Origin of the sequence: Pseudoalteromonas sp. S8-8, assembly GCF_000497875.1 — a bacterium.
In the GTDB taxonomy this organism is placed as follows: domain Bacteria; phylum Pseudomonadota; class Gammaproteobacteria; order Enterobacterales; family Alteromonadaceae; genus Pseudoalteromonas; species Pseudoalteromonas arctica.
Genome location: NZ_AUTR01000049.1, coordinates 1 through 57671, shown reverse-complemented (window position 1 = coordinate 57671; position 57671 = coordinate 1). Strand labels below are relative to the sequence as shown.

Here is a 57671-nt window from a genome sequence, read left to right as displayed (position 1 = left end):
AGCCATTTAGGCGTATTTTTAGATGCAGGCATAACCCATGTAATTGCAGCAGGCCAACTCGAAAAAATATCAGCGCGTTTATCCATTGGTATTTTTGCATCATCTACGTATTTTAATAATTGCCCGTAGTTATCAGCAATTAAAATAAGCCCTTTTTTAACCGGGCGCTGCTTAATAGCTAATAGTGCCTCAACGGCTTGTTGATTATCTGGATCACAACCTAAACCATATACAGCTTCTGTTGGGTATAAAATAACTTCGCCTTGCGTTAAGCATGTTATTGCAGTGGGCGTATTTGAAAGGTCTGACAAAGTAGTCTCCAGATATAATTAAACGTTATTCAGTTGGGGTGAGCTTATGCATGCAGCTTTTTTGTGGGCATTGCAATAATGTGCCGTTTGCCATATTTCTCTCTATGACGATAGGCCAGTTACATTCAGGACACGGGTGTTCAACCGGTTTATTATTAAGTGTGTATTTACAACTTGGATAGCAATCACAAGAATAAAATACTTTACCAAATTTATTACTGCGCGCGACTAAATGACCTTTTTTGCATTTAGGGCAACTTGGCAAAGTGTCTTCGCTTTGTTTTTCTTCATTTTCGTTAGCAATGTAATGGCACTCTGGATATCCCGTACACCCAATAAACATACCGTAGCGGCCATTTTTAACCACCAGCGGTTTGCTGCACTGCGGGCATGCTGAATCTTCAAGAACTTTAATTTCGTTACTATCGTGATGTGCCAACGGCCTAATAAAGTCGCATTGGGGATAACTTGCGCATCCTAAAAAAGGGCCTGATTTACTATTGCGGATCACTAACTCTGAACCACACTGTGGGCATATCTCGTATTCTTTTTCGAGGGCGTGCTTGTTCGCCGAGAAAAGCGAATGGTCGATTTTACTCATGGTGATCCTAATAGGTTAGTGAATTTTCGCCTAATATACCCAAACCACTTAAAGATACAAGCAATGCCGTGCTTATCCGTTTAAGTAATTTGAGTACAATTAAGATAATTATCTCTAATGAAGAAGTTCGCTGGGTTCATCAAAAATCAAATCTTCCATTTGCTCATATGCCTCTTCAGAGCCAGGAACATTAAACAAAATCATAAGTACAATCCATTTTAAATCTTCTAGGCTTATGGTTGGTTTATCTAGTGAGGCTAAACAGTCCATTACCATCTCACGAGTTACATTGTTAATTACGCCTATTTGCTCAATAAACATTAAAAAGCCACGACACTCAGCACTGAGCCTTTGGCATTCACTATCGGTAAATATACGCACAGCATCTTTAGGGTTAGTAATAAGATAAGGAGACTCATCGCTGTGTTGTAAATCGGCGAGTTGCTCTAACCAATCGAGAGCTTTAAATATCTCAGGCTTATTAAAGCCCGCGCGCAGTAGCTCATCGGTTAATTCATTTTGCTCTGCAAATATATCCGCTTCGCTATGAATGTAATTTTCAAAAAGATATAAAAGAATATCAAACATATTACCTTCCTGCGCTCAACTTAATATAACCATCTAACACTCGCTCAATCTGATCGTCTAATTCTAAATCGAGCAACCTAGCGAGCACTTTGTCTATTGGCCACTGCGCACGACGTACAATGTCGTCTACGCTGGTGACTTCAAAGCCAATGCTATTTAAAACCTCGCATTGAGAATTTGCCTGAATAGGCTGCTCTTTGTTACATACATTATTGTCGTAAGTAAAACTCACCTCATCAAGAATGTCAGCCACGTTTTCTACCAGCTTAGCACCTTGCTTTATTAAAAAGTGACTTGCCTGCGCTAACGGGTTTTTAATAGAACCCGGTACTGCAAATACCTCTTTATTTTGTTCAAGCGCATAGCGTACTGTAATTAACGAACCACTTTTAATTTCAGCCTCAACAATAAGCACTCCCAACGATAACCCAGAAATAATACGATTTCGGCGCGGAAAGTTATGCGCATGAGCAGCTGCCCCTGGTAAAAACTCACTCACCAACAGGCCGCTTTCTAAAACTTGGTCTGTTAATAGTTTATGGCGTTTAGGATAGTAAATATCAACCCCAGTACCAAGCACCGCTATGGTTTTACCCGTACCAGCAAGAGAGCCCTTATGTGCTGCTCCATCTATTCCCCGTGCCATACCTGAGGTAACTGTAATACCCGCTAAAGTTAACTCGTATGCAAATTCTGATGCTATTTCAAGCCCGGTAGGTGTGGCATTACGACTCCCTACAATTGCAATTTGTGGAGTAGATAATAACGAGACATCTCCCCTACAAAATAGTAATAAAGGCGCACTGGCAATCTGTCGGAGATCTTCTGGATAAAGCGCATCAAAAATACAGACAACGGTAATGCCCTGCTGCGCAATTAGTTGCTCATAATGGCTGACTTGTTGCCAATTGGTGTTGAGTAAATTACTCGCTTGATTAGCGGTTAATCCAAGCTGTAAAAGCTTGTCATGAGATAAGTCGAATAACGACCCAAGGGAATAGTTTGTAGATAGTGCTAAAAGGGTTTTGATACCCAACCCTTTACACATATAAAAGGCAAGCCAGTGGGCTAGCTTGCCAGATGACTGATCCATGCTCTCTCCTAGAGCACCGACTCGCTACTTCTTAATGAATAACTGCAATATCTCCAATGCGAATTGGGTGCTGGTTTTTAGTTATTAATGCATAACTTATTTTGTCATACACTTTAAAGACAATTAGCTCGCCAACTTTTTCTTTAGGCATAGTCCACGTTGTGCTCTCTTCGTCAGACTCACCACCAAATAATTGGCTCACATCAGATAAAAGCTTCTCGTATTTACTAGAATCTTCTGGATAACGAGGGCCACGAGGACCATCAATAACCGTTGGCGATTGACGTTCTAGATCTAATACATGACCCGCTTCTATGTTTTGTTCACTGCCTAAGTTTAGCACTACAACATCCATTGTGCTGAATTCTCTAACTTGTCGTGGGGAAGCAATAATATTCCCTGTTACAGGCTCAGAAGGACGGTGAATATTAAAGTACGCAGGAAGCATTTGACCTTCCATTGCCGGCATTAAAAAATCGCCTTGCTGAATTTCTCGTTTAACAGATTCAACACGTAATGACGAAGGCACGCCATTGTGTTCATCACCCGCTCTAAACGCACGTGCGATACCCACGTAAGATGCACGCGTTGCTAACACTTCACCGGTTAAATCGGTGTAAGGGTCACCTTTATGGTAAATGGCATATGCTTTATGTACTTGTAAGTCGCCTTTAACATATAAAATATGGCCTAACGTTTGTGTTTTAGTATTTTCGTTAGCACCTAAAATATAAGGCTTGCCTTTAATATCGTCACTGTTCATTGCTTGTTCGTAACTGATATACGGTTTGATCATTTCAAGCGGCAAAGTAGTAATAGCATTACGCCCTTTTGGTGTAATACGACCCTGAGGGGATAGCTTTCTATATCCTTTATTAATCACTAAACGTGGGTTTCCATCTGCATCGTATATCAGCGCTAATGCATCACCGGGGTAAATTAGGTGCGGGTTGTCAATTTGTGGATTCATTTGCCAAAGTTCAGGCCATAGCCAAGGCTCATCTAAATAGATGCCAGAAATATCCCAAAGTGTATCGCCTTTTTTTACAACATACTGTTTTGGTGCATCTTTTTTTATTTTAAGTACGTCAGCAACTGCGGGGAACGCAGCGCTTAACGTAAGCATGATTGCAAGTAATGGAGATTTCATTGAGCTTCCTTGTATTGTTTTTTCATTATTATTGCCCAAAACCTGTTAAAGGTGAACGCGAATGGCTAAAATAAGAGCATACAATACCCTAAATTAAGCACAAGTGAAAAAGGTAACTATGGCTAGGTTAGAAGTTTTAAGATTTCCAGATGAACGTTTACGTACTATAGCAAAAGATGTTGCACAAGTTGACGACACAGTACGCCAAATTGTAAAAGACATGCTAGAGACAATGTACGATGAAAATGGCATTGGACTTGCGGCCACGCAAGTAGATATTCATCAACGAATCGTTGTTATTGATGTATCAGAAGAGCGCGATGAGCCACTGGTATTAATTAATCCACAAATCATTAAAAAAGACGGCTCTACCGTTAGCGAAGAAGGCTGTTTATCAGTACCTAACTCGTATGCAAAAGTAGACCGCGCTGAAACAGTAACAGTCGCTGCACTTAACGAAAACGGTGAAGAGTTTGTACTAGATGCAGATGAATTACTGGCTATTTGTATTCAACACGAACTAGATCACCTTCAAGGTAAGCTGTTTATTGATTACTTATCTCCATTAAAGCGCCAACGTATTCGTAAAAAGCTTGAAAAAGAAGCTAAATTTGCAGATTAGTAATAAGTACCTTAGGAAAACTCAGTGACTCAACCATTACGCATTATATTTGCCGGTACGCCGGACTTTGCAGCACGTCATTTACAAGCGCTGATACAAAGCGAACACCAAATAGTGGGTGTATATAGCCAGCCAGATCGCCCTGCAGGTCGTGGTAAAAAATTAAAAGCCAGTGAAGTGAAAGCGCTAGCGCTTGAGCACAACTTACCGGTTTTTCAGCCACAGTCATTAAAAAATGATGAAGCACTAGCAGAGCTAACAAGCTTAAATGCCGACATTATGATTGTTGTAGCGTATGGCTTAATCTTACCTAAAGCTATATTAGAAGCCCCACGTTTGGGTTGTTTAAATGTGCATGGCTCTATATTACCGCGCTGGCGCGGCGCTGCACCTATTCAACGCGCAATTTGGGCAGGTGATGAACAAACCGGCGTAACAATAATGCAAATGGATGAAGGGCTAGATACCGGCGATATGCTACATATAAGTCGCTGCCCTATTGGCACGACAGAAACTAGCGCTAGTTTATATACAAAGCTTGCTGAGCTAGGTCCAGACGCGTTAATTGAAACCATTAATAAATTAGCTAATGGCGAGATCACCCCTGAACCTCAAAATGATGAACTTGCTAACTACGCTAAAAAGCTTTCTAAAGAGGAAGCTAATATCGATTGGTCAATGAGTGCACTGCAAATTGAGCGAAACATTCGCTCTTTTAATCCATGGCCAGTGTGCTTTACCCAAATGGGTGGGCAAACAGTAAAGATTTATCAAGCGCAGGTTGTGCTGCAATCAGGTGATCCTGGGCAAATTTTATCAAGCGACAAAAATGGCGTAGTAGTGGCGTGTGGCGAGCATGCTTTATGTATTACGCAATTACAGCCGCAAGGTAAAAAACCAATGGCAATTAACGACTTTTTAAATGGTCGTAGTGACTGGGTTACCCCTGGCACAATATTAGGCGAAAACAATGAGTAATGTTCCAAACGTACGAGCGCTGGCCGCTGAAACTTTATATAACGTAGTTGATAAAGGCGCATCGCTTAATCAAGAACTTCCATTTGCAAGCCAAGGCTTGCCGCCTAAAGATAAAGCGTTGCTACAGCAAATTTGTTATGGCGTTTTACGCTACTTACCGAGCCTTGAAAATTACTGCCAACACTTAGTAGAGCAGCCATTGAAAGGTAAACGTAGAATATTTCAGTTTTTATTATACGTAGGTATTTATCAACTGCAGCATATGCGCGTACCACCACATGCTGCAATTTCAGAAACTGTAAACGCACTGGCTCAACTACGCGCTTTAGGATTAAAAGGGCTGATAAACGCCATTTTACGTAGTTTTCAGCGCCAACAAGCAGAGCTTGAAGAAAAAGCGAAGCTTATTCCGGTATGTTTATACAACCATCCAAATTGGTTTATTAAACAGGTGCAAACAGCCTACCCAGATAGCTGGGAAGCACTACTTGAAGAAAACCAGCAACAAGCACCAATGTGGCTTCGTGTAAACCAAGCACAATTTAGCACGCAAGAGTACAGCGAAATGCTTAGCGCTAACGATATTGAACACACCTTAAACCCTGACTTTATTGATGGGATTAAGCTTGCCAAACCACGTGATGTATTTTCGTTGCCTGAGTTTGATACAGGTGCATGTTCAGTACAAGATGCTGCAGCACAGTTGGCAGCCCGCTTTTTAGAACCTAAAGCAGATGACTATATTTTAGATGCCTGTGCAGCACCTGGCGGAAAAACGTGTCATATATTAGAGCTTGCTGATGCTGATGTACTTGCACTTGATAGCGACTCAACTCGCCTTGAACGCGTTAAGCAAAACTTAACTCGTATTGGCTTAGGTGCAGACCTGCAATGTGGCGATGCCTCACAACCACATACTTGGTGGGACGAAAAATTATTTGATCGTATTTTGCTTGATGTGCCTTGTTCAGCCACTGGCGTAATTCGCCGTCACCCTGATATAAAATGGTTACGTCGCGCATCAGATATCGAAGACTTATCTAAGTTACAAAACGATATCCTTGATAGCATTTGGCCACTGTTAAAACCAGGTGGCACATTGGTATATGCTACGTGTTCGGTTCTTCCACAAGAAAACCAACAGCAAGTTGCTAAGTTTTTAGCTAATAACGATGATGTAGAACATATACCTCTACACGAAAATGATACCGTAACAACTCCAGGTTTGCAGTTACTGCCCGGTGAAAGTGATGGATTTTATTACGCTAAGCTAGTTAAAAAAGCCTAATAGCCGTACACTAAATAGTTAGCCATTTATGAAACATTAAATGGCTATTTTTTTAATTAAATTATGATCAATACCACGGGTAAATAATGAAAATAATTATACTCGGTGCCGGGCAAGTTGGTGCTACGCTTGCTGAAAACTTAGTTGGCGAACAAAACGAAATTACCGTTGTTGATATAGACGGTAACCGATTACGTGAACTTCAAGATAAGTACGACTTACAAGGGGTTATGGGCCACAGCGCGCATCCTGATGTTTTACGCCGTGCAGGCGCTGAAGATGCCGATATGATTATAGCAGTAACCAGTTCAGATGAAGTGAACATGGTTGCATGCCAAGTGGCGTACAGTATTTTTAAAACGCCCACTAAAATTGCCCGCATTCGCTCAGAGCAATATTTAAAATACCGCGAAAAACTATTTCAAAACGATGATTTACCAATCGATCATTACATTGCTCCCGAAGCACTGGTCACTAAGTATATTCGCCGTCTAATTGACTACCCTGGTGCTCTGCAAGTATTGCAGTTTGCTGATGGCATGCTCTCGTTAGTAGCCGTAAAAGCTTACTATGGGGGTTTATTAGTAGGTTATGCGTTATCTGCACTTAAAGAACATATTCCTAATGTAGAAACTCGTGTTGCCGCTATTTATCGTCAAGGTAAAGCAATCAAACCACTGGGTACCACCGTTATTGAAGCCGATGACGAAGTATTCTTTATTGCCGCTACAAAACATATACGCGCAGTAATGAACGAGCTACAAAAACTTGAGCGTTCGTACAAAAAAATTATGATAGCTGGTGGCGGTAACATTGGGGCAGGCCTTGCCCGCTCACTTGAAAAAAACCACACCGTTAAACTAATTGAACGCAGTAAAGAACGTGCCGAGCAACTCTCAGAAATGCTCGATAACACGGTCGTTTTTTGTGGTGACGCATCTGATCAAGAACTGCTCTCAGAAGAGCATATTGAACAAGTCGATGTATTTATTGCCGTAACCAACGACGATGAAGCAAACATTATGTCGGCCATGCTTGCAAAACGTATGGGCGCACAAAAAACCATGGTACTTATTCAACGTGGAGCTTACGTTGATTTGGTACAAGGCGGCGAAATAGATATTGCCATATCGCCACAACAAGCAACTATATCAGCGTTATTAACGCACGTACGCCGTGGTGATATTGTTAACGTGTATTCACTGCGTAAAGGCGCAGCAGAAGCCATTGAAGCGGTTGCTCATGGTGATGAAAACACATCTAAAGTGGTTGGTCGTGCGATTGCCGACATAAAACTTCCTGCAGGTACAACCATTGGGGCAATAGTACGTAATGACGATGTGCTGATAGCTCACGATGATACAATTATTATGTCGGGCGATCATGTCATCATGTTTTTAATCGACAAAAAACACATTACCGTTGTAGAAAAACTATTCCAAGTAAGTGCTATATTCCTTTAACTAGTTACTCTAATTAGTTAATTTAATACACAAAAAAGCCGCTGACTAAGGCGGCTTTAATGGAGTATGCTTAAATATTGATTACTGTACTTTTGAAAACTCTTCTTTAGAGATTTCACCATTACCATCAGTATCCAAATCATCAAAAATCTTTACAAGCTGAGGGTTAACCTTTGCTTCTTCCATTGTAATAGCACCGTTACCATCTGCATCAAAAGAGGCAAAATCTACTGCGGCATATGCTGCTGATGAAGATGCTAAAACGATAACTGCAAGTGTTGTATTTAATGTTTTCATAATAATATTCCTAGTAATATGGGAAGTCCTTTTCAAAGATCCCTGACTGTGAAAAATGTTTAATCTGAAAAAAGATTAGTTAACCTGTACTCTGGTTAAGAGATTTACTAACGTATTGAATCATGGTGATATTTAAATTTATTTTCTCTAGCCAGAGATTTTCAGTGAAAACAAGGCGAATTTACGCGTCAATAGCTGGCCTATTGCAAGTAAATTCAACGCAGTTAGCGCTGAAAATAGCTGCTCGAGATAGATTTATTATCCAGAGTTCAGGTTAATTAGTAATTAGCGAATTCTTCTTTAGAAAGCTCGCCGCTACCGTCGGTATCTAGCTCAATAAATTCAGCCATTAAATCTGTATCGACTGCCGCTTCGCTTGGGCTAATTGTGCCGCTACCATCGATATCAAGGCTGTCAAAATCTGATGCTGCAAATGCAGCGGAAGAAGATGCTAGTACTATAAGTGCTAATGCTTTATTTAAATGTTTCATAACTTAATCCTTCAATGTTCTATCAAAAAAATTGCTTCGTTTAACTTAAAACGTAATTTTTCACTTCCTTGTTATCCTCTTTCGTAAGCTCCCTTGCCTACTTAGGTGTCTTTGGCAACTCAGGATAAATACTTTTTAATTAAGCTTCTGAAAATTCTTCTTTTGATAACTCACCATTTTGGTCAGTATCAAGCTCAGAAAACATGCTCATTAGCTTTGCATCAACTGATGCTTCTGCTTGGCTAATTGTGCCACTGCCGTCTACATCCAGTGTGTCAAAATCTGTTGCAGCAAAAGCGGCTGAAGAAGATGCAATAGCGATAAGTGCTAAAGTTTTATTAATGCTTTTCATAATATGTATCCTTCAAATTTATGTGTGTGCGATTAAGTATTTCACTTTGAATCACGATTTCGTTCAGTACACTTAGACTATTACAACTTAGATGCCAACATTTAAAAATTAATAATTTTCAATAAGTTAAATATAAAACGTACAACAAGAAAGCGTTTTTAGAATAATTATTGTTGCCCTTTAGCAACACGTTTTAAAGAGATGGCATTAAAGTCATTAAAAACATATAGTTATGTTTATATAAAAAGATACATTTTTAAATGTACGGTTTTAAAAGGAGGGATTTTAAAGAATAATTGAGATAAATTTTAACGAGGAAGCTTTAATAACAAAAAATAAGCTGTAAAAAATAATACGTAATCAGTTGTTTTATTTAAATAATAATTTTAATTATGAAAGAGAAAAAAAAATTTTATAAATACTGACGTAAAATGCCTTTTTGTTGCAAATAAGCGAAAACCTATTTATTCAACGGTAGGCTCAAGCGCAGAAGGGTCTATAAAATGCTCTTTCATAAAGGCTTTCATTTCATCCTCGCTTGCTAGTAGCTTAATTCCACAGTGCACGCCTGCGGCATGCTCTTTAACACTGCAAATTTCACCTTCAAAATCTTTATCACTGCTATTAAGTACGACAGTGCATTGCATATCTTTAATACTTTCAACTTGCTGATCGCCTCTAATATCAAACATTACACCAGTGAGTGAAATGTCTTTAATAAGGCCTTCAAGTACCCTATCGTCACTTAGCTTTAGCTTTGCAGGTAATAAGGTAGGTATGCGTGTTTGTGAGCGTAGCGCAAATAACTGCACTTGCTTTGGAAAGTTTATAAACACGAGTTTAGCGGGATGAGAGGCTACCGACATAATTTGCTGGCGAAACGCAATAACTTGCCCACCACTACCTTCAATAAGCGCTCTTACAACAACCATTACGCCATCACGTAAATAGTCACTCGCCGCAGGTAAACGCTTTGCATTGGGATAATTTAAAATAATAAACTGTTTATCGAGTAAACCAATTAATTCAGTTTTAACACGCTTACTGCTTGTAGGTGTTAATATTTCTAGGTCGACTAAGCTGCCTACACTTATATGCTTTAGCTTTTCTAAATTTGTTGGCATATCCCTTTCCCAATAGTTCGTAATTTAAAACTTAAGCCGCTCGTTTATCCACGCCAAAAAGTAGGCGTAAATAACACTAATAAAGTAAATATTTCTAAACGACCAAACACCATTGCAATGGTAAGCAACCATTTAGCACCATCGGTTATAGCGCCATAATGCGACGCTACATCCCCCAGACCTGGACCTAAGTTATTTAAACAAGCCGCAGTGGCTGAGAACGCAGTTATGTTATCCATACCCGTGCCCATAAGCGCTAACATAATAATAATAAACACCAACGCATATGCAGAGAAAAATCCCCACACGGCTTCTACTACTTTGTCTGGCAACGCCTTTCGACCCAGCTTGATTGAATATATAGCCCGTGGGTGCACCAAACGATTAAGCTCACGCACACCCTGCAAGTAAAGTAAGAACACGCGCACTACTTTCATACCACCACCAGTAGAGCCTGCACAGCCACCAATAAAGCTCGAAAATATAAGTAAAATAGGTAAAAACAAAGGCCATGTTGAAAAGTTATCAGTAGCAAAGCCTGCTGTTGTACTCATAGAAACAGCCTGAAATAATGCCTGATCGAGGGTTTCATCGCCATTAGCAAATATTTCGTTAGAGGAAAGTACGGTAAAACAAATAACCACCAGCGCTAATTGAATACACAAAAACACCTTAAACTCAGGGTCTCGAATATAAACTTGTATGTTACGACTGGCCACTGCGGCGTAATGCAGGGAGAAGTTAACAGCGGCAATAATTAAAAAGAACACACAAATAAAGTTAATTACAGGGCTGTCAAAGTGCCCCATGGAAGCATCGTAAGTAGAAAAACCACCTATCGCGACCGTTGAGAATGCATGACATATCGCATCAAACCACTCCATCCCTGCTGCCCAATAAGCCAGCATACAAGCAATAGTCAGCGACACATAAATATACCAAAGGTGCTTTGCTGTATCGGCAATTCGCGGGGTCATTTTGGAATCTTTTACAGGCCCAGGTATTTCAGCGCGATATAACTGCATACCACCAACACCTAGCATGGGGAGTATAGCGACAGCGAGTACGATTATACCCATACCGCCAAACCACTGGAGTTGCTGACGATAAAACAACACCGACTTAGGTAAGTACTCAATACCGGTAAGTACTGTAGCGCCGGTGGTTGTTAAGCCAGAGAATGCTTCAAACACCGCATCGGCGAGCGATAAATTAGGTTCTTGTAAAAATATAAGCGGCAAGGACGCAAACGCCCCAAGTACCAGCCAAAACAAAACAACAATTAAAAAGCCTTCACGTGCTTTTAAGTCACCGTTTTCATGGCGGTTTGGGTAATAAGCCATCATGCCAATAACAACACTAAAGATAAATGCTAAAACAAAAGGAACACCACCACCGTCTTTATATATTAAAGATACCAGTGCCGGAGGCACCATGGTAATACTGAACAGCGCAACAAGTTGGCCAAGAATTTTTATGATGGTACGAAATTGCATTTAGCTTGTCGCTTTTATTATTAGTAAATTCAGGCTGAGTAGTATCAACCAAATTAAATAGGGTCAGTATGCATTACATGCAATTTGTGTAGGTTATTACTCTTTAATAGTTAACTCAACTGCGCCGTGACTTAAATCAAAAATATCTTTGATTGCTTGCTGAGCTTCGCGGCTATCTATTGTAATCACCCATTTAATATTAGCAGTAAATTGCTTATCAATATTAAGCACTTGATACTTTGTTTTTAATAACTGCTCAATCGCACCTTGCATGCTGTACTCGCTACTCCCGGTAATTTCAACACTGGGAACTTTAAGTACCGTTTGCAATTTTACTAATGCATTATTTAATGAGCCACCATAAGCACGTACTAACCCGCCCGTGCCTAATTTTATGCCGCCAAAGTAACGTGTAACAACAGCTGTGATTTCGCCAAGGCCTGAACCCACCAGCACATTTAACATAGGTTTTCCTGCAGTGCCATTTGGTTCACCATCGTCCGAAAAACCATAAACATGGCTGCCACCGGGGTTGCCTGCCACATGTGCCCAGCAGTTATGACGCGCATCGCTATACTTTTCTTCAATGCTTTTAATAAATGCTTTAGCTGAATTTAAATCGGGGGTATGTGCAATGTGAACTATAAACGTACTTTTTTTAATTTCTTCTTGATGAAAAACGTCAGCAGCGGGATATTTATATTCAGGCATATTTTAAACTTGTAAAAAGGGGGCCAAAAGGCCCCTTTAAATAATGTACGTATTTTAACGTGTATAAACTAATTAGTGTTAACTAGAATTAATCGAGCGCTAAATCTCGTGTCATATTCTCTAAGCTATCTTCGTGAACAATAATGTTGTCTTCAATACGAATACCGCCAAATGGTTTAAATGACTCAATCTTTTCCCAATTAATAAACTGCTTATTATCGGTTTGCGCTAAATCACCAAGCAGTGAATCAATAAAATATAAACCTGGTTCAATGGTAAACACTTGGTTTTTTTCAATCAGGCGAGTACAACGCAAGAACGGATGCCCTTCAGGCGATGGCTGATGTGTGCCCTTTTCGTCACTCATAAAACCACCCATATCATGGACTTGTAAACCTAGGTGATGCCCTAGTCCATGCGGGAAGAAAGTAGAGGTAATTTTACGCTCAACAATTTCTGTCGCTGGTAGGTTAACAATTTTAAAGTCACTGAGTATTTGTGCAATACGGTTATGGCATTCAACGTGTAAATCACCATAAAGCATACCCGGCTTTAAACCTTTACCTAACTCGATTTGTTGAACCGTCATCGCTTGTACAAGCTCAGCAAACTCACCCTGCTTTTTAAAATCATACGTACGAGTAATATCAGCAGCATAACCATTAAAGTTTGCACCGGCATCAATTAAAAATGAGTTATGAGTGTGTGGCGCTTTTGGATCAAAGTGCGTGTAATGCAAAATAGCGCAGTTTTCGTTAAGTGCAACAATGTTGCCGTACGGCATTTCATTTTCGCTTTGACGTGTTGCCATTAAGTACGCTTGCTGAATATCGAACTCGCTACCACCATTAAAAAATGTGTCGCGTGCGGCTTTATGCCCATCTACTGCAATGCGGTTAGCGTTGCGTAAACATTCAAGTTCGTACTGCGTTTTATAAGCGCGGTGGTAATGAAAATAGTTAAGTACAGGCTCAGGGTTCATAATACTAAAACCAAGTGCTTGCGCTACTTCAATATATTCGCCCATGTAAGCGTATTTAGCTTTGTCGTATGGTAATAACTTTTCTACTTGATCAGGCTGAAGTAATAGCTCTATATCAAAGTACTCAGCCCAAAAGTCGCGTGGCTCGTCTGGTACTTTATGCCAAAAATCTACCGGGCGATAAAATATTAGTTTTGGTTTGTCGCTGCCATTTACCACAATCCAGCAATGAGGATTATCAATAACCGGTAACCACGCTTTAAACTGTGGATTAACTTTAAATGGATAATACATATCATCTAAAAACTGGCGCTTAGCTTGGCCTGAATGAATTACTAATCCTTCTAACCCTTCGCTATTACAAATTGTACGAGTACGCTGTTGCAGTGTTGCAATATGTTCGGCGTATAAAACGGCTAATTTATCCATTGTTAATCCATCTGTTAAATTTAACTTGCTCTGAGTCTACCACTTATCCCCTCAGCGCTCAAAAAAGGGGGGGTCTAAACGCATTAGATATCCCCCTACTTTAAACTGATATTTACTAACCGCCCATTTTCATTTCGAGTAGCGGCGCTAATACATTACCTTCTCGGCCCATTCTTGTATGGTAAACCTGTCTGTACGCAAATACATTTTTTACGTAATCACGGGTTTCGCGATACGGAATAAGCTCTACCCATAACTCAGCCGGAATAGCGTCATCAGGTAACCAACGCTTTATACGGTGATAACCCGCATTATAAGAAGCTGTTGCCAGCACTTCATTGCCATGGTTTTTCTTTTTTAAGTATTGTAAGTAACTCGTACCCAACCTAATATTTGTTTTAGGTTGATATAAACGACTACTTGTCACACTGCCTTTATTTACATACTCAGCAGTACTAGGTAATAACTGCATTAAACCACGTGCATTAGCATGCGAGCGTGCATCTGGCGCAAAAGAGCTTTCGCGCCTTGCAATAGCAATACTCCAGGCAACATCTATCTTGCTACGTTTACTGTAGCGCTCAAAAACATCTTGAAACGCAAACGGAAAACGTTGCTCTACGTTATCCCACGCTTTAATTTTTGCTAAAGTAAAAATAGTACTGTCGTGCCAACCTAAATCGGTAGATAGTTGTGATGCTGCTAGCTTTTCTTCATCGCTAGACGTATCCGTTAAATAATTCCACTCACGGCGCGCGGACGTAAAGCGCTCAATATCATAAAGTGCTTTTGCACGCTTAAAGCCAGGTGCATTACTTACTTTATCTACAAGCACCTTATCGACTGCTAAAGGTTGATTATTTAAATCAACGGGCAACCCTAAACGTGCTGCTGCTAAAAAGCCGTAATAATCACGATTAGCCGCTACTTTTTTCCAAATATCGTCTGCTTTTTGTTGCTCGCCACGTTTAGCATAGCTATAAGCTAACCAATATTGCTGGCCAAGGCTTAAATCCTCTTTTCCTGTAAAAAACGCAGCAATCCCTTCCCAATCTTGGGTTTTGAGCATATTGCCCAGTTGCCATTGAATAAGCTTGCTGTCTAATCGCTCTTTCGGCACTTTATTTAGCCAAAAGCTCGCTTGCTTATGCCCGCTTGAAGCAAGTGACAATGCAAAGGTGTAATACACGTCAGCTTTATCTTCATCACTATACTTAAATATTTTTTCTAGTTTTTCCCATGCTTTTAAAGCAAGCTCTTTATCGCGCCAAACCAAACGCTTAACACCATAAATTGCTATTTGGCCTTCTTTAGCCGACTTATTTTTATATCGATATAATCCAGCTGCCGTGCTTGGATCTTTTCGCACTTTTAGATATAAATCAGCTAAGTAACGATCCTTACTTGGCAATAAAGTTTTTAAGTAAGGTAATAAGCTTTGCGTCCCGCCTTGTGCAGCAAGTGTTACACGCTTCCAAACCGTTTCTTCTTTCATGTAGCCTTTTTTACGCCACGTAGAAAACAAACTATCACAGCCATTAGGTTGCGATTTACCAACGGCCCATAAGTCGGTCACCTGATTTAGAATCGCCTTTTCAGGCGCGCCCAAGTCGAGCTGAAAATCTAAATAAGTACAGGTAAGCCCAGTATTAGAAGTTTCACGGTAGTTGCGTATGTACGCCGCTTTTTCATTGTTCTCTTTTAAATACTCCAACCACGCTTTGCGCACAGGCCACTCAAGCGGTGTATGCTGATATATATTTAAATAGTCTTCTATCTCTGCCTGATGCTTAATACTCGGGTGACGTTGCCAATATGTTTTTTCAACATACGGTTTTAACGGATGATTTAGGTTACTAACCGCTTGTTTAAAGTCTTGGTAACTTCCGTACCTTACTTTTTTTTCGGCATCTAAAAAGGCATCGTTATCGATACTTGCCTCGGCAGAGTGAAGAGGGAAAATGAATGCAGCTGCCGCAACACTTAGTAAATATTTTTTCATAATGTCCTTTAATAAAAATTAAAGTAGTGAATAAAAACTTTTCAACCACCTTAGCACCAAACCAGCTATATTTTAACCAGTCGATTGTAACCGAGTTAAATTTTTCGTTGCATTTTTAATTTAAAGCAAGCACACTGATTGAAATGCAAACTCATCGTACCAGTCTTAGTTCGTCAACTAGGGAGAATAATAATGTTATATAAAAGCGATTCCTTTGAAGTTAGCTTCCTAAAGGAAAACATCGCCGAGTTTAAGTTTTGTGTTGCAGGTTCTGTAAACACATTATCTCAAAAAACTCTTTCAGATTGCGCAGCAGCATTAAAAGAATTAGCTGCCAATACTGATATCAAAGGCATGATTTTTACCAGTGATAAAGACCACTTTATTATTGGTGCCGATATCTTCGAATTTTTACCTACATTTACTAAACCTGAAGAAGAATTAGTAGTGTGGATCAAAAACGCAACCGACGTTTTTGATGCAATCGAAGATTTACCATTCCCAACTCTAAGCGCTATAAACGGTATGGCACTTGGCGGTGGTTGTGAGTGGGCACTTGCTACCGATTATCGCGTGGCAAGCGAAACAGCTAAAATGGGCCTACCAGAAGTTAAACTTGGCATAATGCCAGGGTTTGGTGGCACAGTGCGCTTACCACGTATCATTGGCGCCGATAACGCGATGATGTGGATTACCTCAGGCGCAGAAAACCGCGCAGCAGATGCCCTTAAAGTAGGTGCGTTTGACGCGGTAGTTAGTGCTGACAAACTTTTAGAGTCAAGTGTATCAACACTTGAGCTAGCGATTTCTGGCAAGCTAGATTGGCAAGCAAAACGTAACGTAAAACTACAGCCACTTAAATTAAACCGTGTTGAGCAAGGCATGAGCTTTGCTATGGCAGAAGGTATGGTAATGGGTAAAACCAAAGGCCACTATCCTGCACCGGTTATGGCTGTACGTACTATTAAAGCAGCGGCAAACTGTACTCGCGATGAAGCAATGGCAATCGAAAATGCTAACTTTGCTAAATTAGCACGTACACCAGAAGCAGCTGCACAGACAGGTATATTCCTAGCTGACCAATACATTAAAGGTAAAGCACGTAAATTTGCTAAACAAAGCGATGTAGAAATTAAACAAGCCGCTGTATTAGGGGCTGGTATTATGGGTGGCGGTATTGCATACCAGTCTGCTTATAAAGGCACACCTATTATAATGAAAGACATCCAACAAGATGCGCTTGATTTAGGTATGGGTGAAGCGTCTAAGTTATTAGGCGCAAAAGTTAAGCGTGGCCACATGCCAATGGAAAAAATGTTGGCAACACTTAGCAAAATTAAGCCAACACTTAACGCGTCAGACCTACAAAGTGCCAACATTATTGTTGAAGCCGTTGTAGAAAACCCTAAAGTTAAGCAAGCAGTACTCGCTGATCTTGAAAAGACCATGCCAGAAGGTACGGTACTTACTTCAAACACATCAACTATTTGTATTGATTTACTAGCACAAGCGCTAGATAAGCCAGAAAACTTCTGTGGTATGCACTTTTTCAACCCTGTGCCAAAAATGCCATTAGTAGAAATTATCCGTGGCGCAAAAACCTCAGATAAAACAATTAATGCAGTAGTTGATTACGCACTTAAATTAGGTAAATCGCCAATTGTTGTTAACGATTGCCCAGGCTTTTTTGTAAACCGTGTTTTATTCCCTTACTTTGCAGGTTTTAGCAAATTAGTGGTTGAAGGCGCTAACTTTGCAAAAGTAGATAAAGTAATGGAAAACGTATTTGGCTGGCCTATGGGTCCGGCTTACTTACTTGATGTTGTAGGTATTGATACAGCGTTCCATTGTACTGGCGTAATGGCTGACGGTTTCCCTGAGCGTATGGCGCGTGCTGATAAAGACCCTGTAACTATTTTTGCCAACGAAAAACGTTTTGGTCAAAAGAACAAAGCCGGTTTTTACAAATACGAAACAGATCGTCGCGGTCGTCTTAAAAAGTCTCATGACGAGACAGCAGTTGAGCTACTAAGCCCAATTACAGACGCACCAAAAGAATTTGATAAACAAGAAATCATCGACCGTTGTATGATTCCAATGATTAACGAAGTGCTACTGTGTTTGCAAGAAGGCATAGTTGCCTCACCGCAAGAAGCAGATATGGCATTAGTTTACGGTGTTGGTTTCCCTCCATTTAGAGGCGGCGCGTTCCGTTACTTAGATCAAACTGGTTTAGCTAACTTTGTTGCAGCAGCAGACAAATACGCTCACCTAGGTGCGATTTACCAAGTATCTGAGCAAACTCGCAAGTGGGCCGAAGAAGGTCGTGTTTTCTATAAGGTGGAAGGTTAATATCATGAATAATCCAGTAATTGTAGATTGTATCCGCACACCAATGGGTCGCTCTAAAAGTGGTGTATTCAAACATAAACGTGCTGAAGACTTAAGCGCACATTTAATGAAAGGCTTACTTGATCGCAACCCAGCAGTTGATCCAGCATCAATTGACGATATTTATTGGGGTTGTGTACAGCAAACATTAGAGCAAGGCTTTAACGTAGCACGTAACGCAGCATTACTTGCAGGTATCCCACACAGCGTACCTGCTGTAACGGTTAACCGTTTATGTGGATCGTCAATGCAAGCATTGCATGACGCTGCACGCGCAATAATGACAGGCGCTGGCGACACTTACCTAATTGGTGGTGTTGAGCACATGGGTCACGTACCTATGACTCACGGCAACGACTTTCACCCTGGCCTTGCAACAACGATTGCACAAGCATCGGGCTCAATGGGTTTAACAGCAGAATACCTTGCAACACTTCATGGCATTAGCCGTGAGCAACAAGATGAATTTGCTTATCGCTCACATCAACGTGCACAAGCTGCAACTGTTGAAGGCCGTTTCCGTCGCGAAATTTTAGCAATGGAAGGTCACGCAGCAGATGGTTCGCTTATATTAGTTGAAGACGACGAAGTAATTCGCCCAGAAACAACAGTAGAAGGCCTATCAAAGCTTCGCCCTGTATTTAATCCTGCATCGGGCACGGTAACAGCCGGTACGTCTTCTGCACTTTCTGACGGCGCATCTGCAATGTTAGTAATGAGCGAAGAAAAAGCAAAAGAACTTGGCTTACCAATTCGTGCGCGCATTAAAGCAATGGCAGTCGCTGGTTGCGATCCATCAATTATGGGTTACGGCCCAGTACCAGCAAGTAAAAAAGCACTTGCTCAAGCCGGTATTACAATTGATGACCTAGGCGTAGTAGAACTTAACGAAGCCTTTGCAGCACAATCATTACCTGTAATGAAAGATTTAGGGTTAATGGATGTTGTTGACGAAAAAGTGAATTTAAATGGCGGCGCAATCGCACTTGGTCACCCTCTGGGTTGTTCGGGTTCGCGTATTAGCACATCGCTTATTCACTTAATGGAAGACAAAAATGTACGATACGGTTTAGCAACTATGTGTATTGGTTTAGGCCAAGGCATTGCCACTGTATTTGAACGTGTTCAAGACTAATTAGTTTTAAACATGTAAAACCATCTTGGTGATTAAAAAGGCGGACTGATTTTATTCAGTTCGCCTTTTTTATTAGCTAGCTTGTTGTATATCCCTGCATTGGAGAGTTAGGCTTATATGGAAATGCCATATTGAGAACTCCATCTGAAACCATAGGTTTTAAATAGTTCTGTCTTAAACTTTGAGGTTTGCGATCAAGTAAAGCTTCTAATACTGAGACTGATATATAATGCCCTTTACATAACCTACATATTATCTGCTTCATAGTATCGACATCTAAACGCCTCTGCTCTCTAGCTGTAGCCCCTAATGCGTTAAGCTCAGCCCTATAAAACTCAGTTAAAGTATCTAACTTATCAACAAATGGCTTATCTATCATCTCACTGATAAACCTTCCTTTTTCATCTCTCTTAACAGGGCTCTTATCTAATTCGGAACCCTTATGCGTTAAGTTATCTACGGTATGCGTTAAGTTATCTACGTTATGCGTTAACCTATTAAACTGGGTTAACGTATTTGTGAATACATCTTCTGGTGATGGTAGCTCCATTCCCGGTAAGCTATAGGATTTATCTTTCTTTTCTCCACTTGAAACTAAGAAACCTTTATCTACCAATCGTGGTAATGCTAAAGTTACATCTCTTGAATGTTTGCTTGTGAGTTGACAGGAGCGTTCATGGTTCACCCAACCTTCAATAGCAGCTGTTGTTACAATCATTTGCTCTAATTCATTAAGAGAATAAAATGCATCTCCAAACAAAGAAGCTAAGAGCTCTGTTATTTCTTTTGGAATCAAACTGACCGTAGACAGTTCCAGCAGAGTTTGTTCTGATGGAATATGCTTCTCATAAAGTTTTGGTGTTCTCCAATTAGCCCATTTCCACCCACTATATATTTTTGGAACACCTGAACCGGCACGTTCGCCTGCACCTATCATTAAGAACATTTGATGCATCCTACGATTTCGGCAGTCACTCTCACCACCTTTCACAGCTAACTCAGGAGGCACACGCATTAGACCTGGATTACGAAAACCAAATAAATCGGGGCGTTTAACAATTAAAATAGAGCTTCTACCAGTATAATCGGCATGAACAAGTGTATTTACCAAGGCTTCCCGAATTGCTTCATGCGCTTTAGAATCATCAAGACGAACTCCACCTTGAAGGTCGAATGGAACTTTAAGTTCAGTAGTTAGCTTTCTATAAGTTCGCCTGTAAAAGTCAAAAATATTGCCTGACCAAGAGCCATCAGGATAAAGCCTATCTATCCAGCGCTCTGTATTTGCTTCATCTCGCTCACGGTAATCAACAAAGTAGTTTGGCATCGCTTCCTGAATAGCCTCCCACGTACCAAACATTAAAATCCCAGCCAGGGTTATACCTTCCTCTTCTGACGATCTATCTTTTCTCCAACCACCTAACTTCTTAAACATTTCAAAAAGATCTAACTCCAACCAAGTATGTTGCGGCTTGGCTACTGAAAATAAATTTTTATAAGCCTTCAAGCTATCTAAATCTATATCATCGAAGTTAAACCCTTTTAAAATTTTATCATCTCTACAACTCTCAACCTGTTCAGCCATCATTCTTTTAACTTGCTCTTCATCACAACGATGATCACCTTCGTGTAATCGAACATAAGTTTCTTTCATTGGCTGATTATTCAAGAAAATAGGCTTACTCTCTCGTTTTGCCGAGGGTATTTTTACAATTAATAAATTTTTATTATTTATTGTAATTTGCTGGGTATCATCATTTGATAATAAATTAATATTAACTTTCGCTTTATTATTTGCAATATCAAATAACTGTTTTTGAACAAGAGCTATATCTTGGATACCAGCGATGGACAATAAGCCTTTTCTCTCTCTTACCCCTAATACAACATAACCACCGCGACTATTAGCCATTGCACTATAAGTCGGCCAAAAGTCATCTGGTAATTTTCCTTTACCATCTTTACCCTGAGCTAATTTAAACTCTAACTCTTCAGACTCAGAAAGTGCCTGTAAGTCCTCTTCATCAGTAATCTGGAACATAAATCTCAATTCTTTTCTAAATTATCTACACTGCTCTTAGTAGATTAAAAGCAAAGTTTATATTAGGAACAATTCTGGTACAGCTTTATTTATTTATATATCAAAGCTAGAATAGACGCCATATTATTCCTTACTCTAACTAATAAGCTAACCATGAGCTTTGATAACACCGATCATCAATTAAATGCCATAGGCCTTCGTTGCCCAGAACCTGTGATGATGGTACGTGCTGCCATCCGTAAAATGAGCGATGGTGAGACGCTATTAGTAACCGCTGATGATCCATCAACTACCCGAGATATTCCAAGTTTTTGTACGTTTATGGACCACACTCTGGTAGCTAAAGATGCGGACGAAACACCATATAGATATGTCGTCAAGAAAGGGTTGTAACCTCTATCAACTATCAGGAATTTGTACTAACTCTTATCTAACGTGTTTCTAAATTCAATCTGCTGATAACTTTCCATTTATAGCTGTTACTTCTTAGTTATCGTCACTTGTGGCCTGTCGTAGTCGCTGTAATCAATGCTTACTATGTACGTGCCTTTTATTGCTGGTGTGAAACTAAAGTAGTTATAAATAGTATTACAGTCTGCGATAGCTGGCTGGCCGAGTGTTAAGCTTTGCCCTGCTGGTTGTGCGTCGCTATAACCACAGTTATAACCTTCGCTAAAATCGGCATCTGCTATTTTAAATTCGTACACTTTACCAGGCGTCGAAAATTTCACTTGTGCTTGATAAAGCGCTGGTCCAACTGGCGCAAACTGATACTGGGGCTCTGCATCCCACAGTGTAAAGTCGCCACGTAAGTAAATTGTGCGATCAAGTTCTTGCTGTGGCAATACATCGTTAATCGAAATTTGGCTTGTACAGGCAGTAAGTAAACCAGCAATTGCTAAGGTTAAAATTCGTTTCATAGAAATCATCAATGGGGTTTCCTTTGCATACAGTGAAAACTAAAAAGCCAGCAAAACGCTGGCTTTTAAAATTGCTAATCGGTGTTATTTTTGTAAAACAGAAATATCTGCAATACCTAAAAACAATCCGCTTAACTGGCTTAATAGCGCAAGACGATTTTGCTTAACTGCTTCATCGTCGGCCATAACCATTACGTTGTCAAAAAAGTTATCAACACTTTGTCGAATACCTGCCAATTGGCTTAATGCTTCTTGGTAGTTTCCATCTGCGTAAAGTGGTGCAAGGTCAGTGGCAAATTTTGCTACTTGTGATGCTAATACTTTTTCAGCGTCGTCGCTTAATAAGCTCTCATCAACACTACCTTGGCTGGTAATGTCGTTTTTAGCCAGAATATTACCTACACGCTTATTAGCTGCTGCAAGCGCTTCTGCTGCGTCTAATGTACGGAAGTGGCTTACGGCTTTAACACGGCGATCAAAATCAACAGGTTTAGTCGGACGACGTGCAAGCACTGCTTGAATTACGTCTACTTCAATACCTTCGTCTTGATACCACGCACGGAAGCGCCCTAGCATAAATTCAAATACGTCAGTTGATACATTTAAGTTAGTTAACTTGTCGCCAAACAATGTTTGCGATTTAGCTACTAGGTCTAAAATATCAAGTGGTAGTTCTTTTTCTACCATAATGCGAAGTGCACCAATAGCAGCACGACGAAGAGCAAATGGGTCTTTGTCACCCTTAGGTGCTTGGCCTATACCAAAAATACCCACCAGCGTATCAAACTTATCAGCAATCGCTACTGCGCAGCTAATTAAATTTGTAGGTAAGTTGTCGCCTGCAAAGCGTGGCATGTACTGCTCGTTTTGCGCTAAGGCTACATCTTCGGCTTCACCATCGTGGCGAGCGTAATGCATTCCCATTACACCTTGCACGTCGGTAAATTCCATTACCATTTCAGTCATTAGGTCAGTTTTACTTAATAAGCCTGCACGCTGTGCTAGGTCTTTATCAGCACCTAATTGCTCAGCAATATAACCCGCAAGCTCACTAATGCGCTGAGACTTATCTTTAAGCGTACCAAGTTGCTTTTGGAACAATACGCTATCAAGCGATTCTAGTCGGCTTTCTAGAGTTTTCTTTTTATCTGTTTCAAAGAAGAACTGTGCATCGGCTAAACGCGGGCGCACTACTTTTTCGTTACCAGAAATAACCACACTTGGATCTTTACTTTCTATGTTAGATACAAACAAAAATTTATTTAAAAGTTTGCCGTTTTGATCTAATAACGGGAAGTATTTTTGATCGTCTTTCATGGTATAGATTAACGCTTCGGCTGGTACATCTAAAAATGCTTCTTCAAATGTTGCCGTTAAAGTAACTGGCCACTCTACAAGTGATGTTACTTCTTCTAGTAAATCTTCATCCATAGCAACAATAGCGTTAACTGCTTTTGCAGCTTCTTCTATTTGTATACGAATTTGCGCTTTACGTTGTTCGTAATCAGCAATAACGTAAGCAGATTTAAGTACGTCAAAAACGTCATCTGCATGGTTTATACTAATTTTTTCTGGGTGGTGAAAACGATGACCCTGAAGCTGGTTAGTTATTTTCTTACCAAGGATCTCACCTTCAAGTAACTCATCACCAAACAAAATAGTTACCGTATGCACAGGACGAATAAATTGTGTTTTATTCGCGCCCCAACGCATTGGTTTAGGAATTGGTAATTTAGCCAACGCTTTAGTAATTGCACCTGTCATTAGCGTTTTAGTTTCTTGCCCTGCTACTTTAGCAATGTGCAATAACCATGCGCCTTTGTCTGTTTCGAGTGTTTGTGCATCTTTTACTTCAATACCACAACCACGTGCCCAACCCATTGCTGCTTTTGTTGGGTTACCGTCACCGTCAAATGCGGCTTTAGTTGCTGGACCGCGTTTTTCAACTTCTTTGTCTTGTTGCTTAGCTTCAAGCGCTTTTACTTGTAAACCTAAACGACGAGGCGATGCATACCAGCTTACGCCTTGATGTGCTAACTCTAGTGTTTCAAGCTCTGCAGTTAAGTTTGCAGCAAAAGCTTCTGCTAATTTACGCAGTGCTTTTGGTGGCAACTCTTCTGTGCCAATTTCTACTAATAAATTTTGTGCTGACATACTTACTTATCCTTACACAGCGGGAAACCAAGCGCTTCGCGTTTGTCATAGTAACTTTGTGCACACGCTTTTGATAACGCACGAACGCGTAAAATATAACGTTGACGTTCGGTTACCGAAATTGCGTGGCGTGCGTCTAGTAAGTTAAATGCGTGCGATGCTTTCATTACTTGCTCGTAAGCCGGTAGTGGTAAGTTTGCTTCAATTAACTTTTGGCTCTCTGCTTCACATTTATCAAACTGAGCAAATAAGTCTTCTACGTTTGCGTGTTCAAAATTGTAAGTAGACTGCTCTACTTCATTTTGATGGAACACGTCGCCGTAGGTTACGCGCCCTAGTGGACCGTCTGCCCATACTAAGTCGTAAATACTATCTACGCCTTGAATGTACATTGCTAAACGCTCTAGGCCGTAAGTGATCTCACCCGTTACTGGTGAACACTCAATACCACCAACTTGTTGGAAGTAGGTAAACTGCGTTACTTCCATGCCGTTTAACCAAATTTCCCAACCTAGGCCCCACGCACCTAACGTAGGTGATTCCCAGTTGTCTTCTACAAAGCGAACTTCGTGAGTTAGTGTATCGATACCCATAGCCGCTAAAGAGCCTAAATAAAGCTCTTGGATGTTATCTGGCGATGGCTTTAAAACTACCTGAAATTGGTAGTAGTGTTGTAAGCGATTTGGATTTTCACCGTAGCGACCATCGGTAGGACGACGACACGGTTGCACGTATGCACTCGCCATTGGCTCTGGACCAATAGACTTTAAAAAAGTTTGCGGGTGAAATGTCCCTGCGCCCACTTCCATATCAAGTGGTTGAATAATGACACAGCCTTGCTGCGCCCAATAATCCTGTAAAGCCAGGATCAAACCTTGAAAGGTTTTTACGTCATATTTTTGCATATTTGGCTTTTTACTATCTAAGAAGTAGCGTGAAAATTACCCTTAGTATACCGTGTGTACACTCAGGTTTTAAGCAGTTTGTGTAATTGAAGAAAATAAAAAAGGAGCCATTAGGCTCCTTTTTCTATGTAAGCAATATTTTTTACACGTCTAAGTTAACTACACGTAGTGCGTTCTTTTCAATAAACTCACGACGAGGCTCTACTTGGTCACCCATTAAGGTCGCAAATAATTGATCCGCGCCAACAGCATCTTCGATCGTTACTTGTAACATACGGCGAGCACTAGGATCCATTGTGGTCTCCCAAAGCTGGCTTGGGTTCATTTCGCCCAGTCCTTTATAGCGTTGAATATAGATCCCGCGCTTCGATTCTGTGATCAACCATTCCAAAGCATCCACAAAGTTATCAACAGGTTTTGTTTTCTCACCACGTTGAATATATGCACCTTCGCTAAGGATGTTTGCGATGTTAGTACCAGTCACAGCAATGCGTTGGTAGTCACGTGACGCAATAAAGTCATAATGAAGTACGTGTGCTTTATCTACACCGTGCTGACGAATATTCACAACCGGGTAATACATATTACGCTCAGCATCATGCTCTGTACCAGCATGGAAAATAGTCGCATCTTCATCACGTGCAATCAGGTCGTCAACCAACACTTTAGTCCAAGCAATTACTTTAGCTTCATCTGAAAGGTCATCAGTTTTCAATTCTGTTTGATAAATTAAGCGTTCCATTACCGTGTTAGGGTATTTACGCTTTAAACGCTCAATTACTTTAACTGTGTTTTGATAATCGTGAACGATTTCTTCTAGTGCCTCACCTTCAAGAGCTGGTGCATCTGTACTTGCATACAACGCTGCACCATTAAGAGCAAGCGATGTTAGGTATTCAACTAATGCAGGGTCATCTTTAATATAACGCTCTTGCTTACCTTTTTTCACTTTATAAAGTGGTGGTTGAGCAATGTAAATATAGCCGCGTTCTACAATTTCAGGCATTTGGCGATAGAAGAATGTTAATAGTAACGTACGAATGTGAGAACCATCCACGTCCGCATCGGTCATGATGATGATACGGTGGTAACGTAATTTCTCAGGGTTATATTCGTCACGACCAATACCACACCCTAATGCAGTAATTAGTGTTGCTACTTCTTGTGAAGATAACATTTTATCAAAACGTGCTTTTTCTACGTTTAAGATTTTACCTTTAAGCGGAAGAATAGCTTGGTTTTTACGATTACGTCCCTGCTTGGCTGATCCGCCAGCAGAGTCCCCTTCCACTATATATAGTTCAGATTGGGCAGGATCTTTTTCTTGGCAATCAGCTAGCTTACCAGGTAAGCCTGCTAAGTCCATTGCACCTTTACGACGTGTCATTTCACGGGCTTTACGCGCCGCTTCACGAGCACGTGAGGCATCAATAATCTTACCTACAACAATTTTGGCATCAGTTGGGTTTTCTAATAAAAACTCAGTGAATTTTTCAGCCATTGCTTGTTCAACTGCAGACTTAACTTCACTTGAAACAAGCTTGTCTTTAGTTTGCGATGAGAACTTAGGATCAGGAACTTTAACACTAACAACAGCCGTTAAGCCTTCACGGGCATCATCACCGGTAGCATTGCTGGTTGTTTTAGCTTTTTTGTTAAAGCCTTCTTTTTCCATGTAGTTATTAAGTGTACGTGTTAGCGCTGATCTAAAACCGGCTAAGTGAGTACCACCATCACGTTGTGGAATATTATTTGTGAAACAGTAAATATTTTCTTGGTATGCATCATTCCACTGCATTGATACTTCAACGCTAATACCATCTTCTTCACGTTCGTGAGTAAAATGGAATACACCTTTATGTATAGGTGTTTTATTACGGTTTAAGTATTCAACGAAAGCTTGAATACCGCCTTCGTATTTAAAGTGGTCAGATTTATTTTCTTCACGTTCATCATTTAAAATGATGCTCACACCTGAATTTAGGAATGAAAGCTCGCGTAAACGCTTAGCTAAAATTTCGTAATGAAAATCTAAGTTTGTGAATGTTTCACCACTTGGCCAAAAACGCAGTTCTGTACCAGTCGTGTCTGATTCACCAATAACAGCTAAAGGTGCATCTGGAACACCCATAGTGTAAAACTGCTCATGAAGTTTACCTTCACGGCGAACTGTAAGTTTTAGCTTTTCTGAAAGTGCATTTACAACAGAAACACCAACACCGTGTAAGCCACCAGATACTTTATAAGAGTTATCATCAAACTTACCACCGGCATGAAGTACCGTCATAATAACTTCGGCTGCTGATACGCCTTCTTCTTCATGGATAGAAGTTGGAATACCACGACCGTTATCTCGTACTGAGACAGAACCGTCTAAGTGAATCGTTACATAAATATCATCACAATGACCTGCTAAGGCTTCATCGATCGAGTTATCAACGACCTCAAACACCATGTGGTGTAAGCCTGTGCCATCATCGGTGTCCCCAATATACATTCCAGGACGCTTTCTTACTGCGTCTAATCCTTTAAGTACTTTAATACTCGACGAGTCATAATTCTCAGACATGGTTAATCCCACTTATCTTGTTATTAGGTTGCCATGTTTCACGTGGAACATTTGTAGTTCTCGTTGCATGGGTTCCACCACAGCAGAAATACTTTCAGACAAAATTGAAGAGATAAAAATTTGAGAACTGCAGTGAGCAAGTAATTGTCCCACTTTCTCTTTTGTATCTTCGCCTAACTCTGAAGGTAGATCATCTATTAGCAATATAGATTGCTTATCTGTCTCTGACTCAATTAAGCTATTTTGCGTAACTTTTAACGCATATAATAGTAACTTCAATTGACCGCGTGAGAATGTATTCTCCACACTGTTGCCAGCGACACTAAAACTAAAATCGGCCTTATGAGGGCCTTTACTTGTAAATCCTTGGCGAGCATCTCGCTCAAAGTTTTGCTCTAACGCATCTGCAAGAGATTCGGTCTCTTTCCAGCCTGCGTTAAAGGTCATTTCTAAATCACGTACAAGCGTTAATTCTGCACACATTTTATCAAAAAACTGCTGCTTAAACCTACTTATATACGCCAATCTTAATTTATTTATTTCTTCAGCCAGTCTAACAAATTCTTTGTCCCAAAACTTAATTTGGTCAAAATAATTCTTGGGCTTAGTTTTTAACAATGCATTACGTTGTTTAAGTACTTTATTAAACGATTGCCATAAAAAAAAGAACTCATGTTCCACGTGGAACAAACCTAAATCTAAAAACTTTCTGCGCTCTTTAGGCCCACCAAAAAATAAAGAATAGCTCTCTGGTGTAATAATTTGCACTGGCATGAGTTGAGCTAGTTCGGATATTTTACGGCTCGCCTTACCTTGAATTTTTAAATTAGTTTCACCCGTTTGAGTTTTACTAATACCAATTGGAATAGATAAGTCGTGTATTGTTTTGCGCCCGTGAATTACAAACTGCTCTTGCTGATGCGCGATAATACTTTTGTGTTTTGGAGTACGAAAAGATTTGCCGTGAGAAAGGTAATAGATAGCCTCTAAAAGGCTGGTTTTTCCGCTGCCATTTTCACCATATATTATATTAACGCCGTTAACTGGTTCTAGCGTCAGCGCCTCAATATTACGAAAATATTTGAGGCTCAAATGACTTAAGCTCATTATGTATTTATAGTCTTATAAACGCATAGGCATAACAACGTACATTGCTTCTTCATCGCCTGCACCTTCAATTAATGCACTGCTGTTTGAGTCGGCTAATGTAAATAGTACGTCTTCTGTTTTTAATGTGTTTAGTACGTCTAATACGTAAGACACGTTAAACCCTATTTCTAGGTCAGCACCTTCGTAACTTACTTCAACAACTTCTTCAGCTTGTTCTTGCTCTGGGTTGTTGGCCGTAATTTTTAATAAACCATTTGATAAGTTTAAGCGTACGCCACGAAACTTTTCATTAGATAAAATAGACACTCGTTGGAACGCATTACGTAACCATTCTCGGTTAGCTGTAATTACTTTGTCGCCACCACGTGGTAATACACGACGGTAATCTGGAAAACGCCCATCAACCAGTTTACTTGTAAATGTAAACTCAATATCAATAATACGGATATGGTTAGCACCAAACTGAATTGTTACCAATTCATCGTCAGCTACCATAAGGCGCATAATTTCTTGCACACCTTTGCGAGGTATAATTAGCTGGCGCTGCGTATTAAGCGATTGCGTTAATTGCTTTTGCGCTATAGCTAAACGGTGACCATCTGTTGCTACTGTTTTTATGTCGGTATTATCTACTTCAAACGACATACCATTTAAGTAATAACGTACGTCTTGATTTGCCATCGAAAAATGCGTGCTTTCGAGTAACTTACGAAGCTCTAAACGAGTTAGTTGAAATTCAACCTCTCCGTCCCACTGCTCTAAATTAGGAAAATCATCAGCCGATAAAGTCGTTAATGAAAAACGGCTTTTACCACTGGTTAAAAGTAATTGATGCTCTTGCAAGCTTAAAGTAATGTCTGAACCATCTGGTAGACTTTTACAAATATCGAGTAACTTTTTAGCGGGTAACGTTAGTTTTGTATCGGCAATATCATCACCTACAAATACGCCAGAAACTAATTCAATTTCAAGGTCAGTACCCGTCATTGAAAGTTGTCCGTTTTCTACCACTAACAAAACGTTAGATAAAATTGGCAACGTGTGTTTGCGCTCTATTGCGCCCGACACTTGCACCAATGGCTTTAAAAATTGTTGTCTTGATATTGTTATTTGCATAATAAAGTCAGCCCTAAGATGACAATGTTCTTATTAAGTTTTGGTAATCTTCTTTAATTTCGTGGCTTTCGTCACGTAGTGATTTTATCTTACGACATGCATGTAATACGGTCGTATGATCGCGTCCACCAAATGCGTCACCAATCTCAGGTAAGCTGTGATTAGTTAATTCTTTAGATAACGCCATAGCTACTTGGCGCGGCCTCGCTATAGAGCGGCTGCGGCGCTTAGATAACAGGTCTGATATACGAATTCGATAGTACTCAGCAACAGTGCGCTGAATATTGTCTATGGTAACCAGTTTATCTTGCAAGGCAAGTAAATCGCGTAGCGCTTCTTTTACAAAATCGATTGAAATAGGACGACCGGTAAAGTTCGCATTAGCGATTACACGGTTAAGTGCACCCTCTAGTTCACGAACATTTGAACGTAATTTTTTGGCAATAAAAAAAGCAACTTCGTGTGGTAAGTTAATCTTACTTTGCTGGGCTTTTTTCATTAAAATAGCAACGCGTGTTTCAAGCTCTGGTGGCTCAATCGCAATTGTTAATCCCCAACCAAAACGTGATTTTAGCCTGTCTTCAACGCCTTCAATCTCTTTAGGGTAACGGTCAGAGGTTAAAATAATTTGTTGGTTGCCTTCAAGCAATGCATTAAAGGTATGAAAAAATTCTTCTTGTGAACGCTCTTTGTTAGCAAAAAATTGAATATCATCAATCATTAATGCATCAACACTACGGTAATAACGCTTAAATTCTTCTATCGCATTATTTTGAAGTGCCTTTACCATGTCTTGAACAAAGCGTTCTGAATGCATGTAAACAATTTTAGCATCTGGCTTATTTGCCATAATGCCATTACCTACTGCATGTAATAAGTGAGTTTTACCTAAACCAGTGCCACCGTATATAAATACAGGGTTAAAAGCAGAGCCAGGATTGTCGGCAACCTGTGTGGCCGCAGCTTTTGCTAATTGGTTTGATTTACCTTCAACAAAGCTATCAAAAGTATAGTTTTCTTTAATGTTAGATTTGTAACCTGACTTAGGTGCAGGTTCAACAACTGGCTTTTGCTCGCGAGGCTGTTGTTTTGCTGAAGCGTGTGCACTTGGTGCCGATTGAGTTTCTATAACCGGTGCAGCTTGTGCATTTAATAAAGGTTTACTACCTACATCAAAACGTAGTTTTGGTGCTTCAACACCACAAATCTCTACTAGTAATTCGTTAATTCTATTTAGGTACTTTTCTCTCACCCAATCAAGCACAAAGCGATTAGGTGCATAAATCGTCAAGGTATCTTCGGTACTTTCTGCTTGTAGCGGTCTTACCCACATACTGAATTGCTGCGAAGGCAGCTCATCTTGCAATACATATAAACAACTTTGCCAAACCGACAGATACACAGTTAAACTCCCAGAGATATAATTTTTATTCCCGCACATCATTAATGATTATAAATCATACATTTATTGCGTTCAAATGGTCCAATAAGCGACCCAAGACCGCGTATTATGAAGACACTTTATCCACAAGTAAAAGATTGATTTTTATAAAATTGTTGATATCGATGTATAAAATCATTAACAAGCTGATTTAAAACAGTTTTTATTTTAGATCCTGAGAGGAGATCATAACAAAATAACATCAAGATCGCGAACCAAATTTACGATCCAATTTACTTTTCCCCCGCTTTTATTCACTTTTTATACAGGGGCTGTGGAAAACTTCTTATTTATGATGATCCTAACAGATCGCCTTATATGATCTCTTATATAGTAGTAGGTGGGTTATATACCCTTAACGTAATTATGATTGACTTTACATTACTTACTCTATAATATCTCGCGCTCGCAATGGCACCTATGCCAGGATCGCGACCTGTATAGGATGTTTTAACTTTAACCGATCGGATGAGATTGTTATGAAAAGAACTTTTCAACCTAGCGTTTTAAAACGCAAACGTGCACACGGCTTCCGTGCTCGCATGGCAACTGTAAATGGCCGTAAAGTATTAGCACGTCGCCGCGCTAAAGGCCGCAAAGTTCTTTCTGCTTAATTTATAAGTGGAAGACTTTAGCTTTGGCAGGGAGTTACGTCTGTTAACTCCCTCGCATTACTCTCGCATATTTAATGAACCCGCTCGGGCTGCAACTCCTTTCTTTACTCTATTAGCTAAACCAAATGACCAAGAAAAACCTCGGTTAGGTCTTACTGTTGCTAAAAAACGTGTAAAAAAGGCATGCCAACGAAACCGTATTAAACGTCTCGCTCGCGAAAGTTTTCGTTTAAATCAACACAGCATCGATAATATTGATATTGTGCTTATGGTTAAAAATGGTATTGATGAGCAGTCTAATGAAGAAATAACCAAACAACTTACTAAATTATGGCGAAAAATTAACGAACGCTGTAAACCAGGTGCACCTAAACCGCCACCTTTTAAGAAACGCCCAAACAAATCAGCTAAATCTAACAAACAAACCTAATTGCAATAGAATTGCAGGGTTAATTAATGTATCTTTAGCTCACCTTTTAATCATGCATTTAAATTTTCTAATTGAGTCTTTAAATACATGATATCTATCTCACTAAACTTAAGTAGGGGCATAAACATCATGAGGTTACTTAAACCACTTGTTGCTTTACCAACTTTTTGTTTAGTGTTATTTATCCGCGGTTATCAAAAGTGGATTAGCCCGCTGTTAGGTCCGCATTGTCGTTTTAATCCAACCTGTTCTAGTTATGCTATTCAAGCAATTAAATTGCATGGATCGGTAAAAGGTAGTTGGTTAGCTTTAAAACGCATATTAAAATGCCATCCTTTACATTCAGGCGGAGACGACCCCGTTCCTGAAAAATTAACCCATATTAACCACCAACACGAGAAATAAGAGCTGTTATGGAATCGCAACGCACGTTTTTATTAATTGGCCTAATGCTAGTGTCGTTTTTATTGTTCCAAGAATGGGATAATGATTACAACAAGCCTAAAGTCGATCCAAGTGCCACAACACAAACACTACAAGCAAATTCACCAGAGTCGGATGATTATATTCCTTCATCGTCAGATTCAGAGTTACCTGCTTCAGCAACTTTAGCTAAGCGTTCAGTTATTGAAATTACAACTGACGTTTTTAAAGTTAAAATTGACACCAAAGGCGGTGACATTGTTGAAACAGACCTTCTTCAATACGAAGAGACAAAAGGCAGTGACACGCCTTATATGCTTCTTGGTCAGCTTGATGGTGGCAAACAATACTTTTCACAAAGTGGCTTAATTGGTTTAAATGGCCCTGACGGATCAGCTAATGGTCGCCCGACTTATAGTACCGAACAAAAATCATATACCTTAACGGGTGATGAGCTTCGCGTTCCACTTCAGTTTACTGATAGTAATGGTGTTAGTTTTACTAAAACGTATGTATTCAAAAAAGGTCAGTATGACGTAGGCTTAGAATACAAAATTAACAACACTACCAGCGCACCTCTTCAAGTACAGCTATACACGCAAATTAAGCGTACCGTACAAGAAAAAGGTAGTATGGTTGATCAAAACTATTTAGGTGCTGCATACGGTACTGATGAAGAAAAATACGAAAAGTATAGTTTTTCAGATATGGCTGATAAAAACCTAAATAAAAGCACACAAGGTGGTTACGTTGCCTTTATTCAACATTACTTTGTAAGTGCTTGGGTTCCAATGCAGGACCAATCAAATACACTTTATAGCTTAATTACAAAAAGTAATGCCGCTATTATTGGTGCTAAAGATCCCGCTGTAAATATTCAAGCTGGTAGTGAGCAAATACTAACTGCTACTTATTATATGGGCCCGAAAGAGTCAGATATTCTTGAAGCGATTCACCCAGACCTAGACCTAACCGTAGATTACGGTTGGTTATTTTTTATCTCGCAACCTTTATTTGTATTGCTAAAATGGCTACACAGCATTTTAGGTAACTGGGGTGTAGCAATTATTGCCATCACTATTATCGTTAAATCGTTAATGTACCCACTTACTAAAGCGCAATACACTTCAATGGCAAAAATGCGTGCCCTACAGCCTAAAATGGCAGCCCTTAAAGAAAAGTTTGGTGATGACCGTCAAAAGTTCGGCCAAGCAACTATGGAAATGTACAAAAAAGAAAAAGTTAACCCAATGGGTGGCTGTTTCCCTATTTTGCTACAAATGCCAATTTTCTTAGCCTTGTTCTACGTATTCTTAGAGTCTACTGAACTTCGCCATGCTGAATTCATTTTTTGGTTAACTGACCTTTCTGCGAAAGACCCGTACTACGTATTGCCAATATTATTTGGTGCGAGTATGTTTGTGACGCAAAAGCTACAACCTATGACGGTTACTGATCCAATGCAGCAAAAAATGATGACCTTTATGCCGGTTATCTTCTCTGTATTCTTCTTATGGTTCCCATCTGGTTTAGTTCTTTACTGGTTAGTGTCTAACCTTATTTCTATTGTCCAGATGTTAATCATCTACCGTGGCATGGAAAAGAAAGGAATTAAAGTAAGAGGCTAACTAAGCTCCTACTTATATAAAGGCGACTTCGGTCGCCTTTTTTATTGCCTGTTTTTCACCACAGCTATTCGCTACAAATAAATCGATAGGTTACAATACGGGCATAAAGTTACTCATCGTTGGCAAATTAATAGCATGATCAATCAAGATACAATTGCAGCACAAGCAACAGCACCTGGACGTGGTGGTGTTGGTATTATTCGCGTTTCAGGTAGCCTTGCTAAAAGTGTCGCCGAAAAAGTAGTAGGTAAAATACCTAAAGTTCGCTACGCCGATTATGTGCCATTTAAAAGCCTTGCTGGCGAGCAACTTGATCAAGGTATTGCCATTTACTTTGCAGGTCCTAACTCATTTACTGGTGAAGACGTACTTGAATTACAAGGCCACGGCGGTCCTGTAGTACTAGACATGTTACTTAAAGAAATTAGTAAAATAGAGGGCGTTCGTTTAGCAAAGCCTGGTGAGTTTTCTGAGCGCGCATTTATGAATGACAAGCTTGATTTAACACAAGCAGAAGCTATCGCCGACTTAATTAATGCCACTAGCGAGCAAGCCGCTAAAAGCGCCCTACAGTCTCTCCAAGGTGAATTTTCTAAGCACATAGAAACACTCGTAGAAAAAGTAATTCACTTACGCATGTATGTAGAAGCGGCAATAGATTTTCCTGATGAAGAAATTGATTTTTTATCAGATGGTAAAGTGTCAGGCGACTTAGACGCGATTATTACTCAGCTTAACACTGTAACCAACCAAGCCAAGCAGGGCAGCATCATGCGCGAAGGTATGCGTGTTGTTATTGCAGGTCGCCCTAATGCGGGTAAATCAAGCCTGCTTAACGCTCTAGCCGGTCGTGAAGCCGCAATCGTAACAGAAATAGCCGGTACCACTCGCGACGTACTACGAGAGCATATACATATAGATGGTATGCCACTGCATATTATAGATACAGCAGGCCTTCGTGAAAGCCCAGACAGAGTAGAACAAATAGGTATTGAGCGTGCATGGGATGAAATAAACCAAGCCGACCGCGTTTTATTTATGCTTGATGGCACTGATACTATAGATACTGACCCGCACAAAATTTGGCCTGAATTTATGGCAAAATTACCAGAAGGTATGGGGGTTACGGTCATCAGAAATAAAGCTGATTTATCGGGCGACATAGTCGGAATGGAGCAAGAGCAACAATACCCGGTTATCAGCTTAAGTGCTAAAAATGCTGACGGTATTGAACTTGTTCGCGAGCATTTAAAAGCTTGTATAGGCTTTCAAGGTGCAACAGAAGGTGGCTTTATGGCGCGCCGTCGTCATTTGGATGCACTAGAAAGTGCTGCGTATCATTTAGAAACGGGTAAAACACAGTTAGAAATGCACATTGCTGGTGAAATACTCGCTGAAGAACTGCGTTTAACACAGCAGTATTTGAATGAAATAACCGGTGAATTTACCTCAGACGACTTACTTGGCAAAATATTTAGCTCGTTTTGTATTGGTAAATAAACACCCTATTACAGATATATTTTTATTATAAGAGCACTTAGGTGCTCTTTTTTTATGTAAAATATTCTGCTGTAAAATATGTATTTATACACCTGATGCCTGCAAATTACTGCCAATAAAATCATATCCAAAACTACCTTTGTTACGTGCTAAGAGAGGTCAGATTATATAGAGTAGGCAATACTGAGAGTGCTTATTGGAGGAATTAATAGCACAAATTACACCTATTATTAAGGCTAAAACCGATGCCTTTTCAAACAACCGCACGCTTTAATAGCATTATATGTCATACAAAAAGTAGTTATAAATGGCTTCCTTATACTTACTTTAGCTCACAAAAATGCACTAAAACACACCTCATACACGCAAAAAATAATGCTATTCGCTCAATTAAAGAGCTAAAAAACACTGATTAGTACTCTAAAAAGCTTACTTTTGACAACATATAATTTGATAATCACCGTGATTTTTAAATAAAATAACTCAACTGTTAAGTATTCAAAACTTTTGATCTGCTAACTCCACCAGCAAAATTAATAAAAATAGCAGCTCTAAATTCGCATAAAATTAAAAATACCGAGATCACTTATCCACAATACCTAATTTTCAGCTCAAATAAATACCAAAACTAGGTAAATCAGTCGCAAAAACCTCATGATCAATTGTAATTTATCTATTTATGAACTTATTTTTAATTAATTTCATTAGATCTGCTTTATTAGATCATTTTTAAAAATTATTTTCGATCTAAATTTAAGGTTATCAACAGGCTTTATATCCACATTATGATCAACATGTATTTTTAATTGAGATATTTACAATTTAATTTTTTACTGACAAGTAATATCAATAACTTAGCGAATATAAAACAACCTAAAAAAACAGTTTAAGCAGAGCTTTCCCCACTGTTATCAACAACTTGATCAGAAGATTACATTTAAAGATAATTTGTTAAACACTATATTATCAACAACTTAAAGACACAATTTTGAATGAGTGTAAAATTACCGCAAAAATAGTTATACAAAAAAGCACTCTTAACTTTACTGTTATCCTCACTCAGTTATCATAGGCGGCAATTATAACCAATGTGATCACTAATATTCATGAGTTCAGTAAATCTTATTGTCGGCAGCCAAATGGGATCAGCCGAGTATGTTGCAGAGCAATTAAGCGACGCGCTTAATAACCTTGGTATTACTACGCAACTACATGATCAACCTGAATTTAGCGATATTGATCAGCAAAATACCATTTGGTTAATCTGCACATCAACTTATGGTGCAGGTGATTACCCTGAAAATCTTATTAGTTTTGTTGAAGATGTAACTCAAGCAGATGATTTATCTGAATTAAAATATTCAGTAATCGCTTTAGGCGACACTAGTTATGACACTTATAACCTAGCAGGACGTAATATAGATGCCTTATTAACTCAAAAAGGCGCTATAAAAGTAGCAGAACGTTTAGAGCTTAATATTCTCGATGAAGCACTACCAGAAGACACTGCATTAACATGGTTAGACTCTTGGATAGCTCAAACAGGCATAAAATAGATAGATCAAGTAAAAAGTTATATATAAAGTTACCCACAATTTACTAATAATTTAATAGGTTTTGTGGATAAAGATTGAATAAACTGCGTTTTAAAGCATGCTTATCCATTGGATAAGATCCAACTGATTCAACCCTGTGCATAAAGTGCCTTTTTGATCAGAGCTTATTTGCTGGATGATCCGATCATATTAACACCTTTAGATCTGATCTAATTTCATGTTTTAAATGAAGATCTAAACCTTATCAACAGAAAAGTCGATCAGTAGTAGTAATAGTAATAAAAGATCTCTTTAAAAGATCCTTTATATTATTAGAGATCACATACTTAGATCTTGCCCTTTGTTTAATCATTTATCTTCTGCCAATTTCTAGGTAGAATACGCTCCCTTTTGAAGTTTACCGGTTTGATTTAAGTAGGATCCCATTAATGATTTTTCACGAAAATTTTGACGTTATCGTAGTAGGTGGTGGACATGCTGGCACTGAAGCCGCATTAGCAGCTGCCCGTATGGGGATGAATACCCTGCTACTGACTCACAATATGGATACCCTTGGTCAAATGTCTTGCAACCCAGCAATTGGTGGGATTGGCAAAGGTCATTTGGTAAAAGAGATCGACGCGCTTGGTGGTGCAATGGCACAGGCCATTGATAAAGGCGGGATCCAATTTCGTACACTAAATTCTTCAAAAGGACCTGCTGTTCGTGCTACTCGAGCACAAGCAGATCGCGCTTTGTACAAAGCGGCTATTCAAACAACATTACAAAACCAAGATAACCTTAAGATTTTTCAACAATCATGTGATGATCTTATTGTTGAAAACGATCGTGTTACTGGCGTAGTAACTCAAATGGGTTTACGTTTTAGTGCACCAAGTGTTGTTTTAACCGTGGGTACTTTTTTAGGCGGCTTAATTCATATTGGTTTAGAAAATTATAAAGGCGGTCGTGCAGGCGATCCTCCTTCAATCGCTTTAGCTGATCGCTTACGTGAACATCCATTTAGAGTTGATCGTTTAAAAACGGGTACACCTCCACGTATTGATGCACGTACTGTTGATTTTACAAAAATGGAAGCACAGCCAGGTGATACACCAACTCCTGTGTTTTCGTTTATGGGTAAACAATCAGATCACCCACAACAGATACCGTGTTACATAACTTACACAAACGAAAAAACACATGATGTTATTCGTAAAAACTTACATCGCTCACCTATGTACTCAGGTGTTATTGAAGGTATTGGTCCACGATACTGCCCTTCAATTGAAGATAAAATTGTTCGTTTTGCAGATAAAGATAAACATCAAATATTTGTTGAGCCTGAAGGTTTAACATCATACGAATTATACCCAAATGGTATTTCGACTAGTTTACCGTTTGATGTACAACTTGAAATCGTGCAATCGATTACAGGTTTTGAAAATGCACATATTTGTCGACCTGGCTACGCAATTGAATATGATTACTTTGATCCACGTGATTTAAAACAATCTTTAGAAACTAAATTTATTGAAGGTTTATTTTTTGCAGGTCAAATTAACGGTACTACCGGCTATGAAGAAGCTGGGGCACAAGGCTTAATTGCTGGTATGAATGCTGCATTAAAAGTGCAAGGCAAAGATTCTTGGACACCACGTCGTGATGAAGCTTACGTGGGTGTATTAATCGACGACTTAGCAACACTGGGTACAAAAGAACCATACCGTATGTTTACCAGTCGTGCCGAATACCGTTTATTACTTCGTGAAGATAATGCTGATATTCGTTTAACTGAAAAGGGCCGTGAGCTAGGTTTGGTTAATGACGAACGCTGGCAGGCATTTAACGAAAAAATGGAAGTAATCGAAAAAGAGAAGCAACGCATCAAAGATACGTGGATTCACAAAGATCACGCCGTTGTAGAACAAGTAAATGCATTACTGAAAACACCGCTTACACGTGAAGCAAGTTTAGAAGAATTACTTCGTCGCCCAGAGATTCGTTATAACGATCTTATGGCTATAGAAGGATTAGGATCTGAATTTACAAATAAAGCGGCACTTGAACAAGTTGAGATCCATACTAAGTACGCAGGTTATATTGCGCGTCAACAAGATGAGATCAACAAACAGCTTCGTCATGAGCAAACAATTTTACCAAAAGAGTTTGATTATAAAACCGTATCTGGTTTGTCAAATGAGGTAGTTGCCAAGCTTATTGAGTCGCGTCCTGACACTATTGGTCAAGCATCGCGTATTTCTGGTATCACCCCAGCGGCGATTTCGCTATTATTAGTGTATCTGAAGAAGCAAGGCTTATTACGCAAATCCGCGTAACGGTAAGGGTACATAGTGTTACAGCAACAATTAACTACATTGTTAGCGCAAACTGATATTGCGCTAACAGAAAAACAACAGCAACAGCTAGTTCGTTACGTCGAGTTATTGAATAAGTGGAATAAGGCTTATAACTTAACCTCAGTACGCTTACCTGAAGAAATGATGATTAAGCATATTATGGATAGCTTAGTTGTTGCGCCTCACTTACCCGGTCATCATTATATTGATGTTGGAACGGGTCCTGGATTACCGGGTATCGTATTAGCAATTGCATTACCTAATACACATTTTGTGTTATTAGATAGCTTAGGTAAACGTGTACGATTTTTAATGCATGTTAAACATGAGCTTGGTCTTGATAATGTAACCCCGGTTCAGTCAAGAGTTGAAGAATATCAACCAAGTGTTAAATTAGACGGCGTACTAAGTCGTGCTTTTGCTTCATTACAAGATATGGTTGACTGGTGTTCGCACTTAATCGATCATTCGGGTAAATTTATAGCACTTAAAGGCGTGTTCCCTAGCGAAGAGCTAGAGTCACTACCTGCAGGCGTTAAGTTTGAGCAAAAAATTGCATTAGAAGTACCTAATTTAGATGCACAACGACATTTAATTATTCTTTCTAAAGACTAGGGATCAGAGACACCGTGGCAAAAGTCATCGCATTAGCAAATCAAAAAGGTGGAGTGGGTAAAACTACAACCGCTGTTAACCTCGCTGCGTCTATGGCTGCAACGAAACGTAAAGTGCTGTTAATTGATCTCGATCCGCAAGGTAATGCGACTATGGGTAGTGGCGTAGATAAATATGGCGACGTGCCAACTATTTACGACCTACTTATTGAAGATAAACCTATAGAAGACGTTATCATTAAAGAAACGTCTGGCGAATACCATATGATTGCTGCAAACGGTGATGTAACCGCTGCAGAAGTTAAATTGATGGAATTATTTGCCCGTGAAGTGCGTTTACGTAACGCACTTGAAAAAATTCAGGACCAGTACGAATTTATTTTTATCGACTGTCCACCCTCTCTAAATATGTTAACTGTTAATGCAATGGCCGCAGCTGATTCTATTTTAGTGCCAATGCAGTGTGAGTATTATGCACTTGAAGGGTTAACCGCATTAATGGATACGATTACGCAACTTGCTAAGTTAGTGAATCCTAGCTTACAAATTGAAGGCATACTTCGTACTATGTACGACCCGCGTAACCGTTTGGCTAATGATGTATCAGAACAATTAAAACAACATTTTGGCGATAAAGTATACCGTACGGTGATCCCGCGTAATGTTCGTTTAGCTGAAGCACCTAGTTTTGGTACTCCTGCTATGTACTATGACCGGGCATCAAGTGGCGCTAAAGCGTATTTAGCACTCGCTGGTGAAATGTTACGCAGAAAAGAAAAAACAGCGTCCGTTGTCGCCTAACTTTGAGGTAAAAAAATAACATGTCTGCTAAAAAACGAGGTTTAGGCCGAGGACTCGATGCACTTTTAAGTTCGTCAAAGCCTGCACCAAGCCCAAGCAAGGAACACGACACATCAAACGTTTCTGAGGCTGTGCAAAATGCCGCAGCTAATAATAGTGAATTACAAAAACTCCCAATAGAGTTTTTACACTCTGGTAAATACCAACCTCGTAAAGACATGTCTGAAGAGGCGCTAGAAGAGCTTGCTAGTTCTATTCGCTCACAAGGTATTATTCAACCCATTGTTGTGCGCCCTATTGCACACAATAGTTTTGAAATTATAGCGGGTGAGCGTCGTTGGCGCGCAGCGCAAATAGCTAAGCTTGAAACAGTACCTTGTATTATTAAAGATGTACCTGATGAAGCTGCCGTTGCGATTGCACTGATAGAAAATATTCAGCGTGAAGATTTAAATGCCATGGAAGAAGCAGTTGCACTTAATCGTTTACTAATAGAATTTGAATTAACACATCAGCAAGTAGCAGATGCGGTGGGTAAATCACGTACGACTGTAACTAACTTATTGCGTTTAAATAACTTAAATAGTGATGTAAAAATTCTGTTAGAACATGGCGATATTGAAATGGGCCATGCTCGTTGCCTGTTAGCCCTTGAAGGTGAAGCGCAGTCAGATGCTGCTCGTTTAGCTGTAGCTAAAGCATTAACAGTTCGAGAAACTGAAAAGCTCGTACGCTCAATTTTAGAACCTTTACCTGCTAAAGAAATAACCGAAAAAGATCCAGATGTTAAGCAGTTAGAACAACAACTCGCTGAAAATCTAGGTGCTAAAGTAGAGATTAACTACAATAAAAAAGGTAAAGGTAAACTGGTTATTTCGTATACTAACCTAGATGAACTTGACGGCATTTTAAATCGTATCAATCACGACAATACCCACCATTAGTTTTCTACATGTCTAAAAAGGGACATTTGTAGCTATTTCGTGTTACAAAGCATCTACTCAAGTTGCAAAACTGGCAGGATTAAGTATAATTTCGCCAGTTTTCACACCCTAACAATTAGAACGCAATAAAGGTTAACTAAACGTGACTGATAAGTTAGCGAGTCCATATCGACTTGCCGTATTAAAGTTAATTTGCCTTCAGGGTGTTGTAGCATTAGTTGCTGCTGTAATTATTTTTTTTAGTTCGGGAGTCAATGCCTCGCTTTCATCACTCGCTGGTGGAGCTGTAGCAGTACTTCCGCACTTTGTATTTGCACTTTATGCATTCAGATATATGGGTGCAAGTCGAGCAAATCAAGCGTATGCCTCGTTGAAACGCGGCAACGGATTAAAGTTTATGCTAACAATTGTATTGTTTGCGCTAGTACTGAAGCATTTTCCGGTAATTTTATTACCCTTTTTTAGTACTTATATACTGGCGCTCTTTACTGGATTGTTCGCACCCGTTTTTTTTAAACATTAACTTTTGGGATATAACATGGCAGCAGAAGAAGTTACTCTATCTGGCCATATCCAGCACCATTTGACCAATGCTAAGATGTGTTCGACCGATACAGGTCTCGCCTTCAATAAAGCATGTACGGACAGTGGATTCTGGACATGGCATATAGATACCCTTGCATGGTCTATCGGTTTAGGTCTTATATTTTTATGGATCTTTCGTAGTGCCGCTAAAAAATCAACACTAGGTGTACCTGGGAAATTTCAGTGTTTTATTGAAATAATCGTAGAATTCGTTGGTGACAACGTACGCGATACTTTCCATGGTAAAAGCAAGCTTATTGCACCATTAGCCTTAACGATTTTCGTTTGGGTGTTCTTAATGAACTTAATGGATTTAATACCAGTTGATTTCATTCCAGCACTTGCAGGTTTCGTTGGTGAGACTGCATTTGGTATGGATTCACACGATGTGTACATGAAAATTGTACCTACTACCGATATTAATATGACTTCAGCGCTAGCGCTGGGTGTATTTATACTAATGGTTGGCTTTTCAATCAAAATAAAAGGTATTGGCGGGTTTATTAAAGAGTTAACGCTTCATCCGTTCAGCTCAAATAACATGTTTGTTCAAATTATTTTGATACCATTTAACTTATTACTTGAACTGATTGCACTCGTTTCTAAACCGTTTTCATTAGCACTACGTTTGTTTGGTAACTTATATGCTGGTGAGTTGATTTTCATCTTGATCGGCGCTATCGGTTTTATGCAACTACCGTTGCACTTTGTTTGGGCTGTATTCCATATTCTAGTTATTACATTACAAGCATTCTTATTCATGATGCTTACGATTGTATACCTAAGCATGGCAAGTTCAGATAATCACTAATTTTTAGATTTACAATTTTACTTTTACTTTTAACTTTACAATTGAAACTTTGGAGAAATAAATGGAAGCTTTAGAATTATTAACAGGCTTAAAATACATCGCAGTAGCTTTACTAATCGGTTTTGGTGCAATCGGCACAGCAATCGGTTTTGGTAACATGGGCGGTAAATTCCTTGAAGCATGTGCGCGTCAACCTGAGCTTGCACCTTCGCTACAAGTTAAGATGTTTATTCTTGCTGGTCTAATCGATGCTGTAGCAATGATTGGTGTTGGTATCGCTATGGTATTGTTGTTCGTACTTTAATTTTATTCTTTGAACAGCTTACTATTTAAGGAGGAGCGGTTGTGAATTTAAACGCCACTCTTATCGGTGAATTGATTGCGTTTACGGTGTTCGTATTATTTTGTATGAAATACGTATGGCCACCACTAAACGGTGCAATTGAAGCTCGCCAGAAAAAAATCGAAGATGGTTTAGCTGCCTCTGATAGAGCCGAAAAAGACTTAGAACTTGCGCAAAAGAAAGCTGCTGAACAGCTTAAAGATGCAAAAGCTCAAGCGGCTGATATCATTGATCAAGCTAAAAAGCGTGCAGTGCTAATTGTTGACGAAGAAACACTTCGTGGTCAACAAGAGCGTGAAAGTATCATTGCTCAAGGGCACTCTGAAGTTGAGTCTGAACGTAATCGCATAACAGAAGAACTACGTAAGCAAGTAGCAACTCTGGCAGTGATTGGCGCAGAACGTATTTTAGAGCGTGAAATTAATCAAGCCGCACATAGTGACATCGTTGAAAAACTTGTCGCTGAGCTGTAATTAGGAGGGTATGAGCATGTCTAATTTGACTACTATCGCTCGCCCATACGCTAAAGCGGCTTTTGAACTTGCCGTTGAGAAAGGCACTCTAGAAAGCTGGAATGATATGTTGTTCTTTGCAGGCCATGTAGCCAGCAATGAGCAAGCATCGTCTGTTTTAGCGAGTATGCCTACAGCTACTGCACAAGCTGAATTATTTATTCAACTTTGTGCTGAGCAGCTCAACGAACAAGGTCAGAACCTAGTTAAGGTGATGGCTGAAAATGGACGTTTGACAGCTCTACCTGAAGTTGCACAGTTATTTGCTGAATTTAAAGCAGAATACGATAAAGAAATCGAAGTAGATGTGATTTCTGCAACTCCTCTTGTTGCTGCGCAACAAGAGTCATTGGTAGCGGCACTTGAAAAACGTTTCGCACGCAAAGTTAAGCTGAATTGTAGTGAAGACGCGTCAGTGGTTGGTGGACTTATTATTAGGTCTGGCGACACTGTAATCGACGGTACTATTCGCGGTAAATTAAACCGCTTAGCTACAACACTACAATCGTAATTGGGAAAAAGAGCATGCAACTTAATTCCACTGAAATTTCAGATCTGATCAAACAACGTATTGAGAAGTTCGAAGTTGTAAGTGAAGCTCGTAACGAAGGTACTATTGTATCTGTTACTGACGGTATCATCCGCATCCACGGTCTTGCTGACTGTATGCAAGGTGAAATGATTGAGCTTCCTGGCAGCCGTTATGCTATCGCACTAAACCTTGAGCGCGACTCAATTGGTGCAGTAGTAATGGGTCCGTACGCTGACCTTACTGAAGGCGTAAAAGTATATACAACTGGTCGTATTTTAGAAGTTCCTGTTGGTCCTGGTTTACTTGGTCGTGTTGTAAACACACTAGGTGCTCCAATCGATGGTAAAGGCGCTCTAGATAACGACGGGTTTGAACCTGTAGAAAAAATTGCACCAGGTGTAATCGAGCGTAAATCTGTAGATGAGCCAGTTCAAACTGGTTATAAATCTATTGATGCGATGATTCCAGTTGGTCGTGGTCAACGTGAACTTATCATTGGTGACCGCCAAACAGGTAAAACTGCACTAGCAATCGATGCAATCATCAATCAAAAAGACACAGGCGTTAAGTGTGTGTACGTTGCGATTGGTCAAAAAGCATCTACTATTGCAAACGTAGTTCGTAAATTAGAAGAGCATGGTGCACTAGCAAATACTATCGTAGTTGTTGCATCTGCTTCTGAATCTGCGGCACTTCAGTACTTAGCACCGTTCGCGGGCTGTACTATGGGTGAATACTTCCGTGACCGTGGTGAAAACGCATTAATCGTATATGATGATTTGTCTAAGCAAGCAGTTGCTTACCGTCAAATTTCATTACTACTTAAGCGTCCACCAGGCCGTGAAGCATACCCAGGTGACGTATTCTACCTTCACTCTCGTCTTTTAGAGCGTGCATCGCGTGTAAACGCAGATTACGTTGAAAAGTTCACTAATGGTGAAGTGAAAGGTAAAACTGGTTCATTGACGGCATTGCCAATCATTGAAACTCAAGGCGGCGACGTTTCTGCGTTCGTACCGACTAACGTTATCTCTATCACCGATGGTCAGATCTTCTTAGAAACTGACTTATTCAACTCAGGTATCCGTCCGGCAGTAAATGCTGGTATCTCGGTATCGCGTGTTGGTGGTGCTGCACAAACTAAAATCGTTAAGAAACTAGGTGGCGGTATTCGTCTAGCCCTAGCTCAGTACCGTGAATTAGCTGCGTTCTCGCAGTTCGCGTCTGACCTTGATGATGCAACTCGTGCTCAACTTGAGCATGGTGAGCGTGTAACAGAGCTAATGAAGCAGAAACAGTACGCGCCAATGTCTGTTGCTGATATGTCTTTGTCGTTATTTGCTGCTGAAAAAGGCTTCCTTCAAGACATCGAAATCGCGAAAATCGGTGACTTTGAAGCAGCTTTACTTTCGTATGCAAATAGCACATACGCAGAGCTTGTGGCTCAAATCAATGAAACTGGTAACTTAAATGCCGAGATCGAAGCGCAGCTTAAAGAACTTCTAACGAAGTTCAAGTCTACGCAAACTTGGTAATTTAGTTATTAATGGTGCGCTTTAGGAAACTAAAGCACACCTTGATTCGGAGAGAGAGTCATGGCCAGCGGAAAAGAGATTAAAAGCAAGATCGGGAGTATTAAAAATACTCAAAAGATCACTAGCGCAATGGAAATGGTTGCTGCGTCTAAAATGAAAAGGGCGCAAGAACGCGTTGCTTCAAGCCGTCCATACGCTGACAAATTACGTGAAGTAATTGGTCGTGTTGCTCAAGCAAATCTTGATTTTACTCACCCGTTCTTAAAAGATCGTGAAGTGAAACGAGTTGGTTATATTGTTATCTCTACAGACCGTGGTCTGTGTGGCGGTCTAAACTCAAACGAGTTTAAGAAAGTTGCACTTGATGTTAAAGCGTGGAAAGAAAAAGGTGTTGATGCTGAATTTGCTACTTTAGGTAGTAAAGCAGCTGGCTTCTTTCAACGTTTTGGTGGTCAACTACTCGCTAAAAAAGCGGGCCTAGGAGATAAACCTTCAGTACAAGACGTTATTGGTCCTGTAAAAGTTATGCTTGATGCATTTTCTGAAGGCAAAATAGACCGTTTATTCTTGGTATATAACAAATTCGTTAATACCATGAGGCAAGAGCCAATTATAGATCAGTTACTCCCTTTGCCAAAAGCTGAAGAAGAAGTATCTGCTCACACATGGGATTACTTATACGAGCCAAATCCAGAGGCTATTTTAGAGTCTTTGTTAGTACGCTTTATTGAGTCTCAAGCATACCAAGGTGTGGTAGAAAATGCTGCCTCTGAACAGGCTGCTCGTATGGTTGCAATGAAAGCTGCAACTGATAACGCAGGTGACCTTATGGACGAGCTACAGCTTGTTTATAACAAGGCTCGCCAAGCAGCAATCACACAAGAAATTAGTGAGATTTGTTCTGGCTCAGCAGCAGTTTAATGCTTCGGGTAAAGATTAACGAGAGGAATAGACATGAGTTTAGGTAAGGTCGTCCAAATTATCGGCGCCGTTGTGGATATTGAATTTCCACAAGATAGCGTGCCAGCGGTATACCACGCACTAAGAGTAACAGATGGCGATTTAGCTGGTTTGACTCTAGAAGTTCAACAACAGCTAGGTGGCGGTGTAGTGCGTACTATCGCTATGGGTACTACTGATGGTTTACGTCGTAGTGCTTTAGTTATGAATACAGGTGAATCGATTCAAGTTCCAGTTGGTAAAGCAACACTTGGTCGTATCATGAACGTACTTGGTGAGCCAATCGATGAAGCGGGTCCAATCGGCGAAGAAGACCGTATGTCTATTCACCGTGCAGCACCTTCATACGAAGAGCAATCAAGTTCAGTTGAACTTTTAGAAACTGGTATCAAGGTTATCGACCTTGTATGTCCGTTTGCTAAAGGTGGTAAAGTTGGTTTATTCGGTGGTGCCGGTGTTGGTAAAACTGTAAACATGATGGAACTTATCCGTAACATCGCAATCGAGCACAGTGGCTACTCAGTATTCGCAGGTGTTGGTGAGCGTACACGTGAGGGTAACGATTTCTACCATGAGATGAACGATTCAAACGTACTTGATAAAGTATCGCTTGTATACGGTCAGATGAACGAGCCTCCTGGTAACCGTTTACGCGTAGCGTTAACTGGTCTTACTATGGCTGAAAAGTTCCGTGATGAAGGTCGCGATGTACTTTTCTTCGTAGATAACATCTACCGTTATACTCTTGCTGGTACAGAAGTATCTGCACTACTTGGTCGTATGCCATCAGCGGTAGGTTACCAGCCTACACTTGCTGAAGAAATGGGTGTGCTTCAAGAGCGTATCGCTTCTACTAAGACGGGTTCAATTACATCAATCCAAGCGGTATACGTACCTGCGGATGATTTAACGGATCCATCTCCAGCAACTACCTTTGCTCACTTAGACGCAACAGTAGTACTTTCACGTGATATCGCATCACTTGGTATCTACCCAGCGGTAGACCCACTTGATTCATCTTCACGTCAACTTGACCCACAAGTAATTGGTCAAGAGCACTACGATACAGCACGTGGCGTTCAAACAGTTCTTCAGCGTTATAAAGAACTTAAAGACATCATTGCAATCCTAGGTATGGACGAGCTTTCTGACGAAGATAAGCAACTTGTATCTCGTGCACGTAAAATCCAACGTTTCCTATCTCAGCCATTCTTCGTGGCAGAGGTGTTTACAGGCGCGTCTGGTAAATACGTATCACTAAAAGATACAATTTCTGGCTTTAAAGGCATCTTAAACGGTGAATTTGATGATATGCCAGAGCAAGCGTTCTACATGGTTGGCTCTATCGAAGAAGCTCAAGAAAAAGCCAAAGGCATGTAACTAGGAGGGTAGTATGACAGCTATGACTGTACATCTTGACGTAGTAAGCGCTGAGCAGAGTTTGTTCTCTGGTCTTGTTGAATCGATTCAAGTATCTGGTAGTGAAGGCGAGCTGGGTGTAAACCTAGGCCATGCTCCACTACTAACTGCCCTTAAACCTGGTATGGTACGTTTAGTTAAGCAATTTGGTCACGAAGATGTGATATATGTTGCTGGCGGTACATTAGAAGTTCAACCAAATCACATCACGATTCTTGCAGATACTGCGGTTCGTGGTGAAGATTTAGATGAAGATTCTGTACAAAAGGCTAAACGTGAAGCTGAAGAACATATGGCGAATTCGTCAGCTGTTGAGTTTGATTATCAGCAAGCGGCTACGCGACTGGCAGAAGCAGTTGCTCAGTTACGCGTAATTCAGCAATTACGTCACAAGTAAGCCTATCCGGTTTGTAAAAAGCCCACTATAAGTGGGCTTTTTTGTGCCTGTTACTTTTGTATTTACACTAAATACCTTAGTCCGATTATTATCTACACTTTTACACTTTTACACTTATATCCTGCCGGAATCCTCGCTACAATAACGCCATTCAATTAAGTGTGTTTTTCAGTCAAGATTCAGTACGAATAAACTAACCTACTGAGTATCTGCACAAGAAGTGATTTATGTAATCTTCTGCACAAACATAATACTTATTTAGCTAAAACAACGGAAAAAGGAAATTGTTTTAATGGCTCTAACAACTGTTATTCTTGCTGCGGGTAAAGGTACTCGCATGCGCTCTGCTCTACCTAAAGTTTTGCACAAAGTTGCTGGCAAACCAATGGTACAGCACGTTATTGATAATGCGATGGCATTAGGTGCAACGACTACAAACCTAGTTTATGGACACGGCGGCGAACTATTACAACAACAACTTGCCGATAACAATGTAAATTGGGTACTTCAAGCTGAACAACTTGGTACTGGCCACGCAGTAGCGCAAGCCAACTCTCATGTTAATGATGAAGACACGGTATTAATTTTATACGGTGATGTACCACTAACAAAGCAATCAACACTAGAGCGTTTATTAGCCGCAACACCTAAAAATGGTTTAGCTGTATTAACGGTAAATTTGGTAAACCCAAATGGCTATGGTCGAATGCTTCGTGCTGGTGGTAAGTTAGTTGGTATTGTTGAGCAAAAAGATTCAAGCCCAGAACAGTTACTTATTAACGAAGTAAATACAGGCATTATGGCTGTTAACGGTAAGCTATTAAAAACATGGTTAGGTAACTTATCTAACAATAATGCACAAGGCGAGTACTACTTAACAGATATCGTTGCAATGGCTCACAGTGAAGGCGTAGAAATCACTTCAGCTCAGCCAGACCATGCAATGGAAGTTGAGGGCGCAAATAACCGCGTACAACTTGCAGGCTTAGAGCGCGCTTACCAAGCATGGCAAGCAGAAGAGTTAATGTTAAATGGCGCAACACTTGCTGACCCTGCGCGTATTGATGTGCGAGGAACAGTTACCACCGGTGAAGATGTACTTATCGACGTAAACGTTATTTTTGAAGGCACGGTCACGCTTGGTAACAATGTACAAATAGGTCCTAACTGTGTCCTTAAAAATTGTAGTATTGGTGATAACGTTATTATTAAAGCTAATACGCTGATTGAAGATGCCACAGTTGCAGATAAGTGTACGCTTGGTCCTTATGCTCGCCTTCGCCCAGGCGCTGTAATGGAAGAAGACTCACACATTGGTAACTTTGTTGAGATGAAAAAAACCCGACTAGGTAAAGGCTCTAAAGCCAACCACTTAAGTTATTTAGGTGATGCTGAAATTGGCGAAAAAGTGAATATTGGCGCTGGCACTATTACCTGTAACTACGATGGTGTTAACAAAGCAAAAACTATTATTGGCGATAATGCCTTTATTGGTTCTAATTCATCACTCGTTGCCCCAGTAAATATAGGCGCAACTGCAACAATTGGTGCAGGCTCTGTGATCACCAGTACCGTTGAAGATGACCAATTAGCAATAGCACGCTCTAAACAGCGTAATTTAACGGGTTGGAAACGCCCAGTTAAAAAATAACAATAGAGGCTACTTAGGTAGCCTTTTTTATTTTAGCTGAAGTTTAAATTGCTCTTTATAGCGTCTAGACAAGTTAAGTACTTTACCTGTTGTTAGTTTTATTTCACTGTCCCCACTGGGTAGTGGTGTAATGGACTCCACTTTATCGAGTTTTACGCCATGGCTGCGGTGAATTCTACAAAACCCCTGCACTTCAAGTTGTTTACTTAATGCTGTAAGCGTTGCCCTTAACGGATATATACGTGAGCCTATATGTAGGTTTACATAATTACCCGACGATTCAAGCCAATCAACATCCTCTATTTTTATAATGAATTCTTTTCCGAGCTTTTTAACTAATAGGCGGTTTATGGTCGATGTTGTTTGCTGCTCATTTTCTTCAATTGAAGAGGCTTCACCTAGTAACTGCTGCACCACATATTGATATACTTTGATAAGTACGATGAAAAACACAAAGCTTATAGCGTCTTTCTGGTATTCATAAATAAGCTCAAACCAGCTAAGTCCAAAGTTGTAAGACCCATCATTCAACAAATATATGAATTTACGAACCCCTACCATAATACCAACGTGTAACACGCTAAATATAATAGAGGCACCAAAGTACATACCTAATGAGGCCGTAATATTTTGCCAATTAAAAGATAAGTGTCTTAAAAACCAAATTAAAATAGGGAATATAAGCAAAGTACTCAAGGCACTTGAATACTCCCAAACAAATGGCTCCCACATTAAAAAAGTTAAAGCCCCTTCTCTTTGGGCTTCCATTATTTGGGTTGTAGCATTTACTGTATTATTAATTAATACGTAAGCACACAGTAATACTGATGCGTAAATGCTTTGAAAACGTTGAAAGTGCTGTAGGTTCATAAATGTATGCTTATTGCTGATGTGGCACGCTTATCCCTGTATACCACCTTTTATCACTATTGCTTGTAATATAAGCACTTATAGATAGTTTTAGCGAGAGCTTTAGGTATGAATAGCGCATAGCATACATAAAGTAGTAAAAGCATGAGCACTCAAGTACAACAACCTTCATTAGTTAATTCGCGTAAATATTATCTTGATTGGCTTAGGGTAATCGCATTTGCGTCGCTAACTTTTTATCACATTGGCATGTTGTATAGCGAAAACTGGGGGTTTCATTTTAAGAGTAATTATACATCACAGTATGTTGAATATTTAATGTTGGTGTTTTCACCTTGGCGCATGTTACTCATTTGGTTTATATCGGGCGTAGCACTGCGTTTTATGATTGATAAAGTAAGCAGCTTTAAGTCTTGGTTACATTTCACCTTATACCGCTCTATTTTTTTACTATTACCCTTGCTGGTGGGGTTATGGCTAATAGTGCCTTTACAGCTGTTTGCAGAAATGTCACAGCAAGGTGTTATTGATATTAGCTATTGGCAATTTTATTTAGCTTTTATAGAGACGAACAATACGCTTTTTATTAATTATCAGTCTGGAGTGTGGCCGAATGTGGATGTAAATCACTTATGGTATTTGCGCTCGTTGTGGCAATTTATGCTGATCATTATTGTTTTAACTCTTTTTGCACGCTTGCCCTTTATTGCGCCTTTAAAAACATTTGTTAAAGGGGGTATGTCATTTGGGTTTTTAATTACCTTGCTCATTATTGCCACACTATTTACAAGCCATTACTTAACTGGCGATTCAATCAGAGAGACTAACGGCTTAATACTGCTACTCTCAGGATACATACTTGCTAAAAACACTTACTTTTGGAACTGCTTAAATAAAAACTTGGTATTACTGGCTTTGAGTTTTGCGGTTTTGTTTGTACTTATAATATTAAGTTATCAGAAGGTGTTTACTCTTCCTCATTTTATTTTAATCGGTAGCTACAATATTCAACGTGTTGTAGGTGTATTTTTTGTACTTGCGCTCGCTCGTCGATTTTTAAATTTTAATACTTACTATTTAAAACAGCTCAATGTATGGGTGTTTCCCTTTTATTTATTGCATCAAAGCATTTTGATTGTTTTGTGTTTTTTACTACAGCCTTTAAGTTTAGGGCCTGTTGCTGAGCCATTCATCATTATTACAGGGACTTGGTCTTTTTGCGGTGTTATTACATGGGGTATTACACGTACTGATGTACTTAGACCTTTGCTAGGGGTTGCAATTAAACGAAATTATTCCCCGACTGTAAAAACGATTGGCTATACGGCCGCTTTAATTCTAATAACTCCGCTAGCGTATAAGCTAATTACTTAGGCTAAGGGGCTGTATTAAAACTGCCATAATCTTGTCATGCCTGTGTGTTGATATTTAGCAAATACAATACTAAGGAAAATTACATGTTTAAAAAATCAATTATTGCGCTGTCACTTATATCTGTTCTTACTGGTTGCTCACTTGATGGTGACGATGGTCAAAACGGCTCTCAAGGATTACAGGGAGAACAAGGCACAGGTGGGACTAATGGGTTAAATGGTATAAATGCCAATTCAGCATTAAATATTAACCTTGTGGGTAGAGGTGTATTAAATGCACAAAGCCCAGAAGGTGCAGCTGAAATAGTTGCATATCAAGCATCTAAAAAATGGATTTACGCTATTAACAGTTCAGGTGATGACGCTGTTATTAATATTTTACCCGCAGACACCTTTGATACTGCCGCACTCGTTAAAGATAACGAAGGGGTTATAAACGGCACAAATTTAACATCCGTTATTACGTTGCCTTTAAACGAGTTTACCCAAGGCGATGCAAACAGCATTGCTATTGATGAAAATAACAATCTACTTGCAGTGGCAATGGCTGCTGAAAGCACGGGTGATGCAGGTCAAATTGCTTTTTACGATATAAGCGGCGACTCACCTGTATTTATTAAAAATGTTACAGTCGGATTTTTACCAGACATGGTGACGTTCACCCATGATGGCGCAAAGGCAGTGGTTGCTAACGAAGGTGAACCAAGTGGCGACTACAGCGTAGATCCTGAAGGTTCTATTAGTATTATCGATATAACAAATAATGTAATAGCCGATACAGCAATAAATATTGATTTTAAAGCCTATAACAACAAACAAACCGAACTAGAAGCGCAAGGGGGAGTTTTTGCAAACCCAAATGGTCGTACTATTAACGGTAATCTAATAAATACCACCGTAGCTATGGATTTAGAGCCCGAGTACGTTAGCATTTCTAAAGATAACAAATATGCTTATGTATCTATTCAAGAAAACAATGCACTTGCAATAGTTAACCTACAAGACAACAGTCTTGAGCTAAAGGGCTTAGGCTTTAAAGATTGGTCAAGCTTACAACTTGATGCCTCAGATAAAGACGGCGGCGTGAATTTTAAATCATACCCAGGGCTCTATGGTATGTACCAGCCCGATACTATCTCAAGCTTTAGTTGGAAAGGCGCTAACTTTATAGTTACTGCCAACGAAGGTGACACAAGAGAATACTTTTTTGATACAACGGATGAAGCAGACTGTATAGCAAAGGGCGGGCTTGATTACGATAAAGACGATGGCTGCTTAGCTTATATAGATGAAAGCCGCGTTGAAGACTTAACGCTTGCTGCTAATTTTGATTACTTAAATAATGACGATGATGATATTGGTCGCTTAAAAGTAACAACAATAAAAGGCGATACCAATAACGACGGACAATACGAATCGCTTTACGGCTATGGCGCACGTTCTTTTACTATTTGGGATAGCAATGGGCTGGTGGTTTTTGATTCAGGTGACGATATAGCACGTATAACAGCATCTGTGCATGGTGAATCATTTAACAATAATGAAGATGAAAACAAAGGTGACTCACGTTCAGATGATAAAGGCGCAGAGCCTGAAGCGCTGACTATTGGTAAAATTGACGATCGTACATTTGCTTTTGTTGGATTAGAACGTATGGGCGGCATTATGGTTTACGACATTACTAATCCATACAATGTGCAATTTGAAGACTACTTCTATAATCGAGGCTTAATCAAAGGAGCTAATATTACAGGCGATTTAGCGCCTGAGGGAATGGTATTCGTTTCAGCAGAGCAAAGTGCAACAAGAAATCCACTCTTAATTGTTGGAAATGAAATATCAGGCTCTATTGCCGTATGGGAAATAGCATCTAAATAAATCTTTAATTTTAAATAAAGCTGTGTGTTGTTTGTTTAACATACAGCTTAGTTTAAACCTTACTAATACATCATCAATTGATACATAAATTATGAGTATTTTTTAAACTAAAAGTATCCTGCAGCCCTCTATTTGTATAGCTTTCATACTAAATTCATTTAATTGTCAAAAAGCTGAAATAAAACATTGACCCCCGCTCGAATCTCCCTATAATGCGACCCCACTGAGACAGGAAACGCCAACGCATAGCGAGGCACGAACTACTCAGAGAGTTAAATAAAACTTCGGTTTTAAATTATCTAAAAAGAAAGTTTAAAACTAAGTGTTGACTCAAAAAATAAAGGGTGTATTATTCGCATCCCTTGAGGCGCTAAAGCGACTCAAAACGTTCTTTAACAATATAAAGCAATCATCTGTGTGGGCACTCGTACAGATTGAGTTCTAACAGCCAAACTACTTAGGTAGCGAGGCAAACAAATTAGAGTCTCAATTGAAAACTGAGTGACCAACAGAATAGTTATTTCGGTAATTATTCGGCACAGTCAATTCAATATCGAAAGATATTAAAATAAATTCAGAATTCATTGAGCTGTCGAAAGACATAAAACTTTTTAATTGAAGAGTTTGATCATGGCTCAGATTGAACGCTGGCGGCAGGCCTAACACATGCAAGTCGAGCGGTAACAGAAAGTAGCTTGCTACTTTGCTGACGAGCGGCGGACGGGTGAGTAATGCTTGGGAACATGCCTTGAGGTGGGGGACAACAGTTGGAAACGACTGCTAATACCGCATAATGTCTACGGACCAAAGGGGGCTTCGGCTCTCGCCTTTAGATTGGCCCAAGTGGGATTAGCTAGTTGGTGAGGTAATGGCTCACCAAGGCGACGATCCCTAGCTGGTTTGAGAGGATGATCAGCCACACTGGGACTGAGACACGGCCCAGACTCCTACGGGAGGCAGCAGTGGGGAATATTGCACAATGGGCGCAAGCCTGATGCAGCCATGCCGCGTGTGTGAAGAAGGCCTTCGGGTTGTAAAGCACTTTCAGTCAGGAGGAAAGCGTGGTGGTTAATACCCATCATGTGTGACGTTACTGACAGAAGAAGCACCGGCTAACTCCGTGCCAGCAGCCGCGGTAATACGGAGGGTGCGAGCGTTAATCGGAATTACTGGGCGTAAAGCGTACGCAGGCGGTTTGTTAAGCGAGATGTGAAAGCCCCGGGCTCAACCTGGGAACTGCATTTCGAACTGGCAAACTAGAGTGTGATAGAGGGTGGTAGAATTTCAGGTGTAGCGGTGAAATGCGTAGAGATCTGAAGGAATACCGATGGCGAAGGCAGCCACCTGGGTCAACACTGACGCTCATGTACGAAAGCGTGGGGAGCAAACGGGATTAGATACCCCGGTAGTCCACGCCGTAAACGATGTCTACTAGAAGCTCGGAGCCTCGGTTCTGTTTTTCAAAGCTAACGCATTAAGTAGACCGCCTGGGGAGTACGGCCGCAAGGTTAAAACTCAAATGAATTGACGGGGGCCCGCACAAGCGGTGGAGCATGTGGTTTAATTCGATGCAACGCGAAGAACCTTACCTACACTTGACATACAGAGAACTTACCAGAGATGGTTTGGTGCCTTCGGGAACTCTGATACAGGTGCTGCATGGCTGTCGTCAGCTCGTGTTGTGAGATGTTGGGTTAAGTCCCGCAACGAGCGCAACCCCTATCCTTAGTTGCTAGCAGGTAATGCTGAGAACTCTAAGGAGACTGCCGGTGATAAACCGGAGGAAGGTGGGGACGACGTCAAGTCATCATGGCCCTTACGTGTAGGGCTACACACGTGCTACAATGGCGCATACAGAGTGCTGCGAACTCGCGAGAGTAAGCGAATCACTTAAAGTGCGTCGTAGTCCGGATTGGAGTCTGCAACTCGACTCCATGAAGTCGGAATCGCTAGTAATCGCGTATCAGAATGACGCGGTGAATACGTTCCCGGGCCTTGTACACACCGCCCGTCACACCATGGGAGTGGGTTGCTCCAGAAGTAGATAGTCTAACCCTCGGGAGGACGTTTACCACGGAGTGATTCATGACTGGGGTGAAGTCGTAACAAGGTAGCCCTAGGGGAACCTGGGGCTGGATCACCTCCTTATACGATTTAGAACTTATTTGTTCGTAGTGTCCACACAGATGATTGTTA

51 protein-coding genes and 1 rRNA gene (1 of these 52 running past the window's edge) are annotated in these 57671 nt (G+C 40.1%); 30 read left to right on the top strand and 22 right to left on the bottom strand.

What is annotated here, in order from left to right; genetic code table 11:
- The 5 genes from L659_RS0116750 to L659_RS0116730 all read right to left on the bottom strand — a co-directional run.
- On the bottom strand, positions 1-311 hold the 5' portion of the coding sequence (locus L659_RS0116750) for an L-threonylcarbamoyladenylate synthase (RefSeq protein WP_024591291.1). It extends 253 nt beyond the left edge of the window; 311 of the gene's 564 nt are visible here — the first part of the coding sequence; its start codon is at positions 309-311; the stop codon falls past the left edge of the window.
- A 25-nt stretch (positions 312-336) separates the two neighbouring features.
- Positions 337-912 (bottom strand): DNA topoisomerase family protein, encoded by a 576-nt coding sequence (locus L659_RS0116745; protein ID WP_024591290.1) that lies wholly within the window; start codon positions 910-912, stop codon positions 337-339.
- Between the two features lie 114 nt (positions 913-1026).
- On the bottom strand, positions 1027-1500 hold the full coding sequence (locus L659_RS0116740) for a DUF494 family protein (protein ID WP_010555161.1): 474 nt from the start codon (positions 1498-1500) through the stop codon (positions 1027-1029).
- A 1-nt stretch (position 1501) separates the two neighbouring features.
- Complete coding sequence (gene dprA / locus L659_RS0116735; protein ID WP_024591289.1) at positions 1502-2593, bottom strand: DNA-processing protein DprA; 1092 nt, start codon at positions 2591-2593, stop codon at positions 1502-1504.
- Between the two features lie 31 nt (positions 2594-2624).
- Positions 2625-3743, bottom strand: coding sequence for a LysM peptidoglycan-binding domain-containing protein (locus L659_RS0116730; RefSeq protein WP_024591288.1), 1119 nt, complete (start codon positions 3741-3743; stop codon positions 2625-2627).
- Between the two features lie 118 nt (positions 3744-3861).
- Here L659_RS0116730 and def point away from each other — a divergent pair, with 118 nt between their 5' ends.
- The 4 genes from def to trkA all read left to right on the top strand — a co-directional run bounded on the left by def (position 3862) and on the right by trkA (position 8094).
- On the top strand, positions 3862-4365 hold the full coding sequence (gene def, locus L659_RS0116725) for a peptide deformylase (protein ID WP_007584168.1): 504 nt from the start codon (positions 3862-3864) through the stop codon (positions 4363-4365).
- 24 nt (positions 4366-4389) lie between these two features.
- Positions 4390-5343, top strand: a complete 954-nt coding sequence (gene fmt / locus L659_RS0116720; protein WP_024591287.1) for a methionyl-tRNA formyltransferase — start codon at positions 4390-4392, stop codon at positions 5341-5343.
- On the top strand, positions 5336-6631 hold the full coding sequence (gene rsmB / locus L659_RS0116715; protein ID WP_007584175.1) for a 16S rRNA (cytosine(967)-C(5))-methyltransferase RsmB: 1296 nt from the start codon (positions 5336-5338) through the stop codon (positions 6629-6631). Before fmt ends, rsmB begins: the two co-directional genes overlap by 8 nt.
- Positions 6632-6717: 86 nt before the next feature.
- Positions 6718-8094: a Trk system potassium transporter TrkA gene (trkA, locus tag L659_RS0116710; RefSeq protein ID WP_004335170.1), complete on the top strand. Its 1377-nt coding sequence runs from the start codon at positions 6718-6720 to the stop codon at positions 8092-8094.
- Positions 8095-8175: 81 nt separating this feature from the next.
- On the opposite strand, the gene L659_RS0116705 is transcribed toward trkA, so the two are convergent.
- The 8 genes from L659_RS0116705 to L659_RS0116670 form a co-directional block, all read right to left on the bottom strand.
- Positions 8176-8391: an EF-hand domain-containing protein gene (locus L659_RS0116705; protein ID WP_007584177.1), complete on the bottom strand. Its 216-nt coding sequence runs from the start codon at positions 8389-8391 to the stop codon at positions 8176-8178.
- A gap of 278 nt (positions 8392-8669) precedes the next feature.
- Entirely contained in the window at positions 8670-8882 is a 213-nt protein-coding gene (locus L659_RS0116700) for a calmodulin (protein ID WP_004335174.1), read from the bottom strand.
- A gap of 139 nt (positions 8883-9021) precedes the next feature.
- Entirely contained in the window at positions 9022-9234 is a 213-nt protein-coding gene (locus tag L659_RS0116695; protein ID WP_004335175.1) for an EF-hand domain-containing protein, read from the bottom strand.
- A 464-nt stretch (positions 9235-9698) separates the two neighbouring features.
- Positions 9699-10358: a flagellar brake domain-containing protein gene (locus L659_RS0116690; RefSeq protein WP_024591286.1), complete on the bottom strand. Its 660-nt coding sequence runs from the start codon at positions 10356-10358 to the stop codon at positions 9699-9701.
- Positions 10359-10402: 44 nt separating this feature from the next.
- Complete coding sequence (locus L659_RS0116685) at positions 10403-11854, bottom strand: TrkH family potassium uptake protein (RefSeq protein ID WP_007584186.1); 1452 nt, start codon at positions 11852-11854, stop codon at positions 10403-10405.
- A gap of 96 nt (positions 11855-11950) precedes the next feature.
- A complete protein-coding gene (locus L659_RS0116680) occupies positions 11951-12565 on the bottom strand; it encodes a YigZ family protein (protein WP_024591285.1) in 615 nt (204 codons plus the stop codon).
- Between the two features lie 88 nt (positions 12566-12653).
- Entirely contained in the window at positions 12654-13976 is a 1323-nt protein-coding gene (gene pepQ, locus L659_RS0116675) for a Xaa-Pro dipeptidase (protein ID WP_024591284.1), read from the bottom strand.
- A gap of 115 nt (positions 13977-14091) precedes the next feature.
- Positions 14092-15978, bottom strand: coding sequence for a transglycosylase SLT domain-containing protein (locus L659_RS0116670; RefSeq protein WP_007584188.1), 1887 nt, complete (start codon positions 15976-15978; stop codon positions 14092-14094).
- A 192-nt stretch (positions 15979-16170) separates the two neighbouring features.
- On the opposite strand from L659_RS0116670, the gene fadB reads away from it, so the two are divergent.
- Both fadB and fadA read left to right on the top strand, forming a co-directional pair.
- Positions 16171-18330, top strand: a complete 2160-nt coding sequence (gene fadB / locus L659_RS0116665) for a fatty acid oxidation complex subunit alpha FadB (protein WP_024591283.1) — start codon at positions 16171-16173, stop codon at positions 18328-18330.
- Positions 18331-18334: 4 nt separating this feature from the next.
- Complete coding sequence (fadA, locus tag L659_RS0116660) at positions 18335-19504, top strand: acetyl-CoA C-acyltransferase FadA (RefSeq protein ID WP_007584192.1); 1170 nt, start codon at positions 18335-18337, stop codon at positions 19502-19504.
- A 76-nt stretch (positions 19505-19580) separates the two neighbouring features.
- On the opposite strand, the gene L659_RS0116655 is transcribed toward fadA, so the two are convergent.
- Positions 19581-21545: an RNA-binding domain-containing protein gene (locus L659_RS0116655; protein ID WP_024591282.1), complete on the bottom strand. Its 1965-nt coding sequence runs from the start codon at positions 21543-21545 to the stop codon at positions 19581-19583.
- Positions 21546-21698: 153 nt separating this feature from the next.
- Here L659_RS0116655 and tusA point away from each other — a divergent pair, with 153 nt between their 5' ends.
- Positions 21699-21938 carry a sulfurtransferase TusA gene (tusA, locus tag L659_RS0116650; RefSeq protein WP_024591281.1) on the top strand — a complete coding sequence of 80 codons (240 nt, stop codon included), beginning with the start codon at positions 21699-21701 and terminating at the stop codon, positions 21936-21938.
- Positions 21939-22024: 86 nt separating this feature from the next.
- Here tusA and L659_RS0116645 read toward each other — a convergent pair whose 3' ends face one another.
- The 7 genes from L659_RS0116645 to dnaA all read right to left on the bottom strand — a co-directional run bounded on the left by L659_RS0116645 (position 22025) and on the right by dnaA (position 31721).
- Positions 22025-22474, bottom strand: coding sequence for a hypothetical protein (locus tag L659_RS0116645; RefSeq protein ID WP_024591280.1), 450 nt, complete (start codon positions 22472-22474; stop codon positions 22025-22027).
- A 75-nt stretch (positions 22475-22549) separates the two neighbouring features.
- Positions 22550-24619, bottom strand: a complete 2070-nt coding sequence (gene glyS / locus L659_RS0116640; protein WP_024591279.1) for a glycine--tRNA ligase subunit beta — start codon at positions 24617-24619, stop codon at positions 22550-22552.
- A 2-nt stretch (positions 24620-24621) separates the two neighbouring features.
- Entirely contained in the window at positions 24622-25524 is a 903-nt protein-coding gene (gene glyQ / locus L659_RS0116635; protein ID WP_007584197.1) for a glycine--tRNA ligase subunit alpha, read from the bottom strand.
- A 142-nt stretch (positions 25525-25666) separates the two neighbouring features.
- Complete coding sequence (gene gyrB / locus L659_RS0116630; protein WP_008172005.1) at positions 25667-28093, bottom strand: DNA topoisomerase (ATP-hydrolyzing) subunit B; 2427 nt, start codon at positions 28091-28093, stop codon at positions 25667-25669.
- Between the two features lie 12 nt (positions 28094-28105).
- Positions 28106-29200, bottom strand: coding sequence for a DNA replication/repair protein RecF (recF, locus tag L659_RS0116625; protein ID WP_008138030.1), 1095 nt, complete (start codon positions 29198-29200; stop codon positions 28106-28108).
- Positions 29201-29215: 15 nt separating this feature from the next.
- The gene (gene dnaN, locus L659_RS0116620; RefSeq protein ID WP_004335206.1) at positions 29216-30319 is read right to left on the bottom strand and encodes a DNA polymerase III subunit beta; all 1104 of its coding nucleotides are present in this window, start codon (positions 30317-30319) and stop codon (positions 29216-29218) included.
- A 13-nt stretch (positions 30320-30332) separates the two neighbouring features.
- Complete coding sequence (dnaA, locus tag L659_RS0116615) at positions 30333-31721, bottom strand: chromosomal replication initiator protein DnaA (protein ID WP_010555148.1); 1389 nt, start codon at positions 31719-31721, stop codon at positions 30333-30335.
- Positions 31722-32239: 518 nt separating this feature from the next.
- Here dnaA and rpmH point away from each other — a divergent pair.
- From rpmH to glmU, 20 genes are all read left to right on the top strand, one after another.
- Entirely contained in the window at positions 32240-32374 is a 135-nt protein-coding gene (gene rpmH, locus L659_RS0116610) for a 50S ribosomal protein L34 (RefSeq protein WP_004335215.1), read from the top strand.
- A gap of 7 nt (positions 32375-32381) precedes the next feature.
- Complete coding sequence (rnpA, locus tag L659_RS0116605) at positions 32382-32804, top strand: ribonuclease P protein component (RefSeq protein WP_007584204.1); 423 nt, start codon at positions 32382-32384, stop codon at positions 32802-32804.
- A 129-nt stretch (positions 32805-32933) separates the two neighbouring features.
- Positions 32934-33209, top strand: coding sequence for a membrane protein insertion efficiency factor YidD (yidD, locus tag L659_RS0116600; RefSeq protein ID WP_008138026.1), 276 nt, complete (start codon positions 32934-32936; stop codon positions 33207-33209).
- An 8-nt stretch (positions 33210-33217) separates the two neighbouring features.
- On the top strand, positions 33218-34855 hold the full coding sequence (gene yidC / locus L659_RS0116595; RefSeq protein WP_024591278.1) for a membrane protein insertase YidC: 1638 nt from the start codon (positions 33218-33220) through the stop codon (positions 34853-34855).
- A gap of 135 nt (positions 34856-34990) precedes the next feature.
- Complete coding sequence (gene mnmE / locus L659_RS0116590; protein ID WP_007584209.1) at positions 34991-36355, top strand: tRNA uridine-5-carboxymethylaminomethyl(34) synthesis GTPase MnmE; 1365 nt, start codon at positions 34991-34993, stop codon at positions 36353-36355.
- Positions 36356-37461: 1106 nt separating this feature from the next.
- Positions 37462-37911 (top strand): FMN-binding protein MioC, encoded by a 450-nt coding sequence (gene mioC, locus L659_RS0116580; RefSeq protein WP_024591277.1) that lies wholly within the window; start codon positions 37462-37464, stop codon positions 37909-37911.
- Positions 37912-38339: 428 nt separating this feature from the next.
- Positions 38340-40229 (top strand): tRNA uridine-5-carboxymethylaminomethyl(34) synthesis enzyme MnmG, encoded by a 1890-nt coding sequence (gene mnmG, locus L659_RS0116575; RefSeq protein ID WP_010555145.1) that lies wholly within the window; start codon positions 38340-38342, stop codon positions 40227-40229.
- Positions 40230-40244: 15 nt separating this feature from the next.
- Entirely contained in the window at positions 40245-40865 is a 621-nt protein-coding gene (gene rsmG, locus L659_RS0116570) for a 16S rRNA (guanine(527)-N(7))-methyltransferase RsmG (protein WP_007585988.1), read from the top strand.
- Between the two features lie 14 nt (positions 40866-40879).
- The gene (locus L659_RS0116565) at positions 40880-41665 is read left to right on the top strand and encodes a ParA family protein (RefSeq protein WP_004335235.1); all 786 of its coding nucleotides are present in this window, start codon (positions 40880-40882) and stop codon (positions 41663-41665) included.
- A 20-nt stretch (positions 41666-41685) separates the two neighbouring features.
- Positions 41686-42609, top strand: coding sequence for a ParB/RepB/Spo0J family partition protein (locus L659_RS0116560; RefSeq protein WP_024591276.1), 924 nt, complete (start codon positions 41686-41688; stop codon positions 42607-42609).
- Between the two features lie 142 nt (positions 42610-42751).
- Positions 42752-43132: an ATP synthase subunit I gene (locus L659_RS0116555; protein WP_007585983.1), complete on the top strand. Its 381-nt coding sequence runs from the start codon at positions 42752-42754 to the stop codon at positions 43130-43132.
- Positions 43133-43147: 15 nt separating this feature from the next.
- Positions 43148-44005 (top strand): F0F1 ATP synthase subunit A, encoded by an 858-nt coding sequence (gene atpB / locus L659_RS0116550; RefSeq protein ID WP_010555143.1) that lies wholly within the window; start codon positions 43148-43150, stop codon positions 44003-44005.
- Between the two features lie 61 nt (positions 44006-44066).
- Positions 44067-44309, top strand: a complete 243-nt coding sequence (atpE, locus tag L659_RS0116545; protein WP_007585980.1) for a F0F1 ATP synthase subunit C — start codon at positions 44067-44069, stop codon at positions 44307-44309.
- Between the two features lie 41 nt (positions 44310-44350).
- A complete protein-coding gene (gene atpF / locus L659_RS0116540; RefSeq protein ID WP_004335264.1) occupies positions 44351-44821 on the top strand; it encodes a F0F1 ATP synthase subunit B in 471 nt (156 codons plus the stop codon).
- A gap of 16 nt (positions 44822-44837) precedes the next feature.
- Positions 44838-45371: a F0F1 ATP synthase subunit delta gene (gene atpH, locus L659_RS0116535; RefSeq protein ID WP_007585978.1), complete on the top strand. Its 534-nt coding sequence runs from the start codon at positions 44838-44840 to the stop codon at positions 45369-45371.
- Between the two features lie 14 nt (positions 45372-45385).
- Positions 45386-46927 carry a F0F1 ATP synthase subunit alpha gene (gene atpA, locus L659_RS0116530; protein ID WP_007585976.1) on the top strand — a complete coding sequence of 514 codons (1542 nt, stop codon included), beginning with the start codon at positions 45386-45388 and terminating at the stop codon, positions 46925-46927.
- 60 nt (positions 46928-46987) lie between these two features.
- Positions 46988-47848 carry a F0F1 ATP synthase subunit gamma gene (gene atpG, locus L659_RS0116525; protein WP_007585974.1) on the top strand — a complete coding sequence of 287 codons (861 nt, stop codon included), beginning with the start codon at positions 46988-46990 and terminating at the stop codon, positions 47846-47848.
- A 33-nt stretch (positions 47849-47881) separates the two neighbouring features.
- A complete protein-coding gene (gene atpD / locus L659_RS0116520; RefSeq protein ID WP_007585971.1) occupies positions 47882-49267 on the top strand; it encodes a F0F1 ATP synthase subunit beta in 1386 nt (461 codons plus the stop codon).
- Positions 49268-49280: 13 nt separating this feature from the next.
- Positions 49281-49703 carry a F0F1 ATP synthase subunit epsilon gene (locus tag L659_RS0116515; RefSeq protein WP_007377666.1) on the top strand — a complete coding sequence of 141 codons (423 nt, stop codon included), beginning with the start codon at positions 49281-49283 and terminating at the stop codon, positions 49701-49703.
- 292 nt (positions 49704-49995) lie between these two features.
- Positions 49996-51354: a bifunctional UDP-N-acetylglucosamine diphosphorylase/glucosamine-1-phosphate N-acetyltransferase GlmU gene (gene glmU, locus L659_RS0116510; RefSeq protein WP_024591275.1), complete on the top strand. Its 1359-nt coding sequence runs from the start codon at positions 49996-49998 to the stop codon at positions 51352-51354.
- A gap of 27 nt (positions 51355-51381) precedes the next feature.
- On the opposite strand, the gene L659_RS0116505 is transcribed toward glmU, so the two are convergent.
- A complete protein-coding gene (locus L659_RS0116505) occupies positions 51382-52224 on the bottom strand; it encodes a LytR/AlgR family response regulator transcription factor (protein WP_024591274.1) in 843 nt (280 codons plus the stop codon).
- Positions 52225-52368: 144 nt separating this feature from the next.
- Here L659_RS0116505 and L659_RS0116500 point away from each other — a divergent pair, with 144 nt between their 5' ends.
- The 3 genes from L659_RS0116500 to L659_RS0116490 all read left to right on the top strand — a co-directional run bounded on the left by L659_RS0116500 (position 52369) and on the right by L659_RS0116490 (position 57623).
- Positions 52369-53598, top strand: coding sequence for an acyltransferase family protein (locus L659_RS0116500; protein WP_024591273.1), 1230 nt, complete (start codon positions 52369-52371; stop codon positions 53596-53598).
- Between the two features lie 83 nt (positions 53599-53681).
- On the top strand, positions 53682-55475 hold the full coding sequence (locus L659_RS0116495; RefSeq protein WP_024591272.1) for a choice-of-anchor I family protein: 1794 nt from the start codon (positions 53682-53684) through the stop codon (positions 55473-55475).
- Positions 55476-56087: 612 nt separating this feature from the next.
- Positions 56088-57623 (top strand): 16S ribosomal RNA (locus tag L659_RS0116490).
- Positions 57624-57671 lie beyond the last annotated feature (48 nt).

Bases quoted from the DNA above. Each gene is read 5' to 3' on its own strand.
- L659_RS0116745 (WP_024591290.1), bottom strand. From the start codon at position 912: ATGAGTAAAATCGACCATTCGCTTTTCTCGGCGAACAAGCACGCCCTC.
- L659_RS0116740 (WP_010555161.1), bottom strand. From the start codon at position 1,500: ATGTTTGATATTCTTTTATATCTTTTTGAAAATTACATTCATAGCGAA.
- dprA (WP_024591289.1), bottom strand. From the start codon at position 2,593: ATGGATCAGTCATCTGGCAAGCTAGCCCACTGGCTTGCCTTTTATATG.
- L659_RS0116730 (WP_024591288.1), bottom strand. From the start codon at position 3,743: ATGAAATCTCCATTACTTGCAATCATGCTTACGTTAAGCGCTGCGTTC.
- def (WP_007584168.1), top strand. From the start codon at position 3,862: ATGGCTAGGTTAGAAGTTTTAAGATTTCCAGATGAACGTTTACGTACT.
- rsmB (WP_007584175.1), top strand. From the start codon at position 5,336: ATGAGTAATGTTCCAAACGTACGAGCGCTGGCCGCTGAAACTTTATAT.
- trkA (WP_004335170.1), top strand. From the start codon at position 6,718: ATGAAAATAATTATACTCGGTGCCGGGCAAGTTGGTGCTACGCTTGCT.
- L659_RS0116705 (WP_007584177.1), bottom strand. From the start codon at position 8,391: ATGAAAACATTAAATACAACACTTGCAGTTATCGTTTTAGCATCTTCA.
- L659_RS0116700 (WP_004335174.1), bottom strand. From the start codon at position 8,882: ATGAAACATTTAAATAAAGCATTAGCACTTATAGTACTAGCATCTTCT.
- L659_RS0116695 (WP_004335175.1), bottom strand. From the start codon at position 9,234: ATGAAAAGCATTAATAAAACTTTAGCACTTATCGCTATTGCATCTTCT.
- L659_RS0116690 (WP_024591286.1), bottom strand. From the start codon at position 10,358: ATGCCAACAAATTTAGAAAAGCTAAAGCATATAAGTGTAGGCAGCTTA.
- L659_RS0116685 (WP_007584186.1), bottom strand. From the start codon at position 11,854: ATGCAATTTCGTACCATCATAAAAATTCTTGGCCAACTTGTTGCGCTG.
- L659_RS0116680 (WP_024591285.1), bottom strand. From the start codon at position 12,565: ATGCCTGAATATAAATATCCCGCTGCTGACGTTTTTCATCAAGAAGAA.
- pepQ (WP_024591284.1), bottom strand. From the start codon at position 13,976: ATGGATAAATTAGCCGTTTTATACGCCGAACATATTGCAACACTGCAA.
- L659_RS0116670 (WP_007584188.1), bottom strand. From the start codon at position 15,978: ATGAAAAAATATTTACTAAGTGTTGCGGCAGCTGCATTCATTTTCCCT.
- fadB (WP_024591283.1), top strand. From the start codon at position 16,171: ATGTTATATAAAAGCGATTCCTTTGAAGTTAGCTTCCTAAAGGAAAAC.
- fadA (WP_007584192.1), top strand. From the start codon at position 18,335: ATGAATAATCCAGTAATTGTAGATTGTATCCGCACACCAATGGGTCGC.
- L659_RS0116655 (WP_024591282.1), bottom strand. From the start codon at position 21,545: ATGTTCCAGATTACTGATGAAGAGGACTTACAGGCACTTTCTGAGTCT.
- tusA (WP_024591281.1), top strand. From the start codon at position 21,699: ATGAGCTTTGATAACACCGATCATCAATTAAATGCCATAGGCCTTCGT.
- L659_RS0116645 (WP_024591280.1), bottom strand. From the start codon at position 22,474: ATGATTTCTATGAAACGAATTTTAACCTTAGCAATTGCTGGTTTACTT.
- glyS (WP_024591279.1), bottom strand. From the start codon at position 24,619: ATGTCAGCACAAAATTTATTAGTAGAAATTGGCACAGAAGAGTTGCCA.
- glyQ (WP_007584197.1), bottom strand. From the start codon at position 25,524: ATGCAAAAATATGACGTAAAAACCTTTCAAGGTTTGATCCTGGCTTTA.
- gyrB (WP_008172005.1), bottom strand. From the start codon at position 28,093: ATGTCTGAGAATTATGACTCGTCGAGTATTAAAGTACTTAAAGGATTA.
- recF (WP_008138030.1), bottom strand. From the start codon at position 29,200: ATGAGCTTAAGTCATTTGAGCCTCAAATATTTTCGTAATATTGAGGCG.
- dnaN (WP_004335206.1), bottom strand. From the start codon at position 30,319: ATGCAAATAACAATATCAAGACAACAATTTTTAAAGCCATTGGTGCAA.
- rpmH (WP_004335215.1), top strand. From the start codon at position 32,240: ATGAAAAGAACTTTTCAACCTAGCGTTTTAAAACGCAAACGTGCACAC.
- yidD (WP_008138026.1), top strand. From the start codon at position 32,934: ATGAGGTTACTTAAACCACTTGTTGCTTTACCAACTTTTTGTTTAGTG.
- yidC (WP_024591278.1), top strand. From the start codon at position 33,218: ATGGAATCGCAACGCACGTTTTTATTAATTGGCCTAATGCTAGTGTCG.
- mnmE (WP_007584209.1), top strand. From the start codon at position 34,991: ATGATCAATCAAGATACAATTGCAGCACAAGCAACAGCACCTGGACGT.
- mioC (WP_024591277.1), top strand. From the start codon at position 37,462: ATGAGTTCAGTAAATCTTATTGTCGGCAGCCAAATGGGATCAGCCGAG.
- mnmG (WP_010555145.1), top strand. From the start codon at position 38,340: ATGATTTTTCACGAAAATTTTGACGTTATCGTAGTAGGTGGTGGACAT.
- L659_RS0116560 (WP_024591276.1), top strand. From the start codon at position 41,686: ATGTCTGCTAAAAAACGAGGTTTAGGCCGAGGACTCGATGCACTTTTA.
- atpB (WP_010555143.1), top strand. From the start codon at position 43,148: ATGGCAGCAGAAGAAGTTACTCTATCTGGCCATATCCAGCACCATTTG.
- atpE (WP_007585980.1), top strand. From the start codon at position 44,067: ATGGAAGCTTTAGAATTATTAACAGGCTTAAAATACATCGCAGTAGCT.
- atpH (WP_007585978.1), top strand. From the start codon at position 44,838: ATGTCTAATTTGACTACTATCGCTCGCCCATACGCTAAAGCGGCTTTT.
- atpA (WP_007585976.1), top strand. From the start codon at position 45,386: ATGCAACTTAATTCCACTGAAATTTCAGATCTGATCAAACAACGTATT.
- atpG (WP_007585974.1), top strand. From the start codon at position 46,988: ATGGCCAGCGGAAAAGAGATTAAAAGCAAGATCGGGAGTATTAAAAAT.
- atpD (WP_007585971.1), top strand. From the start codon at position 47,882: ATGAGTTTAGGTAAGGTCGTCCAAATTATCGGCGCCGTTGTGGATATT.
- L659_RS0116515 (WP_007377666.1), top strand. From the start codon at position 49,281: ATGACAGCTATGACTGTACATCTTGACGTAGTAAGCGCTGAGCAGAGT.
- glmU (WP_024591275.1), top strand. From the start codon at position 49,996: ATGGCTCTAACAACTGTTATTCTTGCTGCGGGTAAAGGTACTCGCATG.
- L659_RS0116505 (WP_024591274.1), bottom strand. From the start codon at position 52,224: ATGAACCTACAGCACTTTCAACGTTTTCAAAGCATTTACGCATCAGTA.
- L659_RS0116500 (WP_024591273.1), top strand. From the start codon at position 52,369: ATGAGCACTCAAGTACAACAACCTTCATTAGTTAATTCGCGTAAATAT.
- L659_RS0116495 (WP_024591272.1), top strand. From the start codon at position 53,682: ATGTTTAAAAAATCAATTATTGCGCTGTCACTTATATCTGTTCTTACT.